51 protein-coding genes, 1 tRNA gene and 1 riboswitch (1 of these 53 cut by a window edge) are annotated in these 56,123 nt (G+C 72.0%); of the genes, 32 read left to right on the top strand and 20 right to left on the bottom strand.

The window, feature by feature from the left end:
- Positions 1-784: the 5' portion of a LysR substrate-binding domain-containing protein gene (locus tag BV907_RS09545; RefSeq protein ID WP_077489499.1), read on the bottom strand. The gene continues 68 nt to the left of window position 1, outside the view; only the first 784 of its 852 coding nucleotides appear in the window; it begins with the start codon at positions 782-784; the stop codon falls past the left edge of the window.
- Between the two features lie 136 nt (positions 785-920).
- Here BV907_RS09545 and BV907_RS09540 point away from each other — a divergent pair, with 136 nt between their 5' ends.
- Positions 921-2,276: an MFS transporter gene (locus tag BV907_RS09540; RefSeq protein ID WP_077489498.1), complete on the top strand. Its 1,356-nt coding sequence runs from the start codon at positions 921-923 to the stop codon at positions 2,274-2,276.
- Between the two features lie 105 nt (positions 2,277-2,381).
- On the opposite strand, the gene BV907_RS09535 is transcribed toward BV907_RS09540, so the two are convergent.
- The 3 genes from BV907_RS09535 to BV907_RS09525 all read right to left on the bottom strand — a co-directional run bounded on the left by BV907_RS09535 (position 2,382) and on the right by BV907_RS09525 (position 5,129).
- Entirely contained in the window at positions 2,382-3,746 is a 1,365-nt protein-coding gene (locus tag BV907_RS09535) for an MFS transporter (RefSeq protein WP_077489497.1), read from the bottom strand.
- 224 nt (positions 3,747-3,970) lie between these two features.
- Positions 3,971-4,044 (bottom strand) — tRNA-Gly (locus tag BV907_RS09530).
- A gap of 89 nt (positions 4,045-4,133) precedes the next feature.
- Positions 4,134-5,129 carry a GlxA family transcriptional regulator gene (locus BV907_RS09525; protein ID WP_077489496.1) on the bottom strand — a complete coding sequence of 332 codons (996 nt, stop codon included), beginning with the start codon at positions 5,127-5,129 and terminating at the stop codon, positions 4,134-4,136.
- A 70-nt stretch (positions 5,130-5,199) separates the two neighbouring features.
- Between BV907_RS09525 and BV907_RS09520 the strand changes: the two genes are divergently transcribed.
- From BV907_RS09520 to dcd, 3 genes are all read left to right on the top strand, one after another.
- Entirely contained in the window at positions 5,200-6,519 is a 1,320-nt protein-coding gene (locus BV907_RS09520) for an APC family permease (protein WP_077489495.1), read from the top strand.
- Positions 6,520-6,585: 66 nt separating this feature from the next.
- Positions 6,586-7,035, top strand: a complete 450-nt coding sequence (locus BV907_RS09515) for an SRPBCC family protein (protein ID WP_077489494.1) — start codon at positions 6,586-6,588, stop codon at positions 7,033-7,035.
- A gap of 209 nt (positions 7,036-7,244) precedes the next feature.
- Positions 7,245-7,820: a dCTP deaminase gene (dcd, locus tag BV907_RS09510; RefSeq protein WP_077489493.1), complete on the top strand. Its 576-nt coding sequence runs from the start codon at positions 7,245-7,247 to the stop codon at positions 7,818-7,820.
- A 77-nt stretch (positions 7,821-7,897) separates the two neighbouring features.
- Here dcd and BV907_RS09505 read toward each other — a convergent pair whose 3' ends face one another.
- From BV907_RS09505 to BV907_RS09495, 3 genes are all read right to left on the bottom strand, one after another.
- Positions 7,898-8,866 (bottom strand): hypothetical protein, encoded by a 969-nt coding sequence (locus tag BV907_RS09505; protein ID WP_139346693.1) that lies wholly within the window; start codon positions 8,864-8,866, stop codon positions 7,898-7,900.
- A 168-nt stretch (positions 8,867-9,034) separates the two neighbouring features.
- On the bottom strand, positions 9,035-9,850 hold the full coding sequence (locus BV907_RS09500) for a FadR/GntR family transcriptional regulator (RefSeq protein WP_342745544.1): 816 nt from the start codon (positions 9,848-9,850) through the stop codon (positions 9,035-9,037).
- Positions 9,851-9,885: 35 nt separating this feature from the next.
- Complete coding sequence (locus BV907_RS09495) at positions 9,886-11,571, bottom strand: L-lactate permease (RefSeq protein WP_077489491.1); 1,686 nt, start codon at positions 11,569-11,571, stop codon at positions 9,886-9,888.
- A 198-nt stretch (positions 11,572-11,769) separates the two neighbouring features.
- Here BV907_RS09495 and BV907_RS09490 point away from each other — a divergent pair, with 198 nt between their 5' ends.
- The 3 genes from BV907_RS09490 to BV907_RS09480 are packed head-to-tail and all read left to right on the top strand — an operon-like array spanning position 11,770 to position 14,830.
- Entirely contained in the window at positions 11,770-12,630 is an 861-nt protein-coding gene (locus BV907_RS09490) for a (Fe-S)-binding protein (RefSeq protein WP_077489490.1), read from the top strand.
- Positions 12,627-14,144, top strand: a complete 1,518-nt coding sequence (locus tag BV907_RS09485; RefSeq protein WP_077489489.1) for a lactate utilization protein B — start codon at positions 12,627-12,629, stop codon at positions 14,142-14,144. Before BV907_RS09490 ends, BV907_RS09485 begins: the two co-directional genes overlap by 4 nt.
- Positions 14,141-14,830, top strand: coding sequence for a LutC/YkgG family protein (locus BV907_RS09480; RefSeq protein WP_077489488.1), 690 nt, complete (start codon positions 14,141-14,143; stop codon positions 14,828-14,830). The genes BV907_RS09485 and BV907_RS09480 overlap by 4 nt, the downstream gene beginning before the upstream one ends.
- A gap of 61 nt (positions 14,831-14,891) precedes the next feature.
- Here BV907_RS09480 and BV907_RS09475 read toward each other — a convergent pair whose 3' ends face one another.
- The 4 genes from BV907_RS09475 to BV907_RS09460 form a co-directional block, all read right to left on the bottom strand.
- Entirely contained in the window at positions 14,892-15,728 is an 837-nt protein-coding gene (locus BV907_RS09475) for an ACT domain-containing protein (protein WP_077489487.1), read from the bottom strand.
- Positions 15,729-15,893: 165 nt separating this feature from the next.
- Positions 15,894-17,090: a cation:proton antiporter gene (locus BV907_RS09470; RefSeq protein ID WP_077489486.1), complete on the bottom strand. Its 1,197-nt coding sequence runs from the start codon at positions 17,088-17,090 to the stop codon at positions 15,894-15,896.
- A gap of 6 nt (positions 17,091-17,096) precedes the next feature.
- Positions 17,097-17,579 (bottom strand): cation:proton antiporter regulatory subunit, encoded by a 483-nt coding sequence (locus BV907_RS09465; RefSeq protein ID WP_077489485.1) that lies wholly within the window; start codon positions 17,577-17,579, stop codon positions 17,097-17,099.
- A gap of 256 nt (positions 17,580-17,835) precedes the next feature.
- Positions 17,836-19,290: an MFS transporter gene (locus tag BV907_RS09460; RefSeq protein ID WP_175637425.1), complete on the bottom strand. Its 1,455-nt coding sequence runs from the start codon at positions 19,288-19,290 to the stop codon at positions 17,836-17,838.
- A 104-nt stretch (positions 19,291-19,394) separates the two neighbouring features.
- Here BV907_RS09460 and BV907_RS09455 point away from each other — a divergent pair, with 104 nt between their 5' ends.
- The 6 genes from BV907_RS09455 to mnhG are packed head-to-tail and all read left to right on the top strand — an operon-like array spanning position 19,395 to position 25,986.
- The gene (locus tag BV907_RS09455; protein ID WP_077489484.1) at positions 19,395-22,505 is read left to right on the top strand and encodes a Na+/H+ antiporter subunit A; all 3,111 of its coding nucleotides are present in this window, start codon (positions 19,395-19,397) and stop codon (positions 22,503-22,505) included.
- Complete coding sequence (locus BV907_RS09450; protein WP_077489483.1) at positions 22,502-23,062, top strand: Na(+)/H(+) antiporter subunit C; 561 nt, start codon at positions 22,502-22,504, stop codon at positions 23,060-23,062. Before BV907_RS09455 ends, BV907_RS09450 begins: the two co-directional genes overlap by 4 nt.
- Positions 23,059-24,663 (top strand): Na+/H+ antiporter subunit D, encoded by a 1,605-nt coding sequence (locus BV907_RS09445; RefSeq protein WP_077489482.1) that lies wholly within the window; start codon positions 23,059-23,061, stop codon positions 24,661-24,663. The genes BV907_RS09450 and BV907_RS09445 overlap by 4 nt, the downstream gene beginning before the upstream one ends.
- Positions 24,660-25,241 (top strand): Na+/H+ antiporter subunit E, encoded by a 582-nt coding sequence (locus tag BV907_RS09440; RefSeq protein ID WP_077489481.1) that lies wholly within the window; start codon positions 24,660-24,662, stop codon positions 25,239-25,241. The genes BV907_RS09445 and BV907_RS09440 overlap by 4 nt, the downstream gene beginning before the upstream one ends.
- Positions 25,238-25,525 (top strand): MrpF/PhaF family protein, encoded by a 288-nt coding sequence (locus BV907_RS09435; RefSeq protein WP_245827884.1) that lies wholly within the window; start codon positions 25,238-25,240, stop codon positions 25,523-25,525. The genes BV907_RS09440 and BV907_RS09435 overlap by 4 nt, the downstream gene beginning before the upstream one ends.
- Positions 25,522-25,986 (top strand): monovalent cation/H(+) antiporter subunit G, encoded by a 465-nt coding sequence (gene mnhG / locus BV907_RS09430; protein ID WP_077489480.1) that lies wholly within the window; start codon positions 25,522-25,524, stop codon positions 25,984-25,986. Before BV907_RS09435 ends, mnhG begins: the two co-directional genes overlap by 4 nt.
- 31 nt (positions 25,987-26,017) lie before the next feature.
- On the opposite strand, the gene BV907_RS09425 is transcribed toward mnhG, so the two are convergent.
- Positions 26,018-26,278 carry a DUF4235 domain-containing protein gene (locus tag BV907_RS09425; protein WP_077489479.1) on the bottom strand — a complete coding sequence of 87 codons (261 nt, stop codon included), beginning with the start codon at positions 26,276-26,278 and terminating at the stop codon, positions 26,018-26,020.
- Between the two features lie 64 nt (positions 26,279-26,342).
- A riboswitch (TPP riboswitch) is annotated at positions 26,343-26,478 on the top strand.
- Between the two features lie 43 nt (positions 26,479-26,521).
- Between BV907_RS09425 and BV907_RS09420 the strand changes: the two genes are divergently transcribed.
- The 6 genes from BV907_RS09420 to BV907_RS09395 all read left to right on the top strand — a co-directional run bounded on the left by BV907_RS09420 (position 26,522) and on the right by BV907_RS09395 (position 33,034).
- Positions 26,522-27,148 carry an ECF transporter S component gene (locus BV907_RS09420; protein ID WP_077489478.1) on the top strand — a complete coding sequence of 209 codons (627 nt, stop codon included), beginning with the start codon at positions 26,522-26,524 and terminating at the stop codon, positions 27,146-27,148.
- A complete protein-coding gene (locus tag BV907_RS09415) occupies positions 27,148-28,917 on the top strand; it encodes an ABC transporter ATP-binding protein (RefSeq protein ID WP_077489477.1) in 1,770 nt (589 codons plus the stop codon). Before BV907_RS09420 ends, BV907_RS09415 begins: the two co-directional genes overlap by 1 nt.
- Positions 28,914-29,711, top strand: coding sequence for an energy-coupling factor transporter transmembrane component T family protein (locus BV907_RS09410; protein WP_077489476.1), 798 nt, complete (start codon positions 28,914-28,916; stop codon positions 29,709-29,711). Before BV907_RS09415 ends, BV907_RS09410 begins: the two co-directional genes overlap by 4 nt.
- A 94-nt stretch (positions 29,712-29,805) precedes the next feature.
- A complete protein-coding gene (locus BV907_RS09405; protein WP_077489475.1) occupies positions 29,806-30,186 on the top strand; it encodes a VOC family protein in 381 nt (126 codons plus the stop codon).
- 107 nt (positions 30,187-30,293) lie between these two features.
- The gene (locus BV907_RS09400; RefSeq protein ID WP_077489474.1) at positions 30,294-31,835 is read left to right on the top strand and encodes a UDP-N-acetylglucosamine 1-carboxyvinyltransferase; all 1,542 of its coding nucleotides are present in this window, start codon (positions 30,294-30,296) and stop codon (positions 31,833-31,835) included.
- Between the two features lie 164 nt (positions 31,836-31,999).
- The gene (locus BV907_RS09395) at positions 32,000-33,034 is read left to right on the top strand and encodes an NADPH:quinone reductase (protein WP_077489473.1); all 1,035 of its coding nucleotides are present in this window, start codon (positions 32,000-32,002) and stop codon (positions 33,032-33,034) included.
- A gap of 77 nt (positions 33,035-33,111) precedes the next feature.
- Here BV907_RS09395 and BV907_RS09390 read toward each other — a convergent pair whose 3' ends face one another.
- Complete coding sequence (locus BV907_RS09390; protein WP_077489472.1) at positions 33,112-34,455, bottom strand: MFS transporter; 1,344 nt, start codon at positions 34,453-34,455, stop codon at positions 33,112-33,114.
- A 217-nt stretch (positions 34,456-34,672) separates the two neighbouring features.
- Here BV907_RS09390 and ggt point away from each other — a divergent pair, with 217 nt between their 5' ends.
- On the top strand, positions 34,673-36,529 hold the full coding sequence (gene ggt / locus BV907_RS09385; RefSeq protein WP_077489471.1) for a gamma-glutamyltransferase: 1,857 nt from the start codon (positions 34,673-34,675) through the stop codon (positions 36,527-36,529).
- A 65-nt stretch (positions 36,530-36,594) separates the two neighbouring features.
- Here the strand turns inward: ggt and BV907_RS09380 are convergent, their stop codons facing one another.
- Positions 36,595-39,327 carry an ATP-dependent DNA ligase gene (locus BV907_RS09380; RefSeq protein WP_077489470.1) on the bottom strand — a complete coding sequence of 911 codons (2,733 nt, stop codon included), beginning with the start codon at positions 39,325-39,327 and terminating at the stop codon, positions 36,595-36,597.
- 45 nt (positions 39,328-39,372) lie between these two features.
- Here BV907_RS09380 and BV907_RS09375 point away from each other — a divergent pair, with 45 nt between their 5' ends.
- The 8 genes from BV907_RS09375 to ku all read left to right on the top strand — a co-directional run bounded on the left by BV907_RS09375 (position 39,373) and on the right by ku (position 48,652).
- Positions 39,373-40,455, top strand: a complete 1,083-nt coding sequence (locus tag BV907_RS09375) for an ATP-dependent DNA ligase (protein ID WP_077489469.1) — start codon at positions 39,373-39,375, stop codon at positions 40,453-40,455.
- 176 nt (positions 40,456-40,631) lie between these two features.
- On the top strand, positions 40,632-41,663 hold the full coding sequence (locus tag BV907_RS09370; protein ID WP_077489468.1) for a LacI family DNA-binding transcriptional regulator: 1,032 nt from the start codon (positions 40,632-40,634) through the stop codon (positions 41,661-41,663).
- 151 nt (positions 41,664-41,814) lie between these two features.
- Positions 41,815-43,110 carry a sugar ABC transporter substrate-binding protein gene (locus BV907_RS09365; protein WP_077489467.1) on the top strand — a complete coding sequence of 432 codons (1,296 nt, stop codon included), beginning with the start codon at positions 41,815-41,817 and terminating at the stop codon, positions 43,108-43,110.
- A 5-nt stretch (positions 43,111-43,115) separates the two neighbouring features.
- Entirely contained in the window at positions 43,116-44,123 is a 1,008-nt protein-coding gene (locus tag BV907_RS09360; RefSeq protein WP_245827882.1) for a carbohydrate ABC transporter permease, read from the top strand.
- 106 nt (positions 44,124-44,229) lie between these two features.
- Positions 44,230-45,021, top strand: coding sequence for a carbohydrate ABC transporter permease (locus BV907_RS09355; protein ID WP_245827886.1), 792 nt, complete (start codon positions 44,230-44,232; stop codon positions 45,019-45,021).
- 2 nt (positions 45,022-45,023) lie between these two features.
- Entirely contained in the window at positions 45,024-45,962 is a 939-nt protein-coding gene (locus BV907_RS09350) for a PfkB family carbohydrate kinase (RefSeq protein ID WP_245827881.1), read from the top strand.
- A gap of 55 nt (positions 45,963-46,017) precedes the next feature.
- The gene (locus BV907_RS09345) at positions 46,018-47,535 is read left to right on the top strand and encodes a glycoside hydrolase family 32 protein (protein ID WP_077489463.1); all 1,518 of its coding nucleotides are present in this window, start codon (positions 46,018-46,020) and stop codon (positions 47,533-47,535) included.
- Between the two features lie 121 nt (positions 47,536-47,656).
- Positions 47,657-48,652, top strand: a complete 996-nt coding sequence (gene ku / locus BV907_RS09340; protein ID WP_077489462.1) for a non-homologous end joining protein Ku — start codon at positions 47,657-47,659, stop codon at positions 48,650-48,652.
- Here ku and BV907_RS09335 read toward each other — a convergent pair.
- From BV907_RS09335 to BV907_RS09315, 5 genes are all read right to left on the bottom strand, one after another.
- Positions 48,649-49,515, bottom strand: a complete 867-nt coding sequence (locus BV907_RS09335) for a Rieske (2Fe-2S) protein (protein WP_077489461.1) — start codon at positions 49,513-49,515, stop codon at positions 48,649-48,651. The two genes, ku and BV907_RS09335, sit on opposite strands and share 4 nt — an antisense overlap.
- A gap of 62 nt (positions 49,516-49,577) precedes the next feature.
- Entirely contained in the window at positions 49,578-49,961 is a 384-nt protein-coding gene (locus tag BV907_RS09330) for a hypothetical protein (protein ID WP_077489460.1), read from the bottom strand.
- Complete coding sequence (locus tag BV907_RS09325; protein ID WP_077489459.1) at positions 49,958-51,556, bottom strand: radical SAM protein; 1,599 nt, start codon at positions 51,554-51,556, stop codon at positions 49,958-49,960. The genes BV907_RS09330 and BV907_RS09325 overlap by 4 nt, the downstream gene beginning before the upstream one ends.
- A complete protein-coding gene (locus BV907_RS09320; RefSeq protein WP_077489458.1) occupies positions 51,553-51,942 on the bottom strand; it encodes a hypothetical protein in 390 nt (129 codons plus the stop codon). The genes BV907_RS09325 and BV907_RS09320 overlap by 4 nt, the downstream gene beginning before the upstream one ends.
- Entirely contained in the window at positions 51,939-52,694 is a 756-nt protein-coding gene (locus BV907_RS09315; protein ID WP_077489457.1) for a prolipoprotein diacylglyceryl transferase, read from the bottom strand. Before BV907_RS09315 ends, BV907_RS09320 begins: the two co-directional genes overlap by 4 nt.
- 196 nt (positions 52,695-52,890) lie before the next feature.
- Here BV907_RS09315 and BV907_RS09310 point away from each other — a divergent pair, with 196 nt between their 5' ends.
- The 3 genes from BV907_RS09310 (at position 52,891) to BV907_RS09300 (ending at position 54,642) form a co-directional block, all read left to right on the top strand.
- Complete coding sequence (locus BV907_RS09310; protein WP_077489516.1) at positions 52,891-53,535, top strand: GntR family transcriptional regulator; 645 nt, start codon at positions 52,891-52,893, stop codon at positions 53,533-53,535.
- A gap of 394 nt (positions 53,536-53,929) precedes the next feature.
- A complete protein-coding gene (locus BV907_RS09305; RefSeq protein ID WP_175637424.1) occupies positions 53,930-54,373 on the top strand; it encodes an ester cyclase in 444 nt (147 codons plus the stop codon).
- Positions 54,374-54,471: 98 nt separating this feature from the next.
- On the top strand, positions 54,472-54,642 hold the full coding sequence (locus BV907_RS09300) for an FCD domain-containing protein (RefSeq protein WP_077489455.1): 171 nt from the start codon (positions 54,472-54,474) through the stop codon (positions 54,640-54,642).
- Positions 54,643-54,799: 157 nt separating this feature from the next.
- Here the strand turns inward: BV907_RS09300 and BV907_RS09295 are convergent, their stop codons facing one another.
- Entirely contained in the window at positions 54,800-55,273 is a 474-nt protein-coding gene (locus BV907_RS09295; RefSeq protein ID WP_077489454.1) for an RrF2 family transcriptional regulator, read from the bottom strand.
- A gap of 121 nt (positions 55,274-55,394) precedes the next feature.
- Here BV907_RS09295 and BV907_RS09290 point away from each other — a divergent pair, with 121 nt between their 5' ends.
- A complete protein-coding gene (locus tag BV907_RS09290) occupies positions 55,395-56,123 on the top strand; it encodes an SDR family oxidoreductase (RefSeq protein WP_077489453.1) in 729 nt (242 codons plus the stop codon).

Genomic DNA, 56,123 nt, shown 5'->3' with positions numbered 1-56,123 from the left:
GCGGGTTGCGGAGGAGGGTGAAGTCGACGTCGCCCACGGGCGGGAGGTCGAAGCGGTGGGTGATGATCGCCAGGTCGTCCGGGACGAGGGTCGTGGGCATGACGCCGACGCCGAGCCCCGCGCGGACGGCGGCGAGGACGCCGGCGATCTGCTTCGTGCTGCACGTGACCTTCCACCGCCGCCCGCTCGCCTCGAGCGCCTGGATCGCCAAGGTGCGGGACAGACTCGGGGCGGGGTAGACGACCAGCGGGACGGGCTCGGCCGGGGCGAGCGCCGTCTGCTCGACGCCGACCCACGAGAAGACGTCGTGCCGCACGACCGTGCCCTCCTGCGCCCCCGCGACCCATTTGATGAACACGAGGTCGAGCTGGCCGGCCTTGAGCCGGCGGTGCAGGTCGTCGCTCTGGCTCACGGTCAGCTCGAGGTTCAGCTGGGGGTAGGCGCGGCGGAACTCGCGCAGGATCCGGGGCAGGCCCGTGATCGCGAGGTCGTCCGCCGTCCCGAAGCGCAGCCGCCCGCGCATCGCCGAGCCGCGGAAGTAGCGTGCCGCGTCGTCGTGCGCGGAGAGGATGGTGCGCGCGAACCCGGCCATGGCGTCGCCGTTGTCGGTGAGCCGGACGCCGTGGGTGTCGCGGATGAGCAGGACCCGTCCCGCCGCCTTCTCGAGCTTGGCGACGTGCTGGCTCACGGTGGGCTGGGCGAGGCCGAGGCGCTCGGCCGCGAGGGTGAAGCTCAGGTTCTCGGCGACGGAGAGGAAGCTGCGCAGGTGGGCCGGCTCGAACATGCGTCCATGCTGCGCGGAATGCATTGCGGAATGCAATAGCAGTTAGAGGATAAATAACCTTCCGCAATGGTTTGCCTGCTGCCTAGCGTGGGGGAGTCGACTCTAACGCACACCCCACACGAGACCAGGACTCACAGTGACCTCGCCCAGCCCCGCCCTGCCTTCAACTGCCTCCATTCCTACCCAGCCCGCCCAGCCCGTCCAGCCCGCCCGACCCGTCCAGCCCGCCCGACCCACCCAGCCCGCCATCCCGCCCACCGGGCCCCTCGCCGTCGTCCACGAGCGCCTCCCGTGGCGGCACACGTTCATCTCGCTCAGCGTCCGCAACTTCCGGCTCTTCGCGGCCGCCCACTTCGTCGCCGTCATCGCGCTGTGGATGCAGCGCATCGCCCAGGACTGGCTCGTGCTCGAGCTCTCCGGCTCCGTCACGGCCGTGGGCATCACGGTCGCGCTGCAGTTCCTGCCGGTGCTCGCGCTCGGGCCGTGGGGCGGGCTCATGGCGGACCGCTTCTCCAAGCGCCGCCTCCTGCAGGTCTGCGCGCTCGGCGCCGCGGCATGCGCGGCCGCGCTCGCGGCACTCGCCCTCACCGGAGCCCTCGCCGTGTGGCACGTCTACGCCATCGCGCTCGTCCTGGGCCTCGTCACCGTGCTCGACCAGCCGGCGCGGCAGGTCTTCGTCAACGAGCTCGTCGGCCCCGCGTACCTGCGCAACGCGATCGGCGTGAACTCGACGACCTTCCAGCTCGGCGCCCTCATCGGCCCGGCGATCGCGGGCTGGCTGCTCACCGCCGTCGGCGGCGGGTGGGCCTTCGCGGTCAACGCCGCCGCCTGCCTGCTCACGGCGACGATGCTCTCGGCCCTGCGGCGCGAGGAGCTCGTCGTCGCCCCGCCCACGCCCAAGGCCAAAGGGATGCTGCGCGAGGCCTTCGCCTACGCGTGGCGCAAGCCGACCATCCGCTGGCCGTGGGTCATGGCCGGCGTCGTGGCGGTCTTCGCGATGAGCCTGCCCGTGCTGCTCGCGGCCTACGCGGACCACGTCTTCTCCGTCGGGGCCGCCGGCTACGGCCTGCTCAACACGATGGTCGCCGTCGGCGCTGTCTGCGGGGCGGTCGCCTCGGCCCGGCGGATGCGCCTGTCCCTGCGGACGGTCGTGCTCGGCGCGGGACTCCACGGCACGATGCTCGGCGTCGCCGCGTACGCGCCGTCGCTCCCGCTGTTCTGCGCGCTCGTCGCCGCGTCCGGGTTCTGCGCCCTCATGTTCCTCACGTCGGCGAACCAGCTCGTGCAGACGAGCGCCAACGTCGGGATCCGCGGCCGCATCATGAGCCTGTACACGATGGTGCTCATCGGGGGCCAGGCCTTCGGCGGGCCCCTGATCGGCTGGCTCGCCGAGCACTGGGGCGCGCACCCGGCGATGCTCGTCGCCGGCGGCGTGCCGGCCCTCGCCGCGGCCGTCCTCGCGCTGTGGCTGCGGCGGCGGACGGCGGCGTGAGCACGCCGGCGGGGTGACCACCCCGGGCGCGCCACCGCCGTCGTGCGTGAAGGTGACGCACGACGGCGGGCTGGCGCCGGCGAGAGCGCGCGGGCGCCCGGACGGCTACGTCGCGCTTGAGGCCTCGGGCGAGGCGGAGTGCTCGCGGCTCCGGTCGGTGGCCTCGAGGTCGTCCAGGCGGAGCCTCGAGGTCTCCTTCGTGGTCCACGCCGCGATGGCCGAGACGACCGCGAGCCCGCAGGTGAGCCCGCCGATGATGAGCGGGACGTTGGCCGAGCCGGGCGGGGCGATCGCCGTGAAGAGCGTCGGGAGGAAGGCCACGATGAGGAGGCCGATGTTCTGCGAGATCGCGAAGCCGGTGACGCGGGTGCGGGTGGGGAAGAGTTCCTGGAAGAAGCTCGCGAAGACCGCGTTCCACATCTGGTACAGGACGCCCCACATGATGACCGCGATGACCACGGTGAGGACCACGTTCTTCTGGCTGATCGCGGCGAGGTAGGCGAACGAGAGGACGCCGGAGCCGAGCGGGCCCGCGATCATGAGCGGGCGGCGGCCGATCCGGTCGGAGATCCTGCCGAAGAGCGGGATGAGGGCGACGGCGACGACGTTGGCCAGGACGGGCATCCACAGGTACATTGCGGGGCTCATGCCGATCCCGTAGGCGGGCTGGGTCGCGTAGGCCGCGCCGAAGACGGCCGCGGTGACGCCGATGACGTTGGCCATGCCCATGAGGATGGCCTTGACGACCGTCCCGCCGCTCTCGCGGACTACCTGCACGATCGGGGCCTTCGGCACCTCGTGCTGTGCGGCCTCGGCGAGGAACGCCGGGGTCTCGGAGACGCGCCGGCGGATCACGTAGCCGGCCACGATCACGACGGCGCTCAGCAGGAACGGCACGCGCCAGCCCCACGACTGGAAGTCGGCGGCAGGGAGGAACGCCGAGAGCGGGATGAAGCTCGCGGCGGCGAGGATGCCGCCGGCCTGGGCGCCCTGGAGGCTGAAGCTCGTGTAGAAGCCGCGGCGGTCCGCCGGGGCATGCTCGGCGATGAGGGCGCTCGCGCCGCTCAGCTCGCCGGCGACGGCGAAGCCCTGGACGAGCCGCAGGACCACGAGCAGGACCGGCGCGAGCAGGCCGATCTGGCCGTACGTGGGCAGGAGGCCGACGAGGAACGTCGAGACGCCCATGAGGATGAGCGCGAACACGAGCACGTTCTTGCGGCCGTGGCGGTCGCCCCAGTGGCCGAGGACGAACGCGCCGAGGGGCCGGGCGACGTAGCCGACGGCGTAGGTCGCGAGCGACGCGACGAGGGCGACCGTCGGGTCGCTGCTCGGGAAGAACACCAGCGGGAAGACGAGGGCCGCCGCCTGGGCGTAGATGGAGAAGTCGTAGTACTCGAGCGTGCTGCCGATCCAGCCGCTCAGGGCTGCGCGGCGCGGCGAGGTCGCCGTGGCCTGCACTCCGTCGTGCATGAGGTCCTCCTGGGGGTCATCGAGACTGTGAAGCTCGTCCGGTGCCGCTGGCTCTGCTCGGCCGGAACGCCTTGGATAGCGCTTTCCAGTAGGCCACGATGTGACCTGCGTGTCAACCCGACGTGGTGGGGAGCACGTTTCGGGGGCTGCTGGAGGAGGTGTCCGGGGCCCTCCGGGGTCTCCGGGGACGGGAAAACCCCCGGTCCTGTGGACCGGGGGTTCCGTGGAGCGGCTGACGGGAATCGAACCCGCGTATCAGGCTTGGGAAGCGTGCGCTCTACCATTGAGCTACAGCCGCGCTGCCCCTGAGGGCACAACCCAGCTTACAACACCCCGGGGGGTGGTCTGCGCCACTCGCCGGGGGCGCCGCGGAGGGGCGCGGCAGCGTCAGCCAGCCGCTCGCCGTCGTGCGCGCCGGTACTCCGAGGGCGACATGCCCACCGCCCGGGAGAAGTGCTGGCGCAGGTTCGCCGCGGTGCCGATGCCGGCGCGCTCCGCGACGCGCTCGACTGGCAGGGACGTGGTCTCGAGCAGGCGGCGCGCGGCCTCGATCCGGCGCTCGAGCAGCCACTGCGTGGGCGAGGTCCCAGCGACGGCCTCGAACCGCCGGTACAGCGTGCGCCGGCTCATGCGCGCGCGGCGGGCCATCGCGTCGGGGCCGATGGGCGCGTGCAGGTTGCGCTCGGCCCAGTCCATGGCGTGCCGCACCGGGTCCGGCGGGAGCGCCCGGCCGACCGACTCGAGGTACTCCGACTGCGCCGCGCCCCGCCGCTCGGCGACGACCATGCGCCGCGCGACGCTGCGCGCGACGTCGTCCCCGAAGTCCTCGCGCACGAGCTGCAGGCACAGCTCGACCCCCGCCGCGGTGCCGGCGCTCGTGAACACGCCGCCCTCGGCGGTGAAGAGCACGTCGCGGCGCAGCCGGACCGCGGGGAACGAGGCCTCGAAGTCGTCCCAGTTCATCCAGTGCGTCGTCGCGTCGCGGCCGTCGAGGAGCCCGGCCTGGGCGAGGAGGTAGGCGCCCGAGCACAGCGACGCGATCCGCGCCCCCCGCGCCGCGGCCGCGCGCAGCTCCGCGAGGAGGGGCTCCTGAGCGGCGCGGTCCACCTGGAGGCTGCGCTCGCACGCCGGCACGACGATCGTGTCCATCGCCCGCAGCGCCTCGACCGGGGCGGCGGACGACGGCGCGAGGCCACCCGCCGTCGTGATCTCGCCGGGCTCGCCGCGCACCATCGTGAGCTCGTACCACGGGTCGTGGAGGTCGGGCCGGGCGACGCCGAAGACCTCGCACGGGATCGCGAGCTCGAACAGCGGGAGGTTGTCCGTGAGGACGAGGCCCACGCGGTGGGCTGCTGCGCCAGCATGAAGGGCTCTTTCCGGCATGGCACAAATCTAGCGCTGATCGGCACCCAGCGCACTCGTCCGACGGGGGTCGGATTCCTAGCGTGGAGTCATGAGCGCCGAGACGAGTCCGAGGATCCTTTCCGCCGACGCGGGAGCAGCGCAGGAGCGTCGTGGGGCCCTCGGGCGGGTCCGCGGCCTGGCCTACTACCTCGGGGCCGTGCTCGGCACGGGCGTCATCGCGCTCCCGGCCCTCTCGTACCGGGCGGCCGGGCCGGCGAGCCTCGTCGCCTGGGCCGCGCTTGTTGTCGCGTCGGTGCCGATCGCGTGGACGTTCGCCGCCCTCGGCCGCCTGCTCCCGGACGCCGGCGGCGTCTCGACGTACGTGCGCCGGGCCTTCGGCGACTACTGGGCCACGGCCTCCGGGTGGTGGTTCGCCTTCACGATCCCCCTGGGCATCCCCGCCTCGGCGCTCTTCGCGGGGCAGTACGCCGCGCACGCCCTCGGCGCGCCGCGCTGGGCCGCCGTCGCCGTCGCCGCGGCGATCACCGCGGCCGTCCTCGGGTCCGTGTGGGCCGGCGTGCGGACCTCGTCGGCACTCCAGCTCGGCCTCGCTGGCACGATCCTCGTGGTTCTGGTCCTCGCGATCGCGGCCGGGCTGCCGCACGTGGATCCGGCCAGGCTCGAGCCCTTCTCGCCGTCCGGGTGGGGCTCCGTCGCCTCCTCGCTCGCGCTCATCGTGTGGGCCTTCGCGGGCTGGGAGGCCATGAGCTACCTCGGCGGCCAGTTCCGCGACCCGCGGCGGGACCTCGGCGCCGTGACCGCGGCCGCGCTCGCGATCGTTGGCATCCTCTATCTCTCGCTCGCGGCCGTGTCCGTCCTCGCGCTCGGCGAGGGGGCCGGCGGCGAGGCGCCGCTGGCATCCCTGCTGGCGTTCGCCGTCGGGCCCGCCGCGCCTGCGCTCACGGCGGGGCTCGCCGTCGTGCTCACCCTCGGAGTGCTCACGAGCTACGCGACGGGCGCGGCCGAGCTGGCCCGGTCCCTCGGCCAGACCGGCTCGCTGCCCGCGTGGTTCGGGCGCGGGCGCCACGGGCTCGCCGCCGTCACCGCGCTGAGCGCGTCCGCCCTCGCCGTCCTCGCGGTGGGCCAGGACGCGACGGAGGTCCTCGTCCGGCTCGTCACCGCGGCCATCGTCGCCGTGTACGTCGCGGGCCTCGCCGCGGCCCTGCGGCTCCTGCCGGGGAGCGGTCAGCGTGCCGTGGCGGCGCTCGGGCTCGCCGCGGTCGTCGGGCTCGCCGCGAGCGCGGGGGCGTACCTCGCGTGGCCCGCGGTGCTTGCGGCCGGGGCCGCGCTGTGGCACGGAAGACGGCGCCGCCGTCGTGGGCCGCGCCTGACTCGGCACGGTGTCCGCGGTCTGGCCCGCCGGGCCTAGCGGCAGGGAGGCGCGAGGCTCTCGTGGACCTTGCCCAGCTCCCGCGCCCCGGCCTACGGTTCACGCATGGTCGCCGCAGAGCACACCGTCACCGTGCGCCGGTCCCCGGGTGACGTCTACGCCTTCCTCGCCGACGGGCTCAACAACGCGCGCTGGCGCAGCAGCGTCCGGTCCGTCTCGCTCGCGTCCGGGGCGCCTGGCGAGGTCGGCGCCGTGTACGCGCAGCGGCTCGCCGGTCCGGGCGGACGCGAGATCGACGGCGACTACGAGATCACCGAGGCCCGCCCCGGCGAGGTGCTCCGGTTCCGCGTCATCGCGGGCCCGGCGCGGCCGCAGGGCCTCTTCCTCCTCGTCCCCGCGGACGACGGCGCCACGCGCGTGAGCTTCGGCCTCACCTTCGAGCCGGCCGGCGTCATGAAGCTCCTCGGCGGGCTCATCCACCGCACGATGGAGGACGAGGTCCACGAGCTCGACCGGCTCAAGGCGATCCTCGAGGGCGAGGCGCCCGCCGGCTGAGACGCCGAGGTGGGGGCCTGTGACGCCGAGATGGGGGGTTGGTCCGCCGAGATGGGGGCCTGTGACGCCGAGATGGGGTGGTGGGTCCGCCGAGGGGGGATGCCGTCCAAGCGCGGCGGCGGGACGACGGCGGGACCCAGCCGCCCGCCGTCGTGCGCCTGCTGGTTCACGCCCACGGCCGCGCGGGGCCCGCCTGTACTCTTGGATGCGTGCTGCTTTCAGACCGCGACATCCGTGCCGAAATCGACTCCGAGCGCATCCAGCTCGCGCCGTACGAGCCGGCCATGGTGCAGCCCTCGAGCGTGGACGTGCGGATCGACCGGTTCTTCCGGCTCTTCGACAACCACAAGTACGCGCACATCGACCCGTCCGAGGAGCAGCCGGAGCTGACGCGCCTTGTCGAGGTCCAGGGCGATGAGCCCTTCATCCTGCACCCGGGGGAGTTCGTGCTCGGCTCGACGTTCGAGACCGTGACGCTTCCCGATGACGTCGCGGCGCGGCTCGAGGGCAAGTCGTCGCTCGGGCGTCTCGGCCTGCTCACGCACTCGACCGCGGGGTTCATCGACCCGGGGTTCTCCGGCCACGTCACGCTCGAGCTCTCGAACGTCGCGACGCTGCCGATCAAGCTGTGGCCGGGCATGAAGATCGGCCAGCTGTGCTTCTTCCGGCTCTCCTCCGCGGCCGAGCACCCCTACGGCTCGGGCGAGTACGGCAACCGCTACCAGGGCCAGCGCGGCCCGACGGCCTCGCGCAGCTACCTCAACTTCCACCGCACGAGCGTCTGAGGCCCTCGACTTTCGGACTCGGGTCACCCCCTTCGCAATTGTTGAGTTGAGCAGTGTTCGGGGGCTTGGCACCCTGCTCAAGCCAACAATTGACGGCCGGTCGGGCCAACCGCCCGTAATGGCTCGAGGCGCCGGAGGCGTTGAGCGACGACAGAGGCCACCCCATCCCACCCCCTGCTCCGGACATCGGCGGCGGAGACGATGAGCTGGTCCCATCCCACATCCGCAACAACTCGGTTGCGCCAATTGTCGCTGGCCTGCTGTTCCGCACTTCGGTGGTGCTCGCCGTCGTACTGGAGGGAGAGCCGCACGTCGACGAACGCCTGATCCGGCCACGCGACGGCCCTCCCCGCAGCGTCGCGGATCGCATGGTTCAGGGTCGGCTCGGGCAGGCCGGCCTCGATGATGGCCAGACGGAGTTCGGTCTCCGGCACGGAGTCGGATCCCACCCGGACGAGAGTCAGGGCACGTCGGGCCGCGGGCAGGCCTCGCACGCGACGCTGTGCGTCCAGATAGGTCAGCATCTGGTCGGCGGTCAGGAAGGGCGCGCGGGGCCTGGGAAAGTCCGCGGGGTGGGCGCACACAAGGTAATCACCGACGGCGACGAGTTCGCGGAGCGACAGGACCGAAGCAAGATCCAGCCATGTGCGCAGCCGAGAGGTCACGCGCACGCCTGCGACGCAGGCTGTCTCGGCGTCTGCCAATCGCATCCGGTGACAGACAATGCCCGGCCGTACGCTGCCCGGCGTGCCAGATGGTCGTGTCACGTGGATTGCCAGCTCCCGTTCATGCGCCAGCGGCAGGGGGAAGCCCCAGATCTTGCCGGCAGTGGTGAAGCTCGCCACCGCGTCGGGCATGAGACTCAGCACAGGGGCGACGATCTCTGCCGGAGTCATGGCCGCCTGCCACGGTACGCGGATGCCCCTCGTCGGCGTGATGAGGTCAGAGGCGTTGAGCCGGCTGCGGCCAATGCCTGAAGCCTGGGCTTCGTGGACAGTGAAGGACCGCCCGGACATCTCTGGAGGAAGCCCCGGCCGGGTGTTCATGGCTCCATCCTGCGGTGCCGGTGGATGCGCATCGTCATTGTCCACAGAAATCCGCGCCGATGCATCGGATGTGGAGGGGCAATGGTCTGAGCGCCCCCGCTCAAATGTTGAGTTCGGCAGGGTTGAGGGCTCTGTCACCCTGCAGACCCCAACAATTCGCGGAGTAGGTTAGAGCGTCTGGGCGTAGAACCACTCGATGTGCTCGCGGACGAGGCGGGCCGCGCGCTCGCCGTCATGGGCCTCGACGGCCTCGAAGATCGCGCGGTGCTGGAGCCGCAGATCGGCGGCGATCTCGTCCCAGTTGCCGAGCGTCGCGACGGCCTCGTCGACATAGCCCCGCGTCGACTCGCGCAGCGACTCCATCATGGTGCTCACGACAGAGTTCCCCGCGAGGGCGCTGAGGGCCACGTGGAACTGCGCGTCGAGGGCTGTGAACGCCTTGGACGGCAGCGAGGGGTCGTCCATGGCGTCGAGCAGCGCGCGGGCCTCGTCGATCGCGGCGGGCTCCCACGTGCTGCCTGCCGCACGGGACAGGCACCACGTCTCCATCATGATGCGGGCCTGCACGATGTCCGCGACGGGCAGATGGCGGCTCGCGACGTGCAGCCTGAGCGCCTGGCCCAATGCTGAGGTCGGGTCGGACACGACGACCGTCCCGGACTTCGGCCCGGAGCCGGTCGCCGACCGCACCACGCCCATGACCTCGAGCGTGCGGATCGCGTCCCGCACCGAGGCCCGCGAGATTCCGAACTGCTCTGCGAGCGCTCTCTCGCCCGGGAGCCTGTCCCCCACCGAGAGCCTTCCCTCGCGCAGCTCGGTCTCGATGTGCGCCAGGACGACGTCGTGGGCGCGCTCGCCCGTGCGGGGGACCAGGGAGTCGGTGCTCGGCATGGTGTCCATCTTGCCCGACGCGTCGGCCCCGCGGTGCACGACGGCGGCCCCGTCGCGCACGACGGCGGCCCCCGCCGCGGGTGCGGAGGGCACCGCGCGCGAGGACCGCCGTCGTCCGCCAGGCCGGGCTAGGGGAGCATCCACCCGAGGACCGGCGTGGACTGGAGGAACACGAGGACGCACAGGACCAGGAGCATCCCCACGCTCCAGCCGACAACCTTGCGGAAGATCGCCGACTCCTGGCCGTCCATGCCCACCGACGTCGCGGCGATTGCGAGGTTCTGCGGGCTGATGAGCTTGCCCACGACGCCGCCGGTCGTGTTGGCCGCGACGAGCAGCGCCGGATCGATGCCGGCGTGCTGCCCCGCGGTCTGCTGGAGCTTGGCGAAGAGGGCATTCGCCGACGTGTCGGAGCCGGTCACGGCGGTGCCGATCCAGCCGAGGATCGGGGAGAGGAACGCGAACGCGGCGCCGGTGCCGGCCAGCCACGTGCCGATCGCGATCGTCTGGCCCGAGAGGTTCATGACGTAGGCGAGGGCGAGCACGAGCACGATCGTGAGAGCGGCCCTGCGCATCTTGACGAACGTCCGGGGCAGGGTGGCGACGGCCTCGGAGAAGCGGAGGCGGAACCGGCCGTCGCCGTCGTACTTCGCGTACACCGCGGCGATGATGAGCCCGGAGGCGAGCAGGAGCGTCCCTGGGCCGGAGAGCCACTGGAAGGTGTACACCGTCGAGGAGAGCGGCTGGCCGTCGGCGGTGAGCAGCGCGTCGTGGAGGACGGGCCACGGGATCTTGACGTCCGTGGACGCGAGGGCCTTGGGCAGGTCGATGCCGAGACGCCAGAGCTTGGCGACCGCGAAGACGACGATGACGAGGATGTAGGGGAAGAGCGCGAGCCAGATCCGCCCCCGGGTGAGGAGGTCCGTCGCGCCGGGGCCGCCGGCGTGGCTCGTGGGCTCCGGGACGCCCAGACGCTCGCGGGCCTCGTCGGCCCCGCGGGGCCTCCAGAAGCGCAGGAGCACGACGGCGGCGCCGAGGCCCGCGAGGGCGGCAACGACGTCGGTGAGCTCGTAGGAGAAGTAGTTCGCGCACAGGAACTGGGCGATCCCGAAGACGACGCCGGTCGCAAGGGCGGGGAACCATGCGTCGCGGACGCCGCGCACGCCGTCGACGAGGAAGAGCAGGAGCACGGGCACGAGGAACGCCAGGACCGGGGTCTGGCGGCCGACGATCGCGCCGATGTGCTCGGCGGGGATGTCGGTCAGGGCCCCGGCGGTGGTGATCGGGATCGCGATGGCGCCGAAGGCGACGGGGGCCGTGTTGGCCACGAGCACAGTGGCAGCGGCCCGGAGCGGCTTGAGGCCGATGGCCATGAGCATCGTCGCCGTGATCGCGACGGGCGCGCCGAATCCAGCGAGGGCCTCGAGCAGGCCGCCGAAGCAGAAGGCGATGAGGATGGCCTGGATGCGCAGATCGCCGCCGCCGATGCGGTCGAAGATCCGGCGCAGGTCCTCGAAGCGGCCCGAGAGGACCGTGACCTGGTACAGCCACACGGCCATGAGGACAATCCAGAACACAGGGAATGCGCCGAAGACGGCGCCCTGCGTCCCGGCGAGGAGGGCAAGTCCAGCGGGCATCTGGTAAGCGAGAACGGCCACCGCGATGGCCGCCACGAGGGCGAACGCCCCGGAGACGGGGGCCGGGCGGCGGAAGACTGCGAGCATCACGAAGAACGTCACGAGGGGGATGAGGCCGACGAGCGCGGACGCGGCGACACTGCCGGCCACGGGATCGATCACGGGGGTGAAGGTCATTCCTGGCTCCTGGTGGAGGTCGACATCGGAGGCATCCTCGCCACCGACGCAGAGCATCTGTGGTTAGACCACTGTGGTCTGACCATGAAATCTAGCACGCATGCCTCGGGTTGTGACAAGGGGCACGTGCATGCCTACTATGGTCCGACCACATGTGGCCAGACCACGGAACCCGCAGTCTGGCCGGAGAGGATTCCCATGAAGATCGCGCTCTTCGCGACCTGCATCGTCGACGCGATGTATCCGCGCGTCGCGCAGGCCACGGTGCAGATCCTGGAGCGGCTCGGGCACGAGGTCGTGTTCCCCGCCGGCCAGGCCTGCTGCGGCCAGATGCACGTCAACTCGGGCTACCTCCGCGAGGCCCTGCCCGTCGTCGAGAACCACGTGCGCACGTTCGAGGCCGGCTTCGCGGCGGGGGAGTACGACGTCGCGGTCGCGCCGTCCGGCTCGTGCGTCGCCTCGGTGCGGCACCAGCACGGCATGGTGGCGCGCTGGGCCGAAGAACACGAAGTCAAGGGGGCCGATCCCACCCTCGCGGCCCGCGCCGACGCCGTCGCCCGCCGCACCTACGAGCTCGCCCAGCTCCTCACCGACGTCCTCGGCGTGACCGACGCCGCGGCCCAGCTCGGCTCCTACCTCCCGGCCCGCATCACGTACCACCCGTCGTGCCACGGCATGCGCGTCCTCCGCCTCGGCGACCGCCAGCGGAGCCTGCTGCGCACGGTCGAGGCGCTCGACGTCGTCGACCTCCCCGAGGCCGACCAATGCTGCGGCTTCGGCGGAACCTTCAGCGTCAAGAACGCCGACGTCTCCTCCGCGATGCTCGCCGACAAGGTCGCGAACATCTGCGGCACCGGCGCGGCCGCGTGCGCGGGCGGCGACGCGAGCTGCCTCATGCACATCGGCGGCGGGCTCTCGCGCGAGCGGCGCACGACGGCGTCGGGCGCCCCCGTGCGCACCGTGCACCTCGCGGAGGTGCTCGCCTCGACCCGGGAGAACCCGCTCGCCGTCGACGGCGAGCTGGCACTCGCCTCGGGCGCGAAGCGGGGCGCGCGATGAGCACCGTGAGCCTGGGAATCCCGGTCGTGCCCCCGCGCGGCTTCGGCAACATCTCCGCCACCGAACCCTTCCCGCACGCCGCCCCGCGCCACCTCGCCAACGGGCAGCTGCGCGCCAACCTCGGCCACGCAACCCACACGATCCGGGACAAGCGCCTGCGCGTCGTGTCCGAGCTGCCCGACTGGGAGGAGCTCCGCGAGGCCGGCTCAGCGATCAAGACCGAGGCCATGGAGCGCCTGCCGGAGCTGCTCGCCCAGTTCGAGGAGCAGTTCACGGCCCGCGGCGGGACGGTGCACTGGGCCCGGGACGCGGCCGAGGCGAACGCGATCGTGGAGCGGCTCGTCCGGGCCGCGGGGGCCGACGAGGTCGTCAAGGTCAAGTCGATGGCGACCCAGGAGATCGGGCTCAACGAGCACCTCGAGGCGGCCGGCATCGCGGCCCACGAGACGGACCTGGCCGAGCTCATCGTCCAGCTCGGGCACGACAAGCCGAGCCACATCCTCGTCCCGGCGATCCACCGCAACCGCACCGAGATCCGCGACATCTTCCTGCGCGAGATGCCCGAGGTCGACCCGGCCCTGACCGACGAGCCCCGCCGCCTCGCGATGGCCGCCCGCGCCCACCTGCGCCGCAAGTTCCTCTCCGCCCGGGTCGCCGTCTCGGGGGCCAACTTCGGCATCGCCGAGACCGGCACGCTCGGCGTCGTGGAGTCCGAGGGCAATGGGCGCATGTGCCTCACGCTGCCCGAGACGCTCATCACGGTCATGGGGATCGAGAAGGTCCTGCCGCGCGCCGAGGACCTCGGCGTGTTCATGCAGCTGCTCCCGCGCTCGTCGACCGGCGAGCGGATGAACCCGTACACGTCGCTGTGGACCGGCGTCACCCCCGGCGATGGGCCCTCGGACGTGCACGTAGTCCTCCTCGACAACGGCCGCACGCGCGCGCTCGCGGACCGGCACGGCCGCTCGGCCCTGCACTGCATCCGCTGCTCGGCCTGCATGAACGTGTGCCCCGTGTACGAGCGCACGGGCGGCCACGCCTACGGCTCGACCTACCCCGGGCCCATCGGCGCGATCCTCTCGCCGCTGCTCACGGGCGTCGAGGCCGAGGAGAACTCCTCGCTGCCGTACGCGTCCTCGCTCTGCGGGGCGTGCTACGACGCGTGCCCCGTGAAGATCAACATCCCCGAGATCCTGGTGCACCTGCGCGGCGAGGACGTCGAGTCCCGCCGAGGCCAGAAGCGCCTGCCGAGCCAGATGGACCTCGCGATGAAGGGCGCCTCCTGGGCGATGTCCGACGGCGCGCGGCTCGGCCTGCTCGAGAAGGGCCTCCCGCTCGGGCGCGCCGCCGCCGACCGGGACGGGAAGATCACGAGGCTGCCCGGCCTCGCCGCGGGCTGGACGCAGAGCCGCGACATCCCCGCCCCGCCCGCCGAGTCCTTCCGGGACCAGTGGGCGAGGCGCGAGAAGACTCACGTGACGAGGGAAGCGACGACCGAAGGGGGCGAGAAATGAGCGCGCGCGACGAGATCCTGGCCCGCATCCACGAGGCCCTCGGCACCGACCCCGCCCCCACCCAATCCGGGGTCACCTCCCAAGGATCCGGGGTCACCTCCCTACGATCCGGGGTCACCTCCCTACGATCCGGGGTCACTCCCGCCTACCGCACGACATCCGGCCTCGATGAGGACGCGCTCGTCGCGATGCTCGTCGACCGGCTCGAGGACTACAAGGCTCGCGTCGAGGTGGTCCCCGCCGCCGAGGTCGCGGAGGCCATCAGGGCCCGGCTCGAGGGCAAGGACGTCGTCGTGCCCGAGGGCCTCCCGGCCGAGTGGCTGCACCCCGCCGTCGCGGAGCGCGCGGCGACGGACTCGCGCGAGGCGCCGCTCGCCGTCGCACACCTCGACGCGGCCGACGCCGTCGTGACCGGTTCCGCCGTGAGCGTCGCCGAGACGGGGACGATCGTCCTCGACGGGTCCCCGGACCAGGGGCGGCGCGCGACCTCGCTCGTCCCGGACCACCACGTGTGCGTCGTCCCGGTCTCAACGATCGTGGGGACCGTGCCGGAGGGCTTCGCGCGGCTCGACATCACGCGGCCGCTCACGCTCATCTCCGGGCCGTCGGCGACGAGCGACATCGAGCTCGAGCGGGTCGAGGGCGTCCACGGGCCGCGGATGCTGGACGTGATCATCGCGCGTTAGGGCAAGGGCGCGGCCGGGCGGCGCCCCCAAGGCGCCGCCCGGCCGCGGTTCAGAGGGGGCGTCAGGCCCGGCCCGCCCGCTGCCGCTCGACCACCTCGGCCAGCTCGGCGAGGCGGCCCGCCCGCGCGGATTCGGCGGGGGTGAAGGGGACCCCTGGCCGGATGAGCACGAGCGGCGCGTCCCACGGCGTCGGCACCTTGAGCACGCTCCCGGCTGCGTGCCACTCGACCGGCAGCGCCTTGTCCTCCGGAACGCGGTGCGCGCCGAGGAGCTCGGCCGCCGCGTACGGCAGCTCTGCGGGCGCGGCGGCGACCCGCGCGGCGAGCGAGAGAGCGCGGGTGGGAGCGTCGACGAGGGCGAGCGGCGTCGTCGGCCACACGCGGGCTGCCACGCCGCCCCCGTCCTCGATGGCGTCGAGGAGGTCCTGCTCGGTGAGGCCGCCGGGGGCGGAGAGCACGAGCTCGTCGACGACGCCGCTGCGCACCGGCTGCGCGTGGATGCCGAGGATGTTGACCTCGAGGCGCGTGAGCGCGTGCGTGAGGTGCTCGAGGGCGCCGGTCGTGTCCGGCAGGGTGGCGCGGGCACGCCAGAGCGCGGGGGCGACGTCGAGCTCGCGGCGACGGCGCAGGGCCGGGGCGTGCAGCCACGAGCGGAAGAGGCGGCGCGCGCCGGGCTCGGCGACCCAGATGACGAGCGCCGTCGCGGTCACCGCGAGCAGGGCGACCTTGAGCGCGAGCGGCCAGTCCGTGCCGACCACGGCGGCGTGCACCGCGAGCTCGATCGGCAGCATCGCGGCGACATTGGCGAGGGTGAGCCTGAACTTCGGCGGCTCGGGGTACCGGCCGCACACTTCGCAGGCCAGTTCGGACGGCGGGGGAGTGTGGGTGAAGGTGCTCATGCACCCATCCAAGCCCGCGGCTGTTTCCGCACCGTTGCCGAGGTGTTTAAGCCCGTGTTGCTGAGGGCCGACGGCGGGCGGCCGGCGTGCGCGGGCCGCGCCGCCCGCGCGCGAGAGGCGCGGCGCCGCCGTCGTCCGACTGGGGAGCAGCGCCGGATCCGCGCGTCAGAACGGCACCCGAGCCGACGCCGGCTGAGGGCCGCGGGGGCCGCGCAGGGCCCTGACGACGGGCTCGACATAGCGCGCCGCGAGCGGGCCGAGCACCGCCATGATGAGCACGTACGCGGTCGCGAAGGCGGCAAGCTCGCCACCGACGGCCCCGGACGCGACGGCGAGGCCGGCGATGACGATCGAGAACTCGCCGCGCGCGATGAGCGCCGCGCCCGCGCGGGCCCGGCCGTGGACGGCGATGCCTGCCCGTGCGGCGGCCCACCAGCCCGTCGCGACCTTGGTCCCGGCCGTGACGAGGGCGAGCGCGAGGGCCCAGCCCAGGACGGGCGGGATCGTCGAGGGATCCGTGTTGAGCCCGAACGAGACGAAGAAGATGGCGGCGAAGAGGTCGCGGAGCGGCTCGAGCACGAGGGAGGCGTTCTGCGCCGTCGTGCCGGAGATGGCGATGCCGAGCATGAATGCACCGACCGCCGCCGAGACCTGCATCGCGGAGGCGAGGCCCGCCACGAGCAGGGCCAGGCCGAGGACGTTGAGGAGGAAGACCTCGGAGTTCTCGCTGTGGACGGCCTTGGACACATGGTGTCCGTGCCGCAGCGCGAGCAGGAGCACGACCGTGACGACGAGGAGCGAGATGCCCAGGGCCTGGAGTCCGCCGAGGAAGCTCACGCCGGCGAGGACCGTGGTGAGGATGGGGAGGAAGACGGCCATGGCGAGGTCCTCGAAGACGAGGATCGAGAGGATGGTGGGGGTCTCGCGGTTGCCGAGCCGGCCCAGGTCGGTGATGACCTTCGCGACGATGCCCGACGACGAGATGTAGGTGATGCCGCCCATGACGAGCGCGCCGACGCCTCCCCAGCCAAGCATGTAGGCCAGCGCCGCGCCCGGGACGAAGTTGAGCACGAGGTCCATGACACCGGCCTGCCAGGAGCCGCGGAGCCCGGTGACGAGCTCCTGGGCCGTATATTCCAAACCGAGCATGAGCAGGAGCAGGATCACGCCGATCTCGCCCGCGAGGTGGCCGAACTCGCGCATGCCCGCCAGGTCGACGACGCCGCCCGCGCCGAAGACGAGCCCGCCCAGGAGGTACAGCGGGATGGGCGACATGCCGATTCTGCCCGCGAGGCGCGCCAAGAGGCCGAGGGCGAAGACGACGGCCCCCAGCTCGATGAGCGCCAGCGCGAGCGGGTCCATCGCAGCTCAGCCGTTGCGCAGGATCTGGGCGGCCGCCTCGAGCCCCTCGTGGGTGCCGACGGCGACAATCACGTCGCCGTTCCGGAGCACGTCGTCGGGTCCCGGCGACGCGTTGACCTCGCCTTCGCGCATGATCGCGACGACGGAGACCTTCGTCCTCGTGCGGATCGCGGCCTTGCCCATGGGCTGGTCGCGGAAGGGCGAGTCGGCGCCGACGTGGAACTGGCGCGTCGAGATGCCGGGGACCTCGCGGTGCTCCTCCGTGAGCTGCATGACGATCCGCTGGCCGCCGAGGAGATTGCCGAGGGCGGCGGCCTCCTCGGCGGTGAGTGGGATCGAGGCGGCGCACGTGTCCGGATCGTCCCAGTCGGAGACGAAGAGCTCGGTCTCGCCGTCGCGATGGCACACGACGCCGATGCGCCGGCCCGACTGTGTCATGAAGTCTTTGCGAACCCCGAACCCGGGGAGTTCGGTCTCGTCAACATCCATGGCACAACTCTAGTCCCGGCGTGCCTCGCCGAGGTGGGGTCCTGTGCCGCCGAGGTGGGGTGGTGGGACGGCGAGGTGGGGTGGTGGAGTTCCCGGTACTGCGGCGCGCGGACGACGGCGGTGCCTCCCCACGCTGACGCCCCACCAGGCGGGCCGCGCGAGCCGAGCGGCGGGTGAGGGTCGTCGTCGTGCGACCGGTGCCCCCATCTCGGGGTCACGGGACCCCATCTCGCGGTTACAGGCCCCCATCTCGGCGTCAGGCGGCGGGGACGACGGCGGTGCGCACTTCCGCCGGGGGCTTGACGGGCAGGAGCACGAGCAGGCCCGCGAGGAGCACGGCCATGATGCCCAGGATGCCCCACCGCTGGGCCTCGCCCTCGGCGACCAGGGGGGCCGCGATGGCGATGCTCAGGCTGAACAGGGACGGGGCGAGGAAGCTCACGGCCCGGCCGGTCGTCGCATAGAGGCCGAACAGCTCGCCGGCCTCGCCGTCGGGCGCGAGGCGCGCGAGGTACGCCCGGGCCGAGGCCTGCGCGGGCCCGACGAAGAGCGTGAGGGAGAGCCCGAAGACCCAGAACGTGTGGCCCCCGGTCCACTGCATGCCGCCCAAGGAATACGTGCCGTTGCCGAGCGCGAGGATCGCCCCCGAGGCGATGAGAAGGCCCACGAGCGAGCCGACGATGACCCGCTTGGGCCCGATCCTGTCGTCGAGCACGCCGCCCAGGATGGCGCCGCCCGCGGCGATGACGTTGCCGAAGATCGCGAAGAAGATCACCTGGCTCAGCGGGAAGCCGAACGTGCCCGCCGCGATGACCCCGCCGAACGTGAACACCGCGGCGAGGCCGTCCCGGAACACGGCCGAGGCGAGGAGGAAGTAGATCGTGTGCGGGCTCGTGGCCCAGATCGCCTTGATGCGCCGCCACAGGAGCCCGTAGGAGGCGGCGAATCCCAGCCGCGCCGCGGGGCGCCGCGGCACCTCGGGCACCGCCACGAGGACGGGCACCGAGAACACGACGATCCACAGCATCGAGAACACGGCCACGAGCCGGATGTTGAGGTTCTCCTCGGTCGAGGCACCGAACCAGTCGACGACGGGCTGGACGAAGAGGACCAGGACGAGCAGGAGCGCGACGATCCCGCCGAGGTACCCGGCCGCCCAGCCGAAGCCGGAGACCTTCCCGATGGTCCTGGGTGTCGCGATCTGCTCGAGCATCGCGTTGTAGTTCACGCCCGCGAACTCGCTGAACACGTGGCCCGCCGCGATGAGCGCCGCGCCGAGCACGAGCAGCTCGGGCCGCGGGTACACGAAGAAGCACGCCCCCGTCAGGGCCGCGACGACGGCGGTGTTGACCCCGAGCCACTGCTTCCGCCGCCCGCCGGCGTCGGAGCGCTGGCCGGTGACGGGCGCGAGGACGGCGATCGCCAGGCCGGCGACGGCGAGCGCCGCCCCGAGCGCGGCGGAGGCCCGGTCCTCGCCGCCGAACGCCTCGGACGTGAGGTACACGGTGAACACGAACGTCGTCATGATCGCGTTGAACGCCGCCGACCCCCAGTCCCACGAGGCCCATGCGAGCACCTGGGAGCGGCGGACGGGGGCGGTGCGCCGGCGCTCGAGCTCGGACTCGCCAGAGGCGCCAGCGGCCTCGGGACCGCCGGAGTCCGGCACCGGGATGGGGTCAATGGGGCCGGGCTGCTGGGCCGAGGGCTGCATATCTCGCACTCTAGCCGCTGATAGACTGGCGCGGCCGGAACCCAACTGATATGCCGCCTCACCCAACGCCTTGACAACTCAACCATGATGAGCGGAGCCGACCCGTGATACCAGTCCTCGCCCTGCACTTCGCAGTGGCGGCTGGGGCGCCGTGGCTCTTCGCGGCGTGGGGGCGGGCGGCCTTCCTGTGCCTCGCCGCGGTCCCCGGGCTCTCGCTCGTGTGGCTGCTCGGCCAGCAGGGGGCGGCGTACGGGCCGGGCGTGAGCGAGGTCTGGCCCTTCATCCCCCAGCTCGGCGTCGGCCTCGCGTTCCGCCTCGACCCGCTCTCGTGGACCATGTCCCTCCTGATCCTGGGGATCGGGGCGCTCGTGCTGGTCTACTGCGCGCGCTACTTCACGCGCGGAGAGGCGGACATCGGCGGGTTCGGCGGCCAGATGCTCGCCTTCTCGGGCGCGATGTTCGGCCTCGTCGCGGCGGACGACCTCATCGTCCTGTTCGTCTTCTGGGAGCTCACGACAGTCCTCTCGTACCTCCTCATCGGCTTCGCCCGGACGCGCCTCTCGGCCCGCCGCTCGGCGCTGCAGGCCCTCGTGGTGACGACGGCGGGCGGCCTCGCGATGCTCGTGGGCCTCATCCTCCTCGGCGAGTCGGCCGGGACGTACCGGATCTCGGAGCTCCTCGAGCGTGCCCCGGCCCTCGCCGCGGCCCCCGCGACCGCGGCCCCGATCGCCGTCGGCGCCCTCCTGGCCCTTGTGGGTGCGCTGAGCAAGTCCGCGCTCGTCCCGTTCCACTTCTGGCTGCCCGCCGCGATGGCCGCCCCGACCCCGGTCTCCGCGTACCTGCACGCCGCCGCCATGGTGAAGGCCGGCGTGTACCTCGTCGCGCTCCTGGCCCCGGCACTGGCCGGTACGGCGTTCTGGCACCCCATCGTCCTCGGGGTCGGCCTCGCGACGATGCTGCTCGGCGGCTACCGGGCCCTGCGCCAGACCGACATCAAGCTCATCCTCGCCTTCGGCACCGTGAGCCAGCTCGGGTTCCTCGTCGCCGTCGTGGGCCTCGGCACGCCCGCCGCGGCGCTCGCGGGCCTCGCGATGGTCGTCGCGCACGCGCTGTTCAAGGCCGCCCTGTTCCTCGTGGTCGGGGTGATCGACCACCAGACCGGCACGCGCGACGTCCGCCGGCTCTCCGGCGTCTTCCGCCAGTCCCGCGCGCTCGGCGTCACGGCGGTGCTCGCCGCCGCGTCGATGGCCGGGCTCCCGCTGTTCGGCGGCTTCGTCGCGAAGGAGGCCGTGTTCGACGCGTTCGCGCGGCTCGCCCCGGGCGGGGCCGACGCCGCCGCCGCGCCGGCCGCCGCCGGCTGGGCCGCTGTTGTGCTCGCCGCGATGGCGCTCGGCTCGGCCCTGACGGTCGCGTACAGCGCGCGCTTCGTGTGGGGCGCGCTCGCGCGCAAGCCCGGCGTCGCGGACACGCCGTTCACCCCGGTCACGCCGCTCTTCGTGGCCCCGCCCGCCGTCCTCGCGCTGCTCGGGCTCGCGTTCGGCCTGTGGCCGGCGCCCGTGGACGCGCTCGCGGCGCCGTACGCGGCGTCAGCCGCTGGGACAGTCTCGTCGCTGGGCGCGGACGACGGCGGTGCTGCCGCCAGTACCGCAGCTGCGGCAGCCCCGCACCTCGCCGCCTGGCACGGGCTCGGGCTGCCGCTCGCGCTCTCGGCCGCGGGCTGGCTCGCGGGCGCGGCGCTCTTCGCGGCGCGCGAGGCGGTGGGCCGCGCGCAGCAGCGGCTCGGGGCGCCGGTCGACTCGGAGCGCGTGTACCGCTCGATCGTGGGCGCCGTGGACGACGTCGCGATCTGGATCACCGGACGCACCCAGCGCGGCTCGCTCTTCTTCTACCTCGCCGTGATCCTCGCGGTCGCGGCCCTCGTGCCCGTCGGGACGATGCTGGCCCTGCGCATGCCCCTGCCTGACGCCGCGGACCTCGTGGATCCGGGCTCGCCGCTCCAGCTCGTCATCGGGATCGGGATCGCGCTGGGGGCTCTCGCCGCGGTCCGGGCCAACAAGCGCTTCCTCGCCGTGCTCATGGTTGCCGTCACCGGGTACGGGATCTCGCTCATCTTCGCGCTCCAGGGCGCGCCGGACCTCGCGCTGACGCAGATGCTCGTCGAGACGATCGTGCTCGTCGCGTTCGTCCTCGGCATGCGCAGCCTCCCGCCCCAGCTGCGCGACCGCATGGGCGGGAAGTACCGCGTGGTCCGCGTCGCCGTCGCCCTCCTGTTCGGCACCGCGATGGTGTTCGTGGGCCTCTACGCGATGGGCGCCCGCGCCGCCCAGCCCGTGGCCCTGCGCTTCCCCGAGCTCGCGTACACGGGCGGGGGCGGGCTCAACGTCGTCAACGTGACGCTCGTGGACATCCGCGCGTGGGACACCTTCGGGGAGATCTCCGTGCTCGCGCTCGCGGCGACGGGCATCGCGAGCCTCATCTTCATCCGCGACAGGGGCCGCCGGCTCGGCGCGACCGAGACCGTCGAGACCGGCAGCGTGGGCCGCGCCCGCGCCGAGCAGCTCGCGCGCGGGGCCGCGGAGCTCGCCGTCGCCCGCACCTTCGCGACGCTCGAGCGCGACGCGTGGCTCGTCGCCGGCCGCACCCTGGCCCCCGAGCGGCGCTCCATCATCTTCGAGGTCGTCACCCGGCTCGTGTTCCACAGCATGGTCGTCGTCTCCGTGTACCTCCTCTTCGCGGGGCACAACCTGCCGGGCGGGGGGTTCGCGGGCGGGCTGCTCGCGGGCCTCGCCCTCGCCGTGCGCTACCTCGCGGGCGGGCGGTTCGAGCTCAACGAGGCGGCTCCCGTGAGCCCCGGCATCCTCCTCGGGGTCGGGCTCGCGACGGCGGCGCTCTCCGGCGCGGTCCCGCTCGCCCTCGGCGGGCAGGTCTTCCAGAGCGCGATCATCGAGCTCTGGCTCCCCGTGTTCGGGGACGTGAAGTTCGTGACCTCCACGATCTTCGACGCGGGCGTGTACCTCGTCGTCGTCGGCCTCGTCGCCGACGTCCTGCGCAGCCTCGGGGCGCGCATCGACGAGCACGTCGAGGAGGCAGAGGCCGGCGCCACCAGCGAGAAGCCCGCGGGGCCCCGCGCGGGCCGGCCGGCGGAGGGCGCGCCCGACGGCGTGTCGCCCGACGGCGCGCGGACCTCGCCGGAGCGCGAGGAGGCCGTCCGATGACCGCGAACCTGACCCTCCTGATCATCTCCGGGCTGCTCTTCGCATGCGGGATCTACCTCGTGCTCGAGCGCAGCCTCACGCGCGTGCTCCTGGGCCTCATGCTCCTGACGAACGGCGCGAACCTCCTCGTCCTCGCCACCGGCGGCGGTGCGGGCATCGCCCCGTTCTACGACGCCGGGACCGACCCGGCCGCGTACAGCGACCCGCTCCCGCAGGCGCTCATCCTGACCTCGATCGTCATCTCCTTCGCCGTCACGGCGTTCATGCTCGCCATGATCTACCGCACGTGGCAGCTCGGCCGCGCCGACGTCGTCGCGGACGACATCGAGGACCGCCGCGTCGCGGCGACCCCGAGCTGGGACGCCGAGGACGACGCCGACGTCCCGACGGACCTGAGCGAGTTCATGAACCCCGACGAGGCGGTCGCCGCGGACCTCGAGGCGCTGGCGACCCCGGACCCGCGTCTCGGCCCCGAGGGTGGCGACCGCCCGCGCCACGCCGAGGACACGCACGCGCCCGAGACAGAAGGCACGGAAGAGGGGGCGACGCCCAGGTGAACATTGCAAGCCTCGCCCCGCTCGCCGTCGTCCTCCCGATCTTCGGCGCAGCGCTCGCGTTCATGCTCCTGCGGCACGAGCGCGGGCAGCGGATCGTGACGATCTCGGTGCTCTCGCTGACCCTCGCCCTCGAGTGCCTCCTGCTCGGCTCCGTCTGGGACGGGTCCAGCGGCGGGACCTACGCCGTGACGCTCGGGGCCTGGGCGCCGCCCTGGGGGATCACGCTCGTCGTGGACCAGTTCTCCTCATTCATGCTCGTCGTCTCGACCGCCATCAGCCTCGCCGTCCTCGTCTACGCGACAGGCCAGGGCCTCGCCGACGGGTCCGCCCAAGGGGCACAGAACAACGGCCCCATCTCGGTGTTCCACCCGAGCTACATGATCCTGGTCGCGGGCGTCTCGAACGCGTTCCTCGCGGGGGACCTGTTCAACCTCTACGTCGGCTTCGAGATCCTCCTGACCGCGAGCTACGTCCTCATGACCCTCGGCGGCACGGGGCCGAGGATCCGCGCGGGGGTGACGTACGTCGTCGTGAGCGTCGTGTCCTCGCTCCTGTTCCTCATCGCGATCGGCATGGTCTACGCCGCGACCGGCACCGTGAACATGGCGGACCTCGCGGTCAAGCTCGGCCAGCTCGGGCCGGAGATGCAGGTGCTCCTGCACGCGATGCTGCTCGTGGGCTTCGGCATCAAGGCCGCCGTCTTCCCGCTCTCCTTCTGGCTGCCCGACTCCTACCCGACGGCGCCCGCCCCGGTCACGGCCGTGTTCGCGGGCCTCCTGACGAAGGTCGGCGTGTACGCGATCGTGCGCACCGAGACGCTCCTGTTTCCCGGGGACTCGCTCAACCTCCCCCTCATGGTGGTCGCGCTCGCGACCATGGTCGTGGGCATCCTCGGCGCCCTCGCGCAGACGGACATCAAGAGGCTCCTGTCCTTCACGCTCGTGAGCCACATCGGGTACATGGTGTTCGGCCTCGCGATGAGCTCGGCCCTGGGCCTCGCCGCGGCCGTGTACTACGTCGCCCACCACATCACCGTGCAGACCTCGCTGTTCCTCGTCACGGGGCTCATCGAGCGCCGCGGCGGCTCGGCCTCCCAGGACAGGCTCGCGGGGCTCGCGAAGCTCTCCCCGCTGCTCGCGCTCCTGTACTTCATCCCCGCCATGAACCTCTCGGGCATCCCGCCGCTGTCCGGGTTCCTCGGCAAGCTCGGCCTGCTCCAGGCCGGCGTGCAGCTCGGCACCCCGATGGCGATCACGCTCGTGGTGACTGGCGTCGTCGTGAGCCTCCTGACGCTGCTGGCCATGGCCCGCGTCTGGAACCGCGTGTTCTGGCGCCGCCCCGAGGACGCCGAGAACCCGGACCCCGCGCTCCTGGCCCCGGCGGCCGCGACGGCGCTCCCGCGCACGATGGTCGGCGCGACCGCGGGCCTCGTGGTTCTCGGCCTGGGCCTCACCGTCTTCGCGGGGCCGCTGTTCCAGCTGAGCGAGCAGTCCGCGCTGTCGATGCTCGACCGCACGGACTACATCTACTCCGTCCTCGGGGCCGAGGCCGCCGAGGCCGCGGCCGCGGACGTCGCCTCGCTGCAGGGGGCCCGGCCATGAGCCGGCAGCGCATCTCCCTCCGCACCGAGCTGCCCCTGCTCGCGTGGCTCGTGATCCTCTGGGGCGCCCTGTGGCGGGACTTCTCGCCGGCGAACCTCGTCTTCGGGGCGCTCGTCGCGCTCGTCGTGACGCGCCTGTTCTACCTCCCGCCGGTCGAGCTCAGCGGCCGGTTCAACGTTCTGCACGCGGCGCGCTACGCCGTCGTGTTCGTCGGCCAGGTCGTCGCGGCGAGCCTGCAGCTCCTGTGGCTCGCCCTCACCAAGGGGCCCGCGGTGCGCAGCGCCGTCATCGCCGTGCCGCTGCGCAGCCACGCGGACCTCATGGTCACGGCGACGGGGCACGTCATCTCGCTCGTGCCCGGGTCGCTCGTCGTGGACGTGGACCGGGCGAACGCGACGCTCTACGTGCACTACATCGACGTCGACGATGCCGCGGGCGCGGAGCGCAGGCGCCGCGAGGTGCTCGCCGCGGAGGCGGAGCTCATCCGGATCATGGGCACGCGCGAGGAGCTCGAGCTCCTGCGCGAGGAGGAGCGCATGGTGGGGGCTGCAGACCGAGGGAAGGCAGGGAGCCGATGACCGGGGCCGACGCGCTCGTCATGCCGTGGGTGCTTGTCGCGTGCAGCGTCCTGCTCGGGCTCGCGGCGCTCGGGGCGATCGTCCGGATGGTCAAGGGCCCTGCGCTCCTGGACCGCGTGCTCGCCTCGGACGTGCTCCTCGTCGTCCTCTCCGGCGCGCTCATGGTGGACATGGCCGCGAACCGGCACACGAACCACGTGGCGCTCATCGTGGGCATCACGCTCATCGGCTTCGTCGGGTCCGTCACCGTGGCCCGCTTCGTCCAGGACAGGAGGCCCCGGTGACCCTGGACCCCAGCGCCCTCGACACTGTGCTCACGTGGGTGGCCGGGATCCTCATGGTCGCCGGCTCCGCGCTCTCGCTGAGCGCCGCCGTCGGGCTCCTGCGCTTCCCGGACCTGATCACGCGCATGCACGCGGCCACGAAGCCGCAGGTGCTCGGCTCGCTCCTGCTGCTCACCGCCGTCGGGCTCCAGCTGCGCAGCTGGGCGCTCGTGCCGCTGGCGCTCGTCGCGTGGATCTTCCAGCTGCTCACGGTGCCCGTCTCGGCGCACATGGTGGGGCGCGCGGGCTACCGCACGAAGCACCTCAAGGACGCGCGGCTGTCCGTCGACGAGCTCGAGGACGTCGTCGCGCGCCTCGAGCGCGAGCACGCGGCCCGGCGCCCGGGCAGTGGCGGCGCGGACGACGGCGGGGCCGACGGCGAGCGGGCCGGCGCACCGATGCTCCGGGAGGACGGAAGCTGACGGTCCCGGCTCGGAGGCGCCCGGCGCCCGGTCAGACGATCTCGGGCGTGCTCTTGTAGCGGGCGATCGCGCGCTGCGTGACGCGCTGGGCGAGGGTCTGGATCACGGCGCCGACGCCGGCGGAGACGATGGCGAACACGAGCGTGTCGCGGAGGCTCTCCTCGAGGTTCGTCGCGTCCTTGGGCGGCTTGTTCCCGGTGCTCTTCTCCCAGGCGACGTCCATGAGCTTCGCGGCGGCGATGCCCGCGCCGATGCTGATGGCCGTGCCGAGGAGCTTCATGAGGATGCTCATGCCCGCCAGCCTAGCGTGGGGCTCCGCCCGCGGCGTCCCGTCACACGCAGCGGTAGAATCGTCTGCACAACGACAGGGGAGCGTCGTCCTCCATCCGGCCGCCGGCCGGGGCGAGGACGGGACGCTGAGAGTGCGGGCTACCGCAGACCCTCGAACCTGCTCCGGCTAGTACCGGCGAAGGGAGTCGAGAATCTCAGGGCGGCGGGGACCGCCTTCCCCTCCTGCACCCAGGAGGAAACCACCATGACTAAGACCACCGCCAAGCCCGCCACTGGCTCGCGCCGCTGGCGCGTCGTCGACATCGTCGTCGGCGCCCTGCTCGCCGTCGCCGGCGGGGTCCTGTTCTGGGCCTGGTCCAACGGCATCTACCCGCCGCTCTCGGCCGGCCTGCTCGCCACCTACCCCCCGCTCGCGGGCCTGCTCTCCGGCGGCTGGGTCCTCCCGGCCGTGCTCGGCGGGCTCATCATCCGCAAGCCCGGCGCCGCCCTCTTCGTCGAGACCGTCGCCGCGACCGGCGAGCTCCTCATGGGCTCCCAGTACGGCACGACCGTCCTGATCTCCGGGATCGTCCAGGGCCTCGGCGCCGAGGCAGTCTTCGCGGCGTTCGGCTACCGCCGCTTCACGCTCCCCGTCGCCGCGCTCGCGGGCGTCGGCGCGGGCCTCGCGATGGGCCTCAACGACTGCTTCGCGCCGTGGGGCTGGAACATCGCGTACGAGCTCGGCGACAAGTTCGCCTACATCGCGTGCACGTGCATCTCGGGCGCCGTGATCGCGGGCCTGCTCTCGTGGCTCGCCACGCGCGGCCTCGCCAAGACCGGCGCGCTCTCGAGCTTCGCCTCGCGCCGCGCCGCGACCGAGCCCGTGGTCTGATGGCGACGGCGGGCCCCCGCGGGGCAGCCCGCGGGGGTGCGGCCCCCGGGGGTGCGGCCCCCGGGGGTGCGGCCGGTCAGGTGCGCGCCGGCCGCGTGAGCGCCAGCCGCGTACGCCCCGCTGAGGTCGTGGCCGAGGGCTGGACCTGGCAGCACGCGGGCCGGGACGCCCCGGCCGTCGGGGACCTGACCCTGCGCATCGAGCCGGGGGAGCGCGTCCTCGTCCTCGGGCCCTCGGGCGCGGGCAAGTCCACGTTCCTGCACGCCCTCGCGGGCGTCCTCGGGGACGACGACGAGGCCCACGAGGGCGGCCGGCTCGCCGTCGACGGCGGCCAGCCGCGCGAGCGCCGCGGGCGCGTGGGGCTCATGCAGCAGGACCCGGAGACGCAGGTGATCCTCGGCCGGCTCGGCGACGACGTCGCGTTCGGCGCCGAGAACCTCGCCGTCCCCCGCGAGGAGATCTGGGAGCGCGTCCGCGCCGCGCTGGACGACGTCGGCCTCGGCCACCTCCCGCTCGACCACCCCACGGCCAGTCTCTCGGGCGGGCAGAAGCAGCGCCTCGCGCTCGCGGGCATCCTGGCCATGCGCCCGGGGCTCATCCTCCTCGACGAGCCGACCGCGAACCTCGACCCGGCCGGCGTGCTCGAGGTGCGCGACGCCGTCGTGCGCACGGCCGCGGCGAGCGGGGCGACGCTGGTCGTCGTCGAGCACCGCGTGGCCGTGTGGAGGGACTGCGTGGACCGGATCGTGGTCCTGGCCCCCGGCTCGGCGGGCCACGCGGGCGGGGTACTGCTCGACGGCGCGCCCGACGACGTCCTCGCCGGCGCCCGAGAGCTGCTCGCCCGCGCCGGCGTCTGGGTCCCCGGCGTCGTGCCGGCGGTCCGCCCCCGCCGCAACGCCCCCAACCTTGCGGGGTCACCTCTCAACGATGCGGGGTCACCTCTCAACGATGCGGGGTCACGTCCCTACGATGCGGGCTCACCTCCCGCCGGTCATCTCCTGCTCTCCGCGCACAGGGTGGGCGTCTCGCGCGAGCGGGCCACCCGCCGTCGTGCGCCTGTCCCCGTCCTCACCGGTGTCGACGCCGAGGTCCGCGCGGGCGAGGCGCTCGCCGTCACGGGCCCCAACGGCGCCGGGAAGTCCACGTTCGCGCTCACTCTCGCGGGCCTCCTCGCCCCGGTCGAGGGGCGCGTCGAGGCCGCCGCGGCGCTCGCGGGCGCCGACCCCTCCGCCGGGCTGCGCGCCGTCGGGCCCGTCCCGCACGCGTGGCGCGCCGAGGACCTCGTGCCGCGCATCGGGACCGTGTTCCAGGAGCCCGAGCACCAGTTCGTCACCTCCACCGTCCGCGACGAGCTGCGCTTCGCTCCTCGCCAGCTCGGCCGGGGGCTCGGGCGGGTCGACGAGCTCGCCGAGCGGCTCCGCCTCGTGCACCTCATGGACGCGAACCCGTACACGCTCTCGGGCGGGGAGAAGCGGCGGCTCTCGGTCGCGACGGTCCTCGCGGCGAGCCCGCGCGTGCTGATCCTCGACGAGCCGACGTTCGGCCAGGACGCGACCACGTGGGCCGAGCTCGCCTCGTTCCTCACCGAGCTCCTCGACGAGGGGACGGCCGTGGTGTCCGTGACGCACGACGTCGAGTTCACCCGTGCGCTCGGGGGCCGCCGCCTTGCGCTCGGCTCGCCGGCGGCACCCGCAATTGTCGACGTGGGGCCGGTGCGCAGCACTAGCACCGACCCCCAGCCGACAATTCCGCGAGGGGAGGCGACGTGAGGGACCTTCTCGCGATCCGAGACAACGACTCGCTGCTCGCCCGGGCCAACCCGCTGAGCAAGCTCGCCGCCGTCGTCCTTCCGACGTTCGCGCTCGCGCTGAGCATCGACTGGGTCTCGGCGGGCGTCGCGCTTGCGCTGTGCCTCGCCGTGTTCCCGCTGGCCGGAATGACGTTCCGGCTCCTGTGGCAGCGGGGCTGGCCGCTCATCCTCGCGGCCGCCGTCGGCGGGCTCAGCACCGCCGCCGTCGGGCAGGACTCGGGAGCCGTGCTGCTCGCGACCCCTCTGTGGGACGTGACCGAGGGCTCGCTCGGGGTCGGCGCCGCGATGGCGCTGCGCGGCCTCGCGATCGCGCTGCCGGCGCTGCTCATGATGAGCTGCACAGACCCGACCGACCTCGCCGACGCCCTCGCCCAGCGCGCCCGCCTCCCGCACCGGTTCGTCCTCGGCACGCTCGCGGCGCTGCGGCTCGTCGGCCTCATGGTGGAGCAGTGGCAGATCCTCGGGCTCGCGCGCCGGGCCCGCGGAGTGGGCGCCCAAGGCGGGCCGCTCCATCGGCTCCGGGCGCTGCTCGGGCAGAGCTTCGGGCTGCTCGTCCAGTCGATCCGGCTCGCGTCGCGGCTCGCCGTGACGATGGAGGCACGCGGGTTCGGCGGCGCCGAGCGCACGTGGGCGCGGCCGTCGCGGTTCTCCGCGCTCGACGCCGGGGTGCTTGCCGGCGGCGTCCTGCTCGCCGCCGCATCGGTGGGCGCTGCCGTCGCGGCGGGGACGTGGAACGTGGTCTGGATGCAGTAGCCGCCCTGGGCCCGACCCTCGGGCTCTGGCTGCCCCGCGTGCCCGGTGGCATCGTTGAGTGGGGCGGAGGACCCCGCCGGCGGAAGGAACTCCCATGCTCGACATCACGCGCTCGTTCTCGAGCTTCAGCGTCGACGACATCGAGGCGGCACGCACCTTCTACGGCCGGACCCTCGGCTTCGAGGTCGAGGACAGCATGGGCGGCCTGCTCATCACGGTCCCGGGCGGGCAGACGGTCTACGCCTACCCGAAGGACGACCACGAGCCGGCGACCTTCACCGTGCTCAACTTCGAGGTCCCGGACCTCGACGAGGCCATCGCCGAGCTCGAGTCGATGGGGCTCCCCCTCGAGCAGTACGCGAGCACGCCGCAGATGCCGATCGACGAGAAGGGCGTGCTGCGCGACCCGGACAGCGGCGCTGGCATCGCGTGGATCAAGGACCCCGCGGGGAACGTCCTGGGAATCATCCACTAGCGGCGTCTATCTCATGATTTTCGTATACCCCCGGTCTAGACCGGGTCTCGGGCGTGTCGCGCCCCCGATTAGCGGTCACGTATCGCATCTGTGATATTTTCGAGCGCATGTCACAACAGACTGCTGAGACCGTCGGAGCCCTACTGCGCGACGTCCGCTCCCACCGGGGCTGGACCCAGGGGCAGCTCGCCGCCGAACTGGGCACGAGCCAGAGCGCCGTCGCGCGCATGGAACAGGGCAAGCAGAACCTGAGCCTCAAGATGATCCAGCGCATCGAGGACATCCTCGGGCAGCGGATCGTGAGCATCGGCGCGCCGCGCATGACCCACCTGCGCGTTGAGGGCGGGCGCCGCCTCGCGGGCGCCGTCGACGTCAACACGTCCAAGAACGCCGGCGTCGCTCTCCTGTGCGCCTCGCTCATCAACCGCGGGACCACGACGCTGCGCCGCCTCGCCCGGATCGAGGAGGTCAACCGGATCGTCGAGGTCCTGACCTCGATCGGCGTCGAGTGCACGTGGCTCGAGGGGGGCGACGGCGGGCAGCCGCGCGACCTCCAGGTCCGCCGCCCCGCGGACCTCGACCTCGAGTCGATGGACGTCGAGGCCGCGCGCCGCACGCGCAGCGTCATCATGCTCCTCGGACCTCTCCTGGACGAGCGCAGCGAGTACAAGCTCCCCTACGCGGGCGGCTGCGACCTCGGCACCCGCACCGTCGAGCCGCACATGCAGGCCCTGCGCCAGTTCGGGCTCGACGTCGAGGCGACGAGCGGCTTCTACACCGTGCGCGCCCCCGAGGCCGACGGCGCCGACCGCTCGTTCGTGCTCACCGAGCGCGGGGACACGGTCACCGAGAACGCGATCATGGCCGCCGCGCACCGCGAGGGCGTCACGGTGATCCGGAACGCGAGCCCGAACTACATGGTCCAGGACCTGTGCTTCTACCTCCAGGGGCTCGGCGTCGAGATCGAGGGGATCGGCACGACGACGCTGCGGATCCGCGGCCGGGCGCGCATCGACGTCGACATCGACTACTGGCCCTCCGAGGACCCGATCGAGGCCATGAGCCTCATCACCGCGGGCATCGTGACCAATTCCGAGGTCACCGTGCGGCGCGTGCCGATCGAGTTCATGGAAATCGAGCTCGCGACCCTCGCCCAGATGGGCCAGGAGCTCGAGGTCTCCGGCGAGTACATGGCCCGCAACGGCCGCACGCGCCTCGTCGACGTCACGACCAAGCCGTCCGTCCTGCACGCCCCGGCGGACAAGATCCACCCGATGCCGTTCCCGGGCCTCAACATCGACAACCTCCCGTTCTTTGCGGTCATCGCCGCCAACGCCTCCGGCCAGACGATGATCCACGACTGGGTGTACGAGAATCGCGCGATCTACCTGACCGAGCTCAACCGGCTCGGCGGGCAGGTCCAGCTCCTGGACCCGCACCGGATCTACGTCAACGGGCCCACGAAGTGGCGCGCCGCCGAGGTCGGCTGCCCGCCCGCGCTGCGTCCCGCCGCGTGCATCCTCCTCGCGATGCTCGCCGCCCGCGGTACGAGCGAGCTGCGCAACATCTACGTGATCGAGCGCGGCTACCAGGACCTCGCCGAGCGGCTCAACTCGATCGGCGCGCGGATCGAGTACTTCCAGGACTGACCGACCCTCCTCCCGACCCGGTCTCTAGGATGAGGGGTCACGTCCCTAGGATGCGGGGTGACCCCGCATTCTAGGGAGGTGACCCCGCATCGTTGGGAGGTGACCCCGCATCGCTGGGAGGTGACCCCGCATCGTTGGGGAGGTGGTTGGGGGAGGATGGGGGCATGGCTGCGACCTACCGCGCGATCCAATATCACCAGACGGGCCCCTCGTCCGTCCTGACCCTGCGCGAGCGCGAGCGCACCGAGCCCGGCGAGGGGGAGGTCCGCGTGCGCATCGCCGTCGCGGGCGTCAACCCGACCGACTGGAAGGCCCGGGCCGGCGGCACGTACGGCGGGAGCCTCGAGGCGTGGCACGTGCCGGGCCAGGACGGGGCCGGGACGGTCGACGCCGTCGGGCCGGGCGCCGTGGGCCTCGCGCCAGGTCAGCGGGTCTGGCTCTGGGACGTCGCATGGGGCCGGGCCGAGGGGACGGCCCAGGAGTACGTCGTGGTCCCGGCCGACCACGCGGTCCCGCTGCCTGACGCCGAGTCCTTCGACGCCGGCGCCTCGCTCGGCATCCCCGCCCTGACCGCCCATCGCGCCCTCACCTCGAGCGAGCAGGGCCCTGCGCGACTGGCCCCGGGCGCCCTCGCGGGCTGCACGGTCCTCGTCACGGGCGGCGCCGGCGCCGTCGGCCACGCCGCGATCCAGCTCGCCCGGTGGGCCGGGGCCCGTGTCGTCGCGACGGTGAGCAGCGACGCGAAGGCGGCGCTCGCGCACGCGGCCGGGGCCGGCGTCGTCGTCAACTACCGCGAGCAGGACGTCTCCACCCAGGTGCGCCGGGCCGCCCCCGAGGGGGCGGACGTGATCGTGGACGTCAACGCCGCGGCGAACATCGCTGCGGATCTCGCGGCCCTGCGCGAGGGCGGGACGATCGCCGTCTACGCGGGCTCCGGCGACGAGGACTTGGCAGTCCCGGTCCGCGCCGCCATGGCCAAGAACGCGCGCCTCCAGTTCCTCCTCACCTACACCGTCACCGAGGCGCAGAAGCGCGACGCCGTCGCAGCCGTGGGCGCGGCGCTCGCCGACGGCGCGCTGCGGGTGGGCGAGGAGCACGGACTGCCGCTCGCGCGGTTCCCGCTCGCCGAGACGGCCTCGGCGCACGACGCCGTCGAGGCGGGCTTCGTGGGGAAGGTGCTGATCGACGTCGGCCGCTGAGTGAGGCCGGGCACGGTCAGTCGCGAAAGGTGCCCCCGGCCATCTGCCGGGGGCACCTTTCGCGTTGGACCGTTCGCTCAGCGCGCGTAGTCGGGCTGGACGAGGGCGATCTCCTCCTCCGTCTTCGGATCGCGGCCGATCGCGAGGCCGATGATCGTGACCAGCCCCGCAACCGCGAGGTAGACGGCAATGAGGACCCACGACGCCGTTGCCTGGTACAGGGCCGTGAACACGAGCGGTGCGATCGCGCCGCCGATGACACCTGCCAGGGTGTAGGCGAGCGAGCTGCCCGCGTAGCGCAGGCGGGCCGGGAACTGCTCGGTGATGAAGGCGGCCTGCGGGCCGTACATGAAGGCGTGGAACCCGAGGCCGACCACGATGCCGATCGTCAGCATGACCACGGAGCGGCCCTGGATCATGAGGAAGAAGATCGGGATCCAGATCGCGGTGCCCACGGCCGCGACGCCGTACACCACGCGGCGGTTGAAGCGGTCAGTCAGCGCGCCTGCGGCCGGGATCAGCACCAGCTGGAACGCAGAGCCGGTGAGGATCGCGGTCAGGACGTTCCCCGTGGTCATGCCGAGCTCCCTCGTGGCGTAGACGGCCACGAACACGGTCAGCAGCGAGTAGAGGATGTCCGGGGAGATGCGCGAGAGGATCGCGGCAAGGAGTCCGCGCGGCTGCGTCCTGAGGACCTCGGAGATCGGGGCCTTCGGGCGGTCGCCATGTGCCTCGATGTTCTTGAAGACCGGGGTCTCCTCGAGCTTGAGGCGGATGACGAGGCCGAAGACGACGAGCAGCGCGGAGGCGAGGAACGCGACGCGCCAGCCCCAGTCGAGGAACGCTTCGGTGCTGAGCACGCCTGCGAGGAGGGCGAGGGCGCCGTTGGCCATGAGGTTGCCAGCGGGCGGGCCGATCTGGGCGGCCGAGGACCAGAGGCCGCGCTTCGTCGGGTTGCCGAACTCGCTCGAGAGGAGGACCGCCCCGCCCCACTCGCCGCCGACGCCGATCCCCTGGGCCAGGCGCAGCAGCACGAGGATGACCGGGGCGACGACGCCGACGGTGCCGTAGGTGGGCAGGATGCCGATCAGCACCGTCGCGATGCCGATGAGCAGGAGCGTGATGACGAGGACGTGCTTGCGACCGATCTTGTCGCCGAGGCGGCCGAAGACGATCCCGCCGATGGGGCGGGCCAGGTAGCCGATCGCGAACGTCGAGAACGAGAGCAGGAGGCCCACGAACTCGTCCCCGGCGGGGAAGAAGATCTTCGGGAAGACGAGGGCGGAGGCCACTGAGTAGATCGCGAAGTCGTAGTACTCGAGGGAGGTGCCCGTGAGGCTTGCGATATAGGCCTTGACGGCCCCCGGGGGGACCTTGCGGGTCGCGACCGATGCGGGCCGCGGCGCTGGATTGGTGCTCATGTGGTGTCCTTCGGTGGGGGCCTGTGTGATGCGGATCTCGTCGACGTGCGTGAATCAAGGATGCCCCAGAATCTCAGGTTGTTCAACAATTTTCGGGAAATTGTTCAACAACCTTTCGTGCCTGAAGTCCTCAGCGTGAGGCCTACCGCCCCTGCGGCGCGGTGCATAGGTTGGTCAGACCCGACAGCTCGACTCACCCTCAGCTCTGGAGGCCCCCATGCTTCACGCGCCCTTCACACGCCGCCTGGCCGCCGCCTCGGCGGCCCTCGCGCTCGCGCTCACGGGCGGCGCCGCCGCGAGCCCCGCCGTCGCCGACCCCCGCGCGGTCGAGAAGACGCACACGGCCGTCGGGACGGGCGGAGCCGTGAGCACCGTCGACCCGGAGGCCTCCGCCGCGGCCCTCGAGGTGCTCCGCAAGGGCGGCAACGCGGTCGACGCCGCCGTCGCCGCGGCCGCGACGCTCGGCGTGACCGAGCCCTACAGCGCCGGGATCGGCGGCGGCGGGTACTTCGTGTACTACGACGCCGCGACCGAGTCCGTGCACACGATCGACGGGCGCGAGACGGCGCCGGCGGGGGCCGACTTCCAGACCTTCATGAATCCCGCAACGGGCAAGCCCTACCTCTTCGGTGAGCTCGTCACCTCGGGAGTGTCCGTCGGCGTGCCCGGGACCCCCGCGACGTGGGAGCGGGCGCTGGAGAACTGGGGCACCCTGAGCCTTGGGGAAGCCCTCAGGCCGGCGATCAAGGTCGCCGACCGCGGCTTCGTCGTGGACGAGACCTTCCGCAAGCAGACCGACGACAACAGGGCAAGGTTCGCCAACTTCACGTCCACCTCGGAACTGTTCCTCCCAGGGGGCGCGCTTCCCACCGTCGGCAGCATCTTCAAGAACCACGACCTCGCGGAGACGTATCGGCTCCTCGCGAGGCAGGGCACGGAGGACGGCTTCTACGCTGGCCCCCTCGCCGAGGAAATCGCCGCGACGGTACAGGCCCCGCCCACGGTTCCGACGCCGACGCTGCCCGTGCCCGCGGGAACCATGACGACGGCGGACCTGGCCGGCTACGAGGCCCTCGACCAGGATCCGACCCACGTCGAGTACCGCGGCTACGACGTGTACGGCATGGCCCCGTCGTCGAGCGGCGGCACGACGGTGGGCGAGGCGCTGAACATTCTCGAGACGTTCGACCTTGCCGGCATGGCGCCGGCGGATGCGCTGCATCATTACCTGCAGTCAAGCGGCTTGGCCTTCGCTGACCGCGGCAAGTACGTGGGGGATCCGGCGTTCGTCGGTGTCCCGACGAAGGCCCTGACCGATCCTGTCTTCGGCAAGGAGCGCGCGTGTCTGATCAATCCCGACACTGCCGCCCAGACGCCGTTCGCGCCGGGGGACGTGGCGTCGTACGACGGCGTGTGCCCCGCCGCCCCGGCCGCGCTCGCCGATGAGCAGGACACGGAGAACCTCTCGACGACCAATCTCACCGTCGCCGACCAGTGGGGCAACGTGGTCGAGTACACCCTCACGATCGAGCAGACCGGCGGATCTGGGATCGTCGTGCCGGGCCGCGGCTTCATCCTCAACAACGAGCTCACGGACTTCACCACGACCAGCTTCGACACCGCGGATCCCAACCGCATCGAGCCGGGCAAGCGGCCGCGGTCATCGATGTCGCCGACGATCCTCCTGAACGAGGACGGCACGCCGTTCCTCGCGCTCGGCTCGCCCGGCGGGTCGACGATCATCACGACCGTCCTGCAGACAATCGTCAACCGTGTGGACCTGGGCATGACGACGCCGGCGGCGCTCGCGGCCCCGCGGGCCTCCAACCGGAACTTCGCCAACAGCATCGGCCGCGCGTTCGTGACCGCCGAGCCCGGATTCATCGATGAGTTCGGCGACGACCTCGCACCGTACGAGTACCTGCTCGTGAAGTCGGGGGACGCGTTCACGTCGGCGGCAGAGATCGGCGCCGAGACGGCCATCGAGTTCCTGCCCGACGGGCGCATGCTCGCCGCCGCCGAGCCGGTGCGGCGCGGGGGCGGCTCGGCCCTCGTGCTGACCCCGTCGCCGTAGGCTCGGGAGGCTGAGCGGGGGCGGGCCGGCCTGGCCCCGCCTCCGCTCTGCCGCCGCGCCTCCGCTCAGCGGCCGGGCGGCTCGAGCACCACGTCTGCGGGCACCTTGTCCGGGCGCCAGCCGCGCCACACCGGGTGGCGCAGCCTGCCGCCCGAGGTCATTTCCGAGTAGGTCACCTCGGCGACGAGCTTGGGCGTGACCCAGTGGGCGTCCCGTCGATCCTCGGCGGGGACGTCCTCCAGTGGGGACGTCTTCCGCTCGAGGGCGTCCAGCATTGAGGAGATCCTGCGCAGGTCCGCCTCGGCGAAGCCCGAGCCGACCCGCCCCGCGTACCGCAGCACGCCGGCGTCGTCCGGGATGCCGAGGATCAGCGAGCCGATCGTCGCCGAGCGGGAGCCCTTGCCCTCGCGCCATCCGGCGACCACGACCTCCTGAATGCGCGCGTTCTTGATCTTCAGCCAGGCCCCAGAGCGGCGGCCGGCGTCATACCGGGAATCGAGGCGCTTGGCCATGACGCCCTCCAGCCCGTGCTCCGCGGAGGCCTCGAGGATGTGCTCGATCTCCCCTTCGAAGAGCGGCGAGAGCTCGGTCGCCGGGGGCAGGCCGCCCGCGGCCAGGAGCTCGAGGGCAGCGCGGCGGTCGCGGAAGGCCAGGCCCGTGAGGTCCTGGCCGTCGTACTCCAGGATGTCGAACAGGAAGATCTTCACCTGGACGTCGCGCCGCGCACGTTCGACGTCGGCGGGCCGGGTGAGGTTCATGCGCTGCTGCAGGAGCCCGAAGTCGGGGCGCCCGCGCGCGTCCTGGGCGACGATCTCGCCGTCGAGGACTGCCGGACCGAGGTCCGCGAGCCCCGCGAGCTCGGGGTAGGTCCCGGCCTGGTCGATCCCGCGCCGGCTCCACAGGCGCAGCGGCTCGGCCCGCGCGTCGACGATCGCCCGGATGCCGTCCCACTTCATCTCGAGCGCCCAGCCCTCGCCGCGCACGAGTCCCGGTGTGCCCGCCTGCGCGAGCATGGGTGCGGGGGCGGGAGCTGCCCGGCCCTTCTTGGAGGTGACCCCGGATTCTTGGGAGGTGACCCCGGATTCTTGGGAGGTGACCCCGGATTCTTGGGAGGTGACCCCGGATTCCTGGGAGGTGACCCCGGGTTTCTCGGGGGCATCACCGCCGCCCTTGGCGCCGCGGCGCCAATGGCCCTTCTCCTGGTCCTTCATCAAGTGCGCAAGCCAGTTCTCCTTCCCCCCCGACTCGCCCCCGCCGTAGCCCCCCTCGGGATGGATGAGCGCGAGCCGCACCCCGGCCCCGGCCCGGCCCAGCCCCTCGGCGACGGCCTGGAGGCCGCCGCCCTCCCTGCCATGCAGGATGACGATGATCTCCTTGCCCTCGATCCACTTCTCCACCTCGTACGTCCCGGTGTCCCACACGAACATCTCGCCCGCGCCGTACTCGCCCTGGGGGATGGTGCCGGAGAACGTGAGGTACTCGATCGGGTGGTCCTCGGTGTGCACGGCCAGGTGGTTCGTGCCGGTGTCCGTGGGGATGCCCTTGGGGATCGCGAACGAGGCCAGCACGCCCTCGTGCTCGAGCCGCAGGTCCCAGTGCAGGCGCCGCGCGTGGTGCTCATGGATCACGAACGCGTCGCCCGCCCCGGGCGTCGGCGCCTCGAGCGGGACCGGCTCGGGGGTCTTCTCGGCGTCGCGCTTTGCCCGGTAGCGGGTCAGGCGGTCTTCGCCCGGGCGGGCGCCCGCACCCCCGGAGGACGACGGCCCGTGGCCGCCGTCGTCGTCGTCCTCGCCGGACGACCGCGAGCCGCGGGAGCCGCCCTTCGAGCCGGAGCGGGCGCCGGCCGAGGCGCGGGACCGGGCCTCGGGCTTGGAGGGGCGGCCGGCGTCGGGCGCCTCCGAGAGCGGGATGGCGTGGAGGGGCTCGAAGAGATCGCCGAACTTCTTGAGCCGGGCGGGCATCTCGTCGTAGCGCACGTGTGCCAGTTTGGGGGAGTCGATCTCCTTCCACGTCCGCGGCGCGGCGACCATGGGCTGGACGCGCCCCCGCAGGGAGTACGGGGCGATCGTGGTCTTCTGGCCGCTGTTCTGGCTCCAGTCCACGAGGACGCGGCCCTTGCGCAGGGTCTTCTTCTGGTCGGCGACGATGAGGTCGGGGTGGTCGGCCTCGAGGGACTTCGCGAGCTCCCGTGCCACCGCGGAGACCTCCTCCCACCGCTGGCCCATGTCGAGCTTGGCGTAGAGGTGGATGCCCTTGGACCCGCTGGTGACCGGGACCGAGGCCAGGCCCATGTCGTCGAAGATCGACTTGACCAGCTTGGCCACCTCGACGCATTCGGGCAGTCCCGCGCCGGGGCCGGGGTCGAGGTCGATCACGAGCCGGTCCGGGTTGAGCATCGTGTCTTCCTCGACGGCGCGCCACTGCGGGACGTGGATCTCGAGGGCGGCGATCTGGGCGAGCCAGATGAGGGTCGGGAGGTCGTTGACGAGCGGGTACGAGTTGACGGAGTTCCGATGGTGGAGCGTCACGCGCTCGACCCAGTCCGGCGTGGACCTTTTGTCCAGGTTCTTCTGGAAGAACACCTCGCCCGGCTCCTCGGCCGTGCCGACGCCGTTCACCCACCGCTTCCGCGTGGCCGGACGGTCGCGCACCACGGGGATCATGACGTCGGCGACGGACTTGTAGTACTCGATGACGTCGGCCTTCGTGGTGCCGGCCTCGGGGTACAGCACCTTGTCCAGATTGGACAGGCTGATCCGGCGGCCTTCGATCTCGACGGTCTCGCGGTGCGGAGCCATGCGGCTAATCTCCCATGGTGTGAGCTTCCGGTGGAAGATGTCCCCATGGATCTACCCGTGATGCCGCCGGTCGAACCCATGCTCGCGCGCCCCGTCCGTGAGATCCCCGACGTCGGGCACAGCGAGCCGAAGTGGGACGGCTTCAGGACGATCGTCTTCAAGGACGGCGACGAGGTGATGCTCGGCAGCCGGAACGACAAGCCCATGACGCGCTACTTCCCCGAACTCGTCGAGATCCTGCGTCGGGGCCTGCCGGAGAAGTGCGTGGTCGACGGCGAAATCGTCCTGCTCCTCAACGACCGCCTGGACTTCGAGGCCCTGCAGCAGCGCATCCACCCCGCGGACAGCCGGGTGCGGCTCCTGGCCGAGCACACGCCGTCGTCCCTCGTCGCCTTTGACATCCTCGCGCTCGGCAGTGAGAACCTCATGCGCCGCCCCTTCGGCGACCGGCGCGACGTCCTGCGCCAGATCCTCGGCGGGCCGGAGGAGTCCATCATCCTCACGCCGGCCACAGCCGACCTCGAGGAGGCGAAGCGGTGGTTCACTGAGTTCGAGGGGGCCGGGCTCGACGGCGTCATCGCCAAGCCGCTCGACGCCCCCTACGAGCCGGGCAAGCGGAGCATGTTCAAGATCAAGCACGAGCGCACGGCGGACTGCGTCGTCGCGGGGTTCCGGTGGCACAAAGCCGGAGGCACAGACAGCAGGAACGCGCTCGGCTCGCTCCTGCTCGGCCTGTACGACGACGGCGGGACCCTCCACCACGTCGGCGTCGCCGCCTCGTTCCCCATGGCGAAGCGGCGCGCGCTCGCCACGGAGCTCGCGCCGCTCGTCGAGACGGACCTCGCCGCGCACCCGTGGGGCAGGTGGGCCGACCAGTCGGCGCACGGGACGCAGCGCCTGCCCGGCGCCGTGAGCCGCTGGAGCGGCGGCAAGGACCTCTCCTTCGTCCCGCTCAGGCCCGAGCTCGTCGTCGAGGTCGCCTACGACCACATGGAGGGGGACCGGTTCCGGCACACCGCCCAGTTCCGCCGGTGGCGGACCGACCGGGACCCCTCGAGCTGCACGTACGCGCAGCTCGAGACCGCGGCAGCGTTCGACGTCCGCCGCATCCTCGACGAGGGCCGCTAGCCACCCCAACCCCACCCCCAACCCCGCATCGCAACACGCCGTCATGCGCCGCCCATAACGGCGTGTTGCGATGCGGCGTTGAGGGTGGGGGCAAAGGCGTGGGTTGACAATGCAAAACGGTTTGCCCCAGACTGTGATGCAACGCATACAAAACGTTTTGGACGAGGGAGTGCAGGATGGGCAAGGTCGGCATCCGCGACGTGGCGAAAGCCGCCGAGGTGTCTGTCACGACCGTCTCGCACGCCCTGAGCGAAGCCCACCAGGCCCGGGTCAGCCCGGAGACGCGTGAGCACGTCCGGAAGGTCGCCGCGAGCCTCGGCTACTCGCCGAACCGGCTCGCGAGCGGCCTGCGCAACCAGCGCTCCTACCTGCTCGGCCTCGTCAGCGACGAGATCGCCAGCAGCCCCTTCGCCGGCGAGATGATCCTCGGGGCGCAGGATGCGGCGTACGAGCGGGGCTGGCTCGTCATGCTCGTGGACAGCGGCCGGAACTGGGCGCTCGAGGAGAAGCAGGTGCGGACCCTCCTGCAGCATCAGGTGGACGGCCTCGTCCTCGCCCGCATGTACCACCAGCGTGCGGAGATCCCGGCTGGCATCAACGTCCCGGTCGTCCTGCTGGATGCCTTCGATGCTGAGGGGGCGTTCCCCTCGGTCGTCCCGGACGAGGCGGCTGCCGCCCGCACGGCGATGAAGGAACTCATCGAGGCCGGCCACCGGCGCATCGGCTTCATCAACAACAGGGACGAGATTCCCGCCGCCTTCGGCCGGCTCGAGGGCTACCGCTCGAGCCTCGCCGAGGCGGGGATCGAGTACGACGGCGCGCTGGTCACGAGGCAGCGGCCAGCCGTCAGCGGGGGCCGGGCCGGGGCGGAGGAGCTCCTGGCCCTGCCCGATCCGCCGACGGCGATCTTCTGTTTCCACGACCAGCAGGCCTTCGGCGTCTATGAGGTCGCCGCCCGCCGTGGCCTCGGCATCCCCGGGGACCTCTCGGTGGTGGGCATCGACAACTTCGAGATTGTGGCCGACGGCTTGTGGCCAGGGCTCACGACCGTGGCGCTCCCGCACTACGACATGGGCCGCTGGGCGGTGAGCCGGCTCCTCGACGAGATCGAGGGGACGGCGGACGACGGCGAGCCCCGCCAGAAGCTCCTCGACTGCCCGCTCGTGCGGCGCGGGTCGGTCGCAAGACCCCGCAGCGCAGGGATGTGACCCCGCAACGCAGGGACGTGACCCCGCAACGGAAGTGACCCCCCACCGGCTCCGGGGGGACGGGTGCGCCTGCGGCAACAGCCGCACCCGTCACCAGGAGCCATCACCCCCACCCCATCCCTCCCAGGACAAGACAGAAGGAACAACGCGCATGAAGACAGCGGTCAAGCGGCTCCTCGCAGCCAGTGTAGTGGCGACGGCCCTCGGCGGAAGCCTCGTCGCGTGCGGCTCCGGCTCGGGCGGCTCAGGCGACGGCGCCAACGGCGAGCTCACCCTCTGGACGCACAACGCGGGCAACAAGGAAGAGCTCGCGGCGATCCAGTCGCTGGTCGACGAGTACAACGCGAAGCCGGACAAGAAGGCCACGGTCAAGGTCCAGGCCTTCCCGCAGGACTCCTACAACGACTCCGTCGTCGCGGCGGCCTCGGCCAAGAAGCTCCCGTGCATCGTCGACATCGACGGCCCGAACGTCCCCAACTGGGCGTGGTCGAAGTACCTCGCCCCGCTCGAGCTCAGCGCCGACCTCTCGAAGAACCTCCCCTCGACGCTCGGCGAGTGGAACGGGAAGACCTACTCGGTGGGCCACTACGACGTCGCCCTCGCGCTCCTGGCCCGCAGGTCCGACCTCACGGCCGCCGGCGTCCGCATCCCGACCATCGACTCGCCATGGACGAAGGACGAGCTCGACGCGGCGCTCGAGAAGCTCAAGGGCCTCGGCACGTGGGAGCACCCGCTGGACCTCGGCACGGGCGGCACCGGCGAATGGCTCCCGTACGCCTACTCGCCGTTCCTCCAGTCCGCGGGCGGCGACCTCGTGAACCGCGACGGCTACCAGAGCGCCGACGGCACGCTCAACGGCGACGCCGCTGTCGAGTGGGCCGAGTGGTTCCACGGCCTCGTCGAGAAGGGCTACGCCGCCCAGAAGAGCGGCAAGGACACGACGGCGGACTTCATCGCGGGCAAGAGCGCGATCCTGTACACCGGCTCGTGGGCTGCGGACAAGGCCCGCGCGGCGCTCGGCGACGACCTCGTCGTCCTGCCCTCGGTGGACCTCGGCGAGGGCCCGAAGATCGGCGGCGGCTCGTGGCAGTGGGGTGTCACAAGCGGATGCAAGAGCGCCGAGGCCGCGATGGACTACCTCTCCTTCACGCTGGCCCCGGAGAACGTCGCGAAGATCGCCCAGGCCACCGGCACGATCCCGGCCACGGAGGAGGCCGCGGCGCTCATCCCGGCCTACGCCCCCGGCGGCGCGAACAGCATCTTCCGCGAGTTCTCGCAAGAGTTCGCCGTGCTGCGCCCCGAGACCCCGGCGTACCCGTTCATCGCGACCGAGTTCGGCAAGGCGACGCAGGACATCCTCTCCGGCGCCGACCCGAAGTCCACCCTGGACAAGGCCGTGAAGGACATCGACGCCAACATCAAGTCCAACGGCGGCTACAAGGGCTGAGCACCATGACCACCCACTCTGTCACCGACCGCGCGAGTGACCGCGCCCCCCACGCCCCGCGCGTGGGCGGGCGCGCCGCCCGCCCGGGTCCCCTGCCCGGTCCCCGCACTCGCCCCCGTTCCGGAACCATGGCCGGCGCCGTCGCCCGCCGCGAGGAGCGCCTCGGCTGGGCCATGATCGCCCCCGCCGCGCTCCTGCTCGTGCTGTTCATCGTGGTCCCGGCGCTGCTCGCGTTCGGCCTCGCGTTCACGAACGCCCGGCTCATCTCCCCGTACCCGCCCGAATTCGTGGGCCTGGACAACTTCGTCCGGCTCGCCGAGGACGCCACGTTCTGGCGCTCGCTCGCGAACGTCGCGTACTTCGCGGTCGTCGTCGTGCCGCTCCAGTCGGCGCTCGCGCTCGGCATGGCGCTGCTCGTCAACGTCCGGGTCCGGGGCGTGAACTTCTTCCGCACCGTGTACTTCCTGCCCGTCGTGACCTCGATGGTCGTGGTCTCGCTCCTGTGGCTGTTCATGTACCGGCAGGAGGGCCTGCTCAACGAGGTCATCCGCGCGGTCACGTTCGGCCTCGTCGAGGGGCCGGACTGGCTCAACGACCCGGCCACGGCCATGCCCGCCGTCATCCTCATGTCCGTGTGGCAGGCCGCCGGCTTCCACATGATCATCTGGCTCTCGGGCCTGCAGACCATCCCGGGCGACCTCTACGAGGCCGCGGCGCTCGACGGCGTGAGCACGTGGCAGCGCTTCCGGCACATCACGTGGCCGGGGCTGCGGGCCACGCGGAACCTCATCCTCGTCACGATCACGATCCAGGCCCTGAGCCTGTTCACCCAGATCGACGTCATGACCCAGGGCGGCCCGCTCGACTCGACGACGACGATCGTCCACCAAGCCGTCCAGACCGGGTTCCGCCAGCAGGAGACCTCGTACGCCTCGGCGATCTCCCTGGTCTTCTTCGTCCTCGTCCTCATCGTCTCGAGCGCCCAGCGCTACCTCACGCGGGAGAAGTCCTGACATGACTGTCCTCAAGCCTCAGGGCGTGCTCCGCCCGGGAACCGGCCCGGTCGCGTGGCTCGCGCGGATCGCCCTCGCCGCGGTCTTCGCGTTCCCGCTCCTGTTCATGGTCGTCTCCTCGCTCAAGCCGGACCAGCAGATCTTCGGCGACCTGGGCTCGCCGGCGGCGTTCCTTCCGGTCGGGCACCTCTCGCTCGACAACTACGCCGCCGTGTTCGACCGCGTCCCCGCGGCCCGGTTCCTGCTCAACTCGGTGGGCGTCTCGGCCGTGACGGTGGCGCTCGGCGTCGTCGTCAACTCGATGGCCGCCTTCGCGCTCTCCCGCATGCGGGTCCGCGGCAAGGGCATCATCCTGACGCTCGTCATCGCGACGCTCATCGTCCCGTTCGAGACGCTGGCCCTGCCGCTCGTGTGGTGGGTCAACCAGCTCCCGTGGCTCACCGCCAACGGGTTCAGCCTCGAGCTGACCACCGGCTGGCTCGACACCTACCAGGTGCAGGTCCTGCCGTTCGTCGCGAACGCGTTCTCGATCTACCTCTTCCACCAGTACTTCGACTCCATCCCGAAGGAGCTCGACGAGGCCGCCCGCATGGACGGCGCCGGCTGGTTCACGATCTACCGCCGCGTTGTCATGCCGCTCTCCGGCCCGGCCGTCGCGACGGTCGCGATCCTGACGTTCCTGCCCGCATGGAACTCGTACCTGTGGCCGCTCATGGTGGTCCAGAGCGAGGAGCTGCGCCCCGTCATGCTCGGCGTGCAGTACTTCTTCCAGCTCAACGTCTCGTGGGGCGAGGTCATGGCGTACACGTCCCTCATTACGCTCCCGGTCGTGGCCCTGTTCATCGCGTTCCAGCGCGCGTTCGTGAACAGCATTGCGGCGAGCGGGGTCAAGGGGTGAGCGTGCTGGTCGTGGGGGAGAGCCTCACCGACATCATCCGCACCGCGGCGGGCACGCGCGAGCACCCGGGCGGCTCGCCCGCGAACGTGGCCCTCGGCCTCGCCCGGCTCGGCACGCCGACGGCGTTCCTCACGGCCCTCGGCCGGGACGCGCGCGGCGAGGCGATCGCAGCGCGGCTCGCCGCCTCGGGCGTGGACGTGCTGCCGGAGTCGTTCTGCCTGCCGGTCACCTCGAGCGCGGCGGCCCACATCGCGGACGACGGCGCGGCCTCCTATGAATTCGACCTCGCCTGGGAGCTCCCCGGCTCCGTGGCGCTGCCGCCGGCGCGGCACGTGCACGTGCAGCACGTGCATGTCGGCTCGGTCGCCGCGTTCCTCGAGCCGGGAGCCGCGCGCGTCGAGGAGATCGTGCGCGCGGCCCGGCACGGGCGCGGCGCGACGGTGAGCCTCGACCCCAACATCCGCCCCGCCCTCGTCGGCCCGCACGCCGACGCCCTGGCGAGGTTCGAGCGCCTCGCCGGCCTGGCCGACGTCGTCAAGCTCAGCGACGAGGACGCGGCGTACCTCTATCCGTGCCTCGCCCCGCGCGCCGCGGCACGGCGGATCGCGGAACTGGGCCCGACCGTCGTCGCCGTCACCCTGGGCGCGAGCGGCTCCTTCCTGCTCTCGGGCGGGCACGAGGCCGAGGTCGCGCCCGTGGCCGTCGAGGTCCGCGACACGGTCGGGGCGGGGGACAGCTACATGTCCGCCCTCGTGCACGCGCTCCTGGCCGCCGGGGGAGACCGGCTCGCCCCGATCAGCGCCCGCGCGCTCGCGGCCGCCGGGTCGTTCGCAGCCCGGGCCGCCGCCGTGACCGTCTCCCGCGCGGGCGCCGAGCCGCCGCTGGCCTCCGACGTGCCGGGCGAGGTGCCCGCCGTCGGCCTCACGCCCGCAGCACCGTAGAAGCCCGCCGCGCGCCCCAGAACTCGCGCGCACCCCCTGAACCACGAAAGAAGCGATGACCACCACCGCACCTGTCCCGACCCGCGACGACTACCGGCCGCGCGTCCACTACACGCCCGCGCGGAACTGGATGAACGATCCCAACGGGCTCGTCTTCCACCGCGGCGTGTACCACCTCTTCTACCAGCACAACCCCTCTGGCCCGGACTGGGGCAACATGTCCTGGGGCCACGCGACGTCGACCGACCTGCACACCTGGACCGAGCAGCCGGTCGCGATCCCGTGCACCGGGACCGAGGCGATCTTCTCGGGCAGCGTCGTGGCGGACCCCCTCAATACGGCCGGCTTTGCCAGCAGGGAGCGCGACGGCGCGCCCGATGCAGGCGGCGAGGCGACCGTGCCGCTCGTCGCCGTGTACACGAGCGCGTACGCGGAGGGCTCCGAGCGCCCCGGCATCCAGGCCCAGTCGCTCGCCTACAGCCTCGACGACGGCGCGACCTGGACCAAGCACGAGGGCAATCCCGTGCTGGACCGCGGCTCGGCGAACTTCCGCGACCCCAAGGTGTTCCGGTACGCGGGCCCCGCGGGCGCGTACTGGGTCATGGTCGCCGTCGAGGCCGCGGAGCGGCGCGTGCTGCTCTACGCCTCGGCGGACCTGAAGGCATGGCGCCTCCTGAGCGAGGTCGCGGCGGCCGATGTGGCCGGCGGGGTCGCCGACCCCGGCGAGGGCCTGTGGGAGTGCCCGGACCTCATCGAGGTTCCCGTCGAGGGCAAGCAGGGGCGGACCCGCTGGGTGCTCGTGGTGAGCGTGAACCCGCACGGCGCGGCCGGGGGATCCGGCATGAAGTACTGCGTCGGCGACTTCGACGGCAAGCGGTTCCGCCCCGACGCAGACGGCTTCCGCTGGCTCGACTGGGGCCGCGACTACTACGCCGCCGTCTCCTTCAGCGGGGTCACGGGCCGGGCGCTCATGCTCGGCTGGATGAGCAACTGGGACTACGCGGACGCGACGCCCACGGGGGCGTGGCGCAGTGCCATGTCCGTTCCGCGCGAGGTGACCCTGCGCGCCGTCGGCGGCGGCCACGCCCTCGTCCAGGCGCCGGTCCTGCCGCCGGGGGGCGGTCTGGCGTCCGTGCCTGCGGGCTCCGTCGTTCACGTGCCGGCCGGACGGACGCGGCTCGCGTCCGTGCCGCGCGGGGAGGCGTTCCGGGTGCGGCTCGCGCTGCCCGCCGGCGCTCCGGCCTGCACGCTGCGGCTGGGCACCGGCGAGGACGAGGCGGCCCTGCTGCGGATCGACCCGGCCGCGGGCACGCTCACGCTCGACCGGACCGCCTCGGGCATGACGGACTTCCACGGGCTCTTCGCCTCCGCCGAGACGGCTCCGCTGCCGGGCTCTGACGGCGGCGTTCGGCTCGATGTGGTCGTCGACGCGTGCTCGGTCGAGGTCTTCGCGCAGGACGGGCTCGTGGCCGTGACGGACCTCGTGTTCCCGCGGGGGGCCGAGACCGCGCTCGAGCTCGAGACGGATGCCCCGGTTGTGCCCGCCGAGCTCGAGGTCGCGCTGCTCGGCTGAGCGCCGGCTCGCAACCCCGCATCGCAACACGCTGTTATGGGCCGCCCATAACAGCGTGTTGCGATGCGGCGTTGAGGGTGCACGCCTGTTCAAGCCCCGGGATCTGCGGTTCACTGGGCACATGCGGTCGATCTGGAAGGGCGCCATCAGCTTCGGTCTGGTCAGCGTGCCCGTGAAGGTGTACAGCGCCACCGAGGACCACGACCTCAGGCTCCACCAGGTCCACGACAAAGACCGAGGGCGCATCCGCTACCAGCGCAGGTGTGAGGTCTGCGGCGAGGTCGTCGAGTACTCGGACATCGACAAGGCGTACGAGGAGGGCGGCCGCACGGTCGTCCTGACGGACGAGGACCTCGAGTCCCTTCCCGTGGAGCGCAGCCGCGAGATCGAGGTTGTCGAGTTCGTCCCGGACGACCAGATCGACCCGATGTTCTTCGAGAAGAGCTATTACCTCGAGCCGGAGAAGGTCGGGGTCAAGCCGTACCACCTGCTCAAGGAGACCCTCGAGAAGACCGAGCTGACCGCCGTCGTGAAGTTCGCCCTGCGGCAGAAGACCCGCCTCGGGGCGCTGCGCGTGCGCGGGGACGTCATGGTGCTCCAGTCCCTCCTGTGGCCCGACGAGGTGCGCGAGGCCGCGTTCCCGATCCTCGAGGACACGGACGTGAAGGTCTCCGACAAGGAGCTCAAGATGTCCTCCTCGCTCGTTGAGAGCCTGTCCGCGGACTTCGACCCGGACCAGTTCGCCGACGAGTACCAGGAGCAGCTGCGCCAGCTCGTCGAGGCGAAGCTCGAGAAGGGCGATGCCGTGGACACCGAGGAGACCTTCGGCGCCCCGCCCGAGGAGCGCAAGGGCGCCGAGGTCCTGGACCTCATGGAGGCGCTGCGGCGCAGCGTCGAGAGCCGGCGCAAGGCCGCCGGCGGCTCGGCCGCGGAGGAGCCGGACGAGGAGGAGCCGGCGCCCGCCAAGGCCACCCGCTCGAGGCGCGCCTCGGCGAAGAAGGACGACGGCGGGGAGCCGGCCAAGGCAGAGAAGGCCGTGAAGGCCGAGAAGGACGAGAAGGACGAGAAGGAGGAGAAGGCGCCGGCCAAACGGCGCACGACCCGCAAGACCGGCTAGATGATCGGCGCCTTCCGCCGGCGGGCCCGGACCAGGACGCGGCCGTCGCGGACGCGCACCTCGTAGCTGGGCTGGGGGACGCTCGCCGGCCCGTGGACCACGCTGCCGTCGGCGAGGCGGAAGGTGCTCCCGTGCAGGGGGCAGGTCACGCACCCGCCGCTGACGGTCCCCTCGTTGAGGGGGCCGCCCGCGTGCGTGCAGACGTTGTCGAGCGCGACGAGCCGACCGTCGTCGTGCACGAGGAGCAGGGGGACGCCCCCGGCCTCGACCAGGGTCGGCGTGCCCTCGGCCACGTCGTCCGCGGCCCCGACGTCCTGCCACGTGACGGGACCCTCATGCCACGCGGCCCGGCTGACGCGCACGCCCTTCGAGAAGGCGAGATGGCCGCCGAGGTAGCCGCTCGTGAGCAGGATCCCGAGGCCGGCGAAGGCCAGGCCCCGGCCTGCGGTGCGGGCCCCGGCCTTCCGTGCGGCCAGGGACGCGCCGTAGAGGCCCAGCGCCGTGACGTTGAGGGCCGCATGCACAATGCCGACGCGGCTCTCCGCTTCGTTCGTCTCCGTCCAATCGTTGAAGCCGGCCGCCGCGGTCGGGACGGCCGCGACGAGCCCGGCCGCCACGAGGACGTCCGCCCCGCGCTCCGTCGGTTCGCCCATCAGGTCCAGGACCGCGGCCATGCTCCAGGCCCCGATCGGCAGGTCGGTGAGGACGGGATGGAGGGGGTGCCCGAGTCCCGTGCCGCTGAGCAGATCCCGGACCAGACGGGGCTTCACGGCGGCCCGAGTCACGGCCCGCACCGGTTCGGCCACCGCGTCGAGGGCATGCCAGCGCTCGAGCTGGGTGAGGGCGTCGTCCAACAGCTTCATCGCATTCTCCTTGGCCGGGGTCCTGACGAACCGACTCTTACCCGTTGGGATGCTGCTGACGCTCAGCCACCCCAGATCCGCGCCACGAGCGCCCACACGCCCCACAGCCCGGCGACGGTGAGTGCCGCAAGGTACGTGAGCACGAGCCGCGTGTCCCGCAGCACGCACTTCGAGCGCGTGAGGCCGGCACGCCGCGCCCGCAGGTACCCCGCGAACCCGACGGCCGCGAACACGACGAGCGCCGCCGGCCCCGCGAGCCAGCCCAGGAGCGCGATCGTCGCGTAGACGCACAGCCGCAGCGGGTCGTACGGCGCGACGCCGGTGCGGGATGAGCGCGACGGCGCGTGGTCGCCGTCGCGCGCCGGCCCGGCCCTGAAGCCCGACGGCTGCGGCCCCGCGGCGAGCCGGCGCGCCGCCTCCGCCCGGTCGTCCGGGGGGCCGCTCATTCGTGCGTCCCGACGGGCGAGAGCGGCAGGAGGCGCTGGCCCGTCGCGGTGCTGAGCCGCTGGTGGGACAGCTCGGGCCAGGCCTGCACGGCGCAGAACGGCGCACACTGGTGGAGGCCGTCGTCGCCCTTCGTCCCGACGTGGACGCAGCACTGCGTGAGCCGCTCCTCGAGCATGGTCGAGATGTCCATGAACGGCTTGACGGTGATGCGCGTGACCCGTTCGGCGAGGAGCCGGCGCAGGCGCTGGTACTGGCCGGGGAGGGCACCCATGGCGAGGGTCGCGAGGGTGCCGATCCCGAGGTCGCACTGGGTGCAGATGTTCTTCCACAGGTCGAGGGTGCGCGGGTGGGACAGGGAGGACTGCTCGCTCAGCAGGTCCAGGAGCGAGGACTTCATGACCTCGCGCAGGCCCAGCGGGATCGCGCTGTCGGCGATGCGGTTCGCGATTCCGTCCGGGTCGAGCTCGAGCCACTGCAGGAGCCGGTCGTGGCCGATGAGCTGCGTGAGGGAGCGCCAGACACCCGCGTCGTCCCTGAGCATGTAGCCCACCGAGGCGCAGTGAGGGTGCGAGCACGGCAGGGCCGTGAGGTCGTGCCACGCGACGACGCCGCCGGTCTGCTCCTCGAGCCGCGCGAGCACGCCCCCGTGGGTGAGCCGGTCCATCGCGTCGATCCCGTGGCCGCGTCCCGAGCCGAACACGGGCTGGAGCGCGACGCCGCCCATGTAGGGCGTCTCGAGGGCGCGGAGCACGACGTCGCCGATCTCGCCGTCGTTCACGCCGAGGGCCGCCGTCATGGTGAGGGTCGTGAAGACGCCGGCGGCGGAGAGGCGCTCGATCGCGGCGTCCTTGACCCGGGTGAGGTCGCCGCCGCGGTGGTGCACGGAGGTTTCCTTCGAGGGCCCGTCGTACTGCAGGTACACCTCGACGCGCTCGCGGTGCCGCTCGAGCAGGGCCAGCAGCCCGTCGTCGTGCGCGAGGAGCACGCCGTTGCTGTTGACCATGATCCGCACGATCGGCCGGGCCACGAGCTCGTCGAGGAGCTCCTCGAGGTGCGGGTACAGGGTCGGCTCGCCGCCCGAGAGCATGAGCACGTCGATGCGGCCGTTCTCGCGGGCCAGCCGCGCATCGACGTTCGCGAGGACCTCCGCGAGCGGCGCGACGCCCTGCAGCTGCGGGCCCGACGCCGTGAAGCACGTGGGGCAGCGCAGGTTGCAGTGCTCGATCACGTCCTCGAGGAGGATGCACGTGTGCTGGGTCTGCATCGCGGGCAGCCCGTACGCGTAGGCCTCGGGGACCTGGCGGTAGTTGTCGGGCCGGTCGGGGACGTGGGCCTTGGTGGGCGCCTGCCAGCGCTCGAGGTACGCGAGGATCTCGGGCGACTCGTCGTAGAGCGTGCGCACGAGCCCGTGGTCGGGGCAGCCGCGCTCGAGCCAGACCCGGCCGTCCCGCACGAGCAGGGCCCCGGACAGGCGGCGCACCTGGGCCAGCGGCGGGTTCTGCTCGTGGCAGAGCGGGCAGAAGGCCGTGACGTAGCGGTGGATCCGGTCGCCGCGCAGCGGCTGGCCCGGGCCGAGCGGCGCGCGGCGGCTCATCGGTTCGCCCCCGAGAATCCGGAGAGGATCGCGAAGCACACGCCCGCTGCGATCAGCATCGACACGCCGATGGCGATGAGCAGGCCGGCTCCGAAGCGCATCGTGGCGGGGAGGGAGGTCAGCACGATCGCTCCTGCGAGGTAGACGAGCGGGAAGCCCCAGCCGAGCACCCCCTGGAGGAGGGGTGACAGGGGGGTGTTGCCATAGCTCAGGAGCGGGCCGACCGCGAGGGTCAGGTAGACGTAGAGGCCGATCGCGACGACGCCGGCCAGGATCCCGAGGAGGAACGAGTTGCCCCAGTGCCGCGGGGCCTGCCAGGGCCCGGGCGGCTGGAACCCGGGCGGCGGCGGGACCCTGGGCGGCGGGGGCTCGGGCGGCTTGCTCATGGGGCGACCTCCTCCTGACGCGCGGGCCGCAGCGCCGCGACGACCGTCCAGACCCGCCACGCGAGCAGCGGGAGCACGATGAGCAGGAACCACTGCGGCCCGCTCAGCCCGAGCCACATCGCCTCGTTGCCGCGCACGAATTCGACGGCGAACCGGAACAGCGCGTACCCGGCGACGTACAGGACGAACAGGTCCCCGGGGCGGGCCAGACGGTCCCGGTAGTGCAGCATGGCAGCGAACGCGAGGGCGTGGAAGGCGATTTCGTAGGCGAAGGATGGATGCAGCCCGACCCCGGCCTGGGCCCCGAACAGCGCCGCCTGCTCGGGGGTGAGGACGAGGCCCCACGCCCCGCCGGTCGGGGTCCCGGGGAGCTCCGTGAGGAGGCATCCGATGCGGCCGATGGCCATCGAGAGGGCCACGGCCGGGGCGAAGAGGTCGCCCGTGGACGGCCGGTACCGCAGGATCAACTTGCCGACGTGCACGCCGAGCCACGCCCCGACGAGCCCGGCGAGGATGCTGCGGTCCCCGGCCTCCCACCACGCAGCGAGCGAGGGCACACGGGCCACGTCCCACGTGAAGAGCCGGGCGCCGATCGCGCCGAACGCGAGGGCGAAGCCGGCGATCGCCCAGAGCCTGTCGTCCGCGAGCCCGCGGCGCCGCTTCTCGAGGGCGAAGAACCCGAGCGCGGCGGCGATGCCCAGCCCGACGAGCAGCCCGTGGACCGCCCCGCTTGCCGCGTAAGGAACCCCCATGCCGGACACCCTACTGGGTCGGAGTCAGGAGCCAGAGAACCAGCCGGCGTGCGGCGGGACATGGCCGACGCGCGGGGGTCCCCCCGCGGGACGAAACACTCCCGTTACGTATGATAGATAGTTGACGGCTGCGGGTTGACAGCCGAAGTTTGATGTTGCCCTGACGAGGAGGTCCGCCGTGAGCGAGACGGCATCGATGGTGGGGCTCGAGAAGAGGAGCCTGCGGGAGCAGGCACTCGCGGCGCTGCGCCGCGCGATCACCTCGGGTGAGCTCGCTCCGGGGCGGCACCTCGTGGAGACCGAGCTCTCGGAGATGCTCGGCATCTCCCGTGGGACGCTGCGCGAAGCACTGCGCCAAATCCAGCAGGAGGGGCTCGCGACCGTAGGCCCCCGGAGGCGGCTCAGCGTGCGGAAACTCGACGCCAAGGAGATCCGGGACATCTTCGCCGTCCGGGCCGCGCTCGAATCCCTCGCTACGCGTACTCTCGTCAACCAGGCGAACCGGGCCAGGCCCGTCGGCGAGCTGCGCGAAGCCCTGGAGGTCATGGAGGCGGCGGCGGAGCGCCCACTCGAGGACCGGGTCGAGGCGGACCTCGGCTTCCATCGGCTCCTGTGCAGGCTCTCGGGCAATGAGACGCTCCTGCATCAGTGGGAGGCGCTCGAGGGTTCCGTCCGGATGTCGATCGTGTTCTCCGGGATCGATCCGACCTCGGGCAATTTGAGTGTCGCCCGGCACCGCGACATCGTTGACGCCATTGAGTCCGGCGACGTCGGCGCCGCCCTGCAGTCAATCATCAGACACCTGGATGGCGTGGCGACGGACCTCACCGGCGAGGACTGACGCCCCCTCAGCGGCACACCCTACTGGAGCCGAACGGCTAGCGGGGATCAAGGGCACGCCCCCACGCCGCATCGCGACACGCTGTTATGAAGCGGTCATCACCGCGTGTCGCGATGCGGCGTTGGCGTGAGCAGCAGGCCGCGTTCGACGGTCTTGACAAACCAGCGGCCGACGCGCGGAATGTTCCTAGACCGCGCGACCCACGGTTGGCGGTTCTTCAGGATGCGTTGGATGGCTGGGGATCCTGTTCGTCCCGGCAGGGCAGATGCCCGTCAGGGACGACGCTCTGCGTTGCCGCATCACGGCGGCGGAGAGAGCTTGTCATCAACTGCGCCATTGCTTGAGGGCCGCAGGCCCGCGCATGGATTCCACACTCAGAGATGAGGAGACTGCAATGACCGTCGAAGATGTCCGCAGGCTTGACGAGGACGGAGTGGCCGCCTGGGACAGCCACGATCCCGACCGCTTCGTAGGCATGTTTGCGGACGGTTTCGAGTTCCGCGAGTCATCGCTTCCGGAGCCGCTCACCACCACCGACCAGGTCCGCGAGTACATGAACTCATGGTTCACCGCATTTCCCGATCTGCACGTCGCCGCGACCGACCGCGTGATCTCCGACGACAGCGTCGCGGGAGAGATCGAGTTCACGGGGACCCACACAGGCCCCCTGACAGCGGGAGGGCAGCAGATTCCCGCCACTGGCAAGTCCGTCCGATCGACCGCAGCCTATTTGTTCCACGTGAAGGACGGCAAGATCAGCTCCTTCAGCGCCCGTCCGGACACTATGGACCTCATGATGCAGCTCGGGATCATGGGTTCCCCTAGCGCCGGCCAGTGAACCCCGCCCTCAGGGAAGCGGGCCCGGCCTCCCCGTGAGGCCGGGTCCGCTTCTCGTCGCACGCCCGCACCCCCAACGCCGCATCGCGACACGCTGTTATGACCGTGTCATACCAGCGGGTCGCGATGCGGCGTTGGGAAGGGGTCAGCAGCGTGGCCCGGCACCGGGACGTCGTCGACGCGATCGAGCCCGGCGACGCCGACGCCGCGCGGCAGGCGATCAACAAGCACAGGGACGGCGCGGCGGCGAACCTGATCAGCGCGGACTGAGCTGGCGGGCGGCCGGGGCCGGGAGGCCGCCGCCGTCGTCCGCTCTTCGGCAGGCCCTGCCCGGCACGGCAGGCCATTCCCGGCATGACAGGCCGTGGCGCCAGCATGTTGTGTCGGCCGCGGCCTGTCATTGGCGAGCGCGGGAGCTGATCGTGGGCTATCTGGGGCTGGTCAGCCACTGGCTGACTCGGGCCAGCGCGGTCGGGCCGGAGGCGGAGGCCACGTCCTGAACCAGATCGGCGATGGAGACAGCGCGCAGCGCCTCTCGCCAGGCCTCCTGTGCCGCGCCCATCGCCCGGGCGATGGGACAGGGTGCGGTGCACGACTCGGCGGGGGTGGCCAGCGGCCCCCGCTGGCGGATTTCGGTGCAGATGAACGCGGGGGCGGGACCGTCGACAGCTTCGACCACATCGAGCACCGTGATCGAGGCGGGTTCCCTGGTCAGGATGTAGCCGCCCGCCTTGCCCTCGACCGAGCGCACGAGTCCGGCCCGGGACAGCGCCTGCAGCTGCTTGGCCAGATAGCTCGCCGAGACGTCATGCAGTTCCGCCAGCCTGGATGCGGGAACGGGCTCCTCGGCCGACGTCAGCACGACGCAGCAATGCAGGGCCCACTCGACCCCGCCGGACATTTTCACGCCACCACTCTAGCCAGCCCCCTTGACTCGGACAACTTTTATCTGCGTATAGTACTCGGACAGAAAGTGTCCGAGTAAGGTTTGTGCGGGCACACCTCTCAGGGAAAGGCATCTCATGAAGTGCGCGATCATCGGGGGAACGGGGCTGATCGGGTCCCAGGTCGTCAGGAATCTCCAAGCTGCCGGGCACGAGGCGGTGCCACACTCGCAGTCCACCGGGGTCGACGTCGTGAGCGGACGGGGGCTGGACGAGGCGGTGGCGGGGGCGGACGTCGTCGTCAACCTGACGAATTCCCCGACCTTCGACGAGGCCTCCCCGGCCTTCTTCCAGAGCTCGATGGACAACCTTCTGGCCGCCGCCCGGAAGGGCGGGGTCGGACACGTGGTGATCCTGTCGATTGTCGGCGTGGATCAGGTGCCGGAGCTGGACTACTACCGGGCCAAAGTGCTCCAGGAGGACATCCTCGCCGCCGGCCGAATCCCCTACTCGATCGTGCGGGCCACGCAGTTCATGGAGTTCATTGACGCGGTACTGTCGTGGACCGCCGACGGCGACACCGTCCGGCTGCCTGCCACGCCGATCCAGCCGATCGCCTCCAGGGACGTGGCTCATGCTGTCGCGGAGGTCGCGGCAGGGGCGCCCCTGAACGGAATCCGCAACGTCGCGGGCCCGGACATCTTCCCTCTCGACGAGCTTGGCAGGATCACCCTGTCCCGCAAGGGCGACGACCGTACCGTGGTGACCGATCCCACGGCCGGCATGTTCGCCGTCGTCAGGGGTGATGTCCTGACCGACAGGCACGCCCTGCTCGCTCCCACGCGCTACACCGACTGGCTGTCCTGA

The sequence above is a fragment of the Sinomonas mesophila genome (genome assembly GCF_001999765.1).
GTDB classification, from domain to species: Bacteria; Actinomycetota; Actinomycetes; order Actinomycetales; family Micrococcaceae; genus Sinomonas; species Sinomonas mesophila.
Note: the sequence above shows the minus strand (reverse complement) of the source record. Positions and strands in the feature narration are given on the sequence as shown.

Bases quoted from the DNA above. Each gene is read 5' to 3' on its own strand.
- BV907_RS09345 (WP_077489463.1), top strand. From the start codon at position 46,018: ATGACCACCACCGCACCTGTCCCGACCCGCGACGACTACCGGCCGCGC.
- ku (WP_077489462.1), top strand. From the start codon at position 47,657: ATGCGGTCGATCTGGAAGGGCGCCATCAGCTTCGGTCTGGTCAGCGTG.
- BV907_RS09515 (WP_077489494.1), top strand. From the start codon at position 6,586: ATGGTCGCCGCAGAGCACACCGTCACCGTGCGCCGGTCCCCGGGTGAC.
- BV907_RS09375 (WP_077489469.1), top strand. From the start codon at position 39,373: ATGGATCTACCCGTGATGCCGCCGGTCGAACCCATGCTCGCGCGCCCC.
- BV907_RS09460 (WP_175637425.1), bottom strand. From the start codon at position 19,290: ATGCAGCCCTCGGCCCAGCAGCCCGGCCCCATTGACCCCATCCCGGTG.
- BV907_RS09415 (WP_077489477.1), top strand. From the start codon at position 27,148: ATGGCGACGGCGGGCCCCCGCGGGGCAGCCCGCGGGGGTGCGGCCCCC.
- BV907_RS09520 (WP_077489495.1), top strand. From the start codon at position 5,200: ATGAGCGCCGAGACGAGTCCGAGGATCCTTTCCGCCGACGCGGGAGCA.
- BV907_RS09290 (WP_077489453.1), top strand. From the start codon at position 55,395: ATGAAGTGCGCGATCATCGGGGGAACGGGGCTGATCGGGTCCCAGGTC.
- BV907_RS09315 (WP_077489457.1), bottom strand. From the start codon at position 52,694: ATGGGGGTTCCTTACGCGGCAAGCGGGGCGGTCCACGGGCTGCTCGTC.
- BV907_RS09490 (WP_077489490.1), top strand. From the start codon at position 11,770: ATGAAGATCGCGCTCTTCGCGACCTGCATCGTCGACGCGATGTATCCG.
- BV907_RS09480 (WP_077489488.1), top strand. From the start codon at position 14,141: ATGAGCGCGCGCGACGAGATCCTGGCCCGCATCCACGAGGCCCTCGGC.
- BV907_RS09310 (WP_077489516.1), top strand. From the start codon at position 52,891: ATGGTGGGGCTCGAGAAGAGGAGCCTGCGGGAGCAGGCACTCGCGGCG.
- BV907_RS09380 (WP_077489470.1), bottom strand. From the start codon at position 39,327: ATGGCTCCGCACCGCGAGACCGTCGAGATCGAAGGCCGCCGGATCAGC.
- BV907_RS09450 (WP_077489483.1), top strand. From the start codon at position 22,502: ATGACCGCGAACCTGACCCTCCTGATCATCTCCGGGCTGCTCTTCGCA.
- BV907_RS09395 (WP_077489473.1), top strand. From the start codon at position 32,000: ATGGCTGCGACCTACCGCGCGATCCAATATCACCAGACGGGCCCCTCG.
- ggt (WP_077489471.1), top strand. From the start codon at position 34,673: ATGCTTCACGCGCCCTTCACACGCCGCCTGGCCGCCGCCTCGGCGGCC.
- BV907_RS09370 (WP_077489468.1), top strand. From the start codon at position 40,632: ATGGGCAAGGTCGGCATCCGCGACGTGGCGAAAGCCGCCGAGGTGTCT.
- BV907_RS09300 (WP_077489455.1), top strand. From the start codon at position 54,472: ATGACCGTGTCATACCAGCGGGTCGCGATGCGGCGTTGGGAAGGGGTC.
- BV907_RS09305 (WP_175637424.1), top strand. From the start codon at position 53,930: ATGACCGTCGAAGATGTCCGCAGGCTTGACGAGGACGGAGTGGCCGCC.
- BV907_RS09330 (WP_077489460.1), bottom strand. From the start codon at position 49,961: ATGAGCGGCCCCCCGGACGACCGGGCGGAGGCGGCGCGCCGGCTCGCC.
- BV907_RS09390 (WP_077489472.1), bottom strand. From the start codon at position 34,455: ATGAGCACCAATCCAGCGCCGCGGCCCGCATCGGTCGCGACCCGCAAG.
- BV907_RS09505 (WP_139346693.1), bottom strand. From the start codon at position 8,866: ATGAACACCCGGCCGGGGCTTCCTCCAGAGATGTCCGGGCGGTCCTTC.
- BV907_RS09435 (WP_245827884.1), top strand. From the start codon at position 25,238: ATGACCGGGGCCGACGCGCTCGTCATGCCGTGGGTGCTTGTCGCGTGC.
- BV907_RS09535 (WP_077489497.1), bottom strand. From the start codon at position 3,746: ATGCACGACGGAGTGCAGGCCACGGCGACCTCGCCGCGCCGCGCAGCC.
- BV907_RS09335 (WP_077489461.1), bottom strand. From the start codon at position 49,515: ATGAAGCTGTTGGACGACGCCCTCACCCAGCTCGAGCGCTGGCATGCC.
- BV907_RS09440 (WP_077489481.1), top strand. From the start codon at position 24,660: ATGAGCCGGCAGCGCATCTCCCTCCGCACCGAGCTGCCCCTGCTCGCG.
- BV907_RS09365 (WP_077489467.1), top strand. From the start codon at position 41,815: ATGAAGACAGCGGTCAAGCGGCTCCTCGCAGCCAGTGTAGTGGCGACG.
- BV907_RS09475 (WP_077489487.1), bottom strand. From the start codon at position 15,728: ATGAGCACCTTCACCCACACTCCCCCGCCGTCCGAACTGGCCTGCGAA.
- BV907_RS09485 (WP_077489489.1), top strand. From the start codon at position 12,627: ATGAGCACCGTGAGCCTGGGAATCCCGGTCGTGCCCCCGCGCGGCTTC.
- BV907_RS09400 (WP_077489474.1), top strand. From the start codon at position 30,294: ATGTCACAACAGACTGCTGAGACCGTCGGAGCCCTACTGCGCGACGTC.
- BV907_RS09425 (WP_077489479.1), bottom strand. From the start codon at position 26,278: ATGAGCATCCTCATGAAGCTCCTCGGCACGGCCATCAGCATCGGCGCG.
- BV907_RS09465 (WP_077489485.1), bottom strand. From the start codon at position 17,579: ATGGATGTTGACGAGACCGAACTCCCCGGGTTCGGGGTTCGCAAAGAC.
- BV907_RS09355 (WP_245827886.1), top strand. From the start codon at position 44,230: ATGGTCGTCTCCTCGCTCAAGCCGGACCAGCAGATCTTCGGCGACCTG.
- BV907_RS09420 (WP_077489478.1), top strand. From the start codon at position 26,522: ATGACTAAGACCACCGCCAAGCCCGCCACTGGCTCGCGCCGCTGGCGC.
- BV907_RS09525 (WP_077489496.1), bottom strand. From the start codon at position 5,129: ATGCCGGAAAGAGCCCTTCATGCTGGCGCAGCAGCCCACCGCGTGGGC.
- BV907_RS09405 (WP_077489475.1), top strand. From the start codon at position 29,806: ATGCTCGACATCACGCGCTCGTTCTCGAGCTTCAGCGTCGACGACATC.
- BV907_RS09470 (WP_077489486.1), bottom strand. From the start codon at position 17,090: ATGGACCCGCTCGCGCTGGCGCTCATCGAGCTGGGGGCCGTCGTCTTC.
- BV907_RS09495 (WP_077489491.1), bottom strand. From the start codon at position 11,571: ATGACCTTCACCCCCGTGATCGATCCCGTGGCCGGCAGTGTCGCCGCG.
- BV907_RS09295 (WP_077489454.1), bottom strand. From the start codon at position 55,273: ATGTCCGGCGGGGTCGAGTGGGCCCTGCATTGCTGCGTCGTGCTGACG.
- BV907_RS09320 (WP_077489458.1), bottom strand. From the start codon at position 51,942: ATGAGCAAGCCGCCCGAGCCCCCGCCGCCCAGGGTCCCGCCGCCGCCC.
- BV907_RS09325 (WP_077489459.1), bottom strand. From the start codon at position 51,556: ATGAGCCGCCGCGCGCCGCTCGGCCCGGGCCAGCCGCTGCGCGGCGAC.
- BV907_RS09360 (WP_245827882.1), top strand. From the start codon at position 43,116: ATGACCACCCACTCTGTCACCGACCGCGCGAGTGACCGCGCCCCCCAC.